The following is a 57,202-nucleotide window of genomic DNA, read 5'->3' on the forward strand; positions in this document are numbered from 1 at the left end:
GCCCACGGATTCAAGGCTGCGGGCGGGCACACCGAGCCGGAGGCGAGGTGCCGAGTGGTGGGGCAAGAGCCTTTTGGTTACTTTTGGGCTCTTTTCAAAAGTGACCCGCTGTAAGAGCGGAACCAATCCCCGCCGTTACCCAACAACGGATATGTACTCAACCCCAAAAATCACCGACCAACCTTCTTCTTAGGCACAATCTTCCCCAACACCCGCCGCGCCAATCGCTTCAATTTCGACTCCTTCTCCGGCTCCGCCAACCCCTGCTGCCTAAGCCAATCCTTCCAGCGAATCCGCTCATCACGCACCAGCCACCCCTCCTGCTGGGCAAAGCTCTCAGCCAGGTACAACCCCCGGGTACTGGCCGGATACAGCTGATCCTTCTTCACGGTATACAACTCAGCAAGCGGCTGGCCATCCTTCAACGGCATCAAATACAAATCCGGCCGCTGGCGGTCCAGGCGCGCGACAAGCTGGTCGCCTTCAAGCCGCTCATCCACATGGAACAGGCTCAGCGACTTGGCCTCCTTGGGCACCTCAAGACGCAAGTCATAAATCAATTGCAACGACGCGGTCGGCAGATGCACATAGGCCCGTGGGCGCTCGATCAGCTGCGTCGTGGCGCAGCGCACCGGGCGTGCGGCGCCGGACAGCGGGCTCAAGCGAAACGGCAGCGCCTCGCGGTAATGCAGGGCGGCGGAGTAGGGCGCCGGCAGCCAAGTGTCGTTGAACCGCCCGCCGAGCCAGCCTTCCGGCGTCTCCAACAGGCATTCCTCGGCAATCTCCTGGATGGCGGTGTGCAGCGGCAGGTTCAATTCGTGGGCGGGGACATAGCCGGAGATCAGCTTGAGTACCACGTCGCCACGGTCCTGGCGACGCTGGCGCACCAGCACCCAGTAATCCTTGTTCTGCCAGTGCAGGGTCAGGCGTACCGACACGCCGAGGTTGGCCAACTCCAGCGCGAAACGCTCGGGGTCTGCCACGTCTACCGGCTTGCGGCGTTGCAGGGTCTGGGCAAAGTTGAGCGGCATGCCCACGCTCTGGTAGCTGAGGCCTTCGGGCGTGGCTTCGACGTGCAGCGGCAGTGTCTTGAAGTTGCTGGGGTTTTTTCTTATGAGCGTTCGCGGCATGTCGGCTCCTTCCTGGGACGGGTCGGCCGCGTCGGCGGCATCAGAGTTGACGAATGACTTGGGCAGCGGTCGCCACGTTATGGGCCAGGTGCAGCGGATTAATGGTCCCGACAATAGCACTGGCAACGCCCGTTTGCGCAAACAACAACATGAAACTGGCGCGTATTGGATCCATTCCCGGCTCCAGGCACACATGGCCGCTGGCCAAGGCTTTTTTCACCAGAATGCCCTTGCCGTGCGCCGCCGCATATTCAATGACGGTTTTCTCGGCCTGTTCGTTCAGATTGTAGGTGACCATCGCGCAATCACCTTGTTCCAGAGCCTTCACGCCGCCCTCGACGGTTTTGCCGGAGAAGCCGAAACCGCGAATCTTGCCCTCTTGTTTCAGCGCCGCGAGGGTCTGGTACACCTCGCAGTCGTTGAGGATATGCAGGTCGTTGCCGTCGGAGTGCACCAGCACCAGGTCGATAAAATCAGTTTCAAGGCGTTTCAAGCTGCGCTCGATCGACAGCCGCGTGTGAGCGGCGCTGAAATCGTGGCTGGACGTGCCATTTTCGAACTCTTCACCGACCTTGCTGACAATCACCCAGTCCTTGCGCTGGTCACGCAACAGCGGGCCCAGGCGTTCTTCGCTGATGCCATAAGCCGGTGCGGTGTCGATCAGGTTGATCCCCAGTTCGCGGGCCTGGCGCAGCAGCATGCGCGCTTCGTCGTCACCGGGGATCTGGAAGCCGTTGGGGTATTTCACCCCCTGGTCGCGGCCCAGCTTGACGGTGCCCAGGCCCAGTGGCGACACCAGCAGGCCGGTGCTGCCGAGGGGGCGATGCAGGTCGTGCAGGGTAGGCAGGCTCATGGCAACAGTTGCTCCCAGGCAGGTTGGCCGAGGGTCGGTTTGGGCAGGTCGGGCAGGGGGGCGCCGGCACTTGGGTGGATACCGTCGCGCTCCAGGCTGTTGATTACCCGGTCGGCGAAGTCCGGCGCCAGCGCCAGTTTGGTCGGCCAACCCACCAGCAGCCGGCCTTGCTCGGCGAGGAAAGCGTTGTCGGGACGCGACAGGCCCGATTGCAGCGGCTCGGCCCGGTCGACGCGCAAGGTGGCCCAGCGGGTCTGGCTCATGTCGATCCACGGCAGCAGTTGCGCCAGCTCTTTCTGGGCAGTGGCGATCTGTTCTTCAGGCGTGCGCGCCACGCCATCGGCCTCGGCAATGTCGCCGCCCATGTACCACACCCAGTTGCCATCGGCCGCCGGGTGCGTGGTCACGGTGATGCGCGGTTTGGTGCCGCCGCCGAGGCAGTGGGCGTACAGGGGCTTCAAGCCAGGGCCTTTGGCGATGATCATGTGCAGCGGGCGCGTCTGCATGGCCGGCTGGCTCAGGCCCAGGGCGGTCAACAGGTCGGCGGTGCCAGCGCCGGCGCTTAGCACGATGCGCTGGGCGCGGATCTCGCGGCCATCGACCTTGAGGCCCACCAAGGTATCGCCTTCGCGCAGCGGTTCGATGTGCTGACCGGCGAGCAAGCCATCACCGGCCAGTTGCGCCAGGCGTTCGATCAGGCTGGGTACGTCGATGACCAGTTCGGCCAGGCGATAAACCTTACCCTTGAAGCGGCGGTCTTGCAGCGCCGGGGGCAGTTCATCGCCCTTGACCTGATCGACACGGCCACGCACCGCCTTGCTGGCAAAAAAGCTGGTGAGGTTGCCGGCAATCGTGCCGGGGGACCACAAGTAATGCGCCTCAGAGAGCAAGCGCACGCCGGACAGGTCCAGCTCGCCATTACCCGCCAGGGCTTCACGCCAGCGGCGCGGCATATCGGCAATCGCTTCGGATGCGCCGGTGAGGGCGCCGTGCAGGGCGTATTTGGCACCGCCGTGAATGATCCCCTGGGACTTCACGCTCTGCCCGCCACCCAAGGTGGCGCTTTCCACCACCACCGTGGAAAACCCCTGGCGGCGCAGGCGCGCATTCAGCCAGAGGCCGGCAACCCCGGCGCCGACAATCAGAACGTCGGTGGAAATAACGGATGGCATCGGCGACCTCAGTGTTCAAGACAAGAGGCGCAGTATACAGGCTGTTGAGTAGCGGTCAGTGCCCGGCGGTTTTCGAGAACAGCTGGATGACCACCACGCCCAGCACAATCAGGCCCATGCCCAGCATCGCCGGCACATCCAGCTTCTGCCCGTAGATAAACAGCGCCGCGATGCTGACCATCACGATGCCCATCCCGGCCCATACGGCATACGCCACGCCGACCGGAACGGTGCGCACCACCAGGGTCAGCATCCAGAAGGCCACGCCGTAGCCGACGATCACCAGCAGCAGCGGGATTGGCGTGCTCCAGCCCTTGATGGCTTTCATGGAAACGGTGGCGATCACTTCCGAGCAGATGGCAATGGCCAAGTAGCAGTAGGCGGCGTTCATGGGGTAGTCCTCGGTATGCAGCAATCTGATAAGGCCGGCATTCTAGAGGGTTGTCAGATGGGGTAAAGTCATTACCTATCCGAAATGAAGATGGGTTGAGCCATGGCCGTGCAATGGAATCTGGAACAGATGCGCTTGTTTGTCAGCGTTGCCGAACAGCGTTCGTTTTCAGCAGTGGCGCGCCAGCAGCGCAAGGCCCAGTCGGCGGTCAGCAATGCAATTGCCCTGCTCGAGGCGGACCTGGGCGTGAGCCTGTTCGAGCGTAGCAGCGGCCGCCAGCCAAGCCTGACCGAAGCTGGCGCTGTGCTGCTGGAGGAGGCACGCGAGGTGCTGCGCCAGTGTGAGCGCCTCAATGGCCGGGCGCTGTCATTGACGCGTGGTGAAGAAGCCTGCCTGCGCCTGGCCCAGGATGAGGCCATGCTGTTCCAGCCGGTACTCGACAGCCTTGAAGCGCTGGCGGCACATTACCCGCTGCTGGAAGTGCAATTGTCCAGCGCGGCCCAGGGCGATGTGGCGCGCAAACTGGTGGAGCGCCAGGCGGACCTGGGCTTGTTGTTCTATCACGACCAGATCCCCGAGGCCCTGGAGCGGCGGGTGGTGGGCAGTGTCGAAATGGTCACCGTGTGCGGCGTCAACCACCCGTTGGCCAAGGAAGGGTACGTCACCTGCCAGCGCCTGGCCCAGTATCGGCAGTTGCTGATGTCGACCCAAACCAGCGTTTACCCCGGCAGTGAAGCGGCCAGCCCGCTGGTTTGGCGCGCCGACAGTTTCTACGTGTTGGCCGAATGGCTGATGAGTGGCCTGGGCTGGGCCTGGCTGCCTCGGCATATCGTGCAGTACCCGACCTATCAGCAACAAATGGTCGAACTGGACAGCGAATGGACCCCGCCGGCGCTGGTGGTCGAGCTGGTTTGGCGGCGCGACGAGCACCTTGGCCCCGCCGCGCGCTTCCTCGCCCAACGTTTTGCAGAGTGCTTGCAGGCGATCGACTGAAAAAGCCGATAAACTCCGCCGCCATGAATAGAACTCTCTATAGCTGTCTGTTTTACCTGGCGCTGCCCTTGGTGGCTTTACGTCTGTGGCTGCGTGCGCGCAAGGCGCCGGCTTACGCCAAGCGCGTTGGCGAGCGCTTCTCCTATGGCTTGCCGCCGATGCAGCCGGGCGGGATCTGGGTGCATGCCGTGTCAGTGGGCGAAAGCATTGCCGCGGCGCCGATGATCCGTGGGCTGCTGGCGCGCTATCCGGCGCTGCCCATCACCGTCACCTGCATGACGCCGACCGGCTCCGAGCGCATTCAGGCGCTGTTCGCCAACGAGCCGCGCATTCAGCACTGCTATTTGCCCTACGATTTGCCGTGCGCGGCCAAGCGTTTTCTTGATCGCGTACAGCCCAAGCTGGCTGTGATCATGGAAACCGAGCTGTGGCCCAACCATATCCACGCCTGCGCCCAGCGCGGTATCCCGGTGGCATTGGCGAATGCGCGACTGTCGGCGCGCTCGGCCAAGGGCTATGCTCGGTTCGCCAAACTGACGGCGCCAATGCTGGCGCAAATGAGCCTTTTCGCCGTGCAAACCGAGACCGAGGCCCAGCGTTTTCTCAGCCTCGGCGCGCGACCGGAAACCGTTGAGGTCACCGGCTCGATCAAGTTCGACCTGACCATCGACCCCGAACTGCCAGTGCGCGCCGCCGCCTTGCGTGCGCAATGGGGCGCCACTGAACGCCCGGTGTGGATCGCCGCCAGCACCCACGCAGGCGAAGATGAAGTGGTGCTCGCGGCCCATCGCCAATTGCTCGAAAGCTATCCCAACGCGCTGCTGATTCTGGTGCCGCGTCATCAGGAGCGCTTTGGCCCGATGTTCGAGCTGTGTGAACAGCAAGGTTTTGCCACCGTGCGCCGTTCCAGCGGCGAGGCGGTCACGGCGGACACTTCGGTGTTGCTCGGCGACACCATGGGCGAGCTGCTGTTTCTCTATGCCCTGGCCGACAGCGCCTTTGTCGGCGGCAGCCTGGTGGCTACCGGTGGGCATAACCCGCTGGAGCCGGCGGCGCTGGCCAAGCCGGTGCTGATGGGGCCGCACGTGTTCAACTTCCTTGAAATCACCGCGATGATGCGTGAAGCGGGGGCGTTGCGTGAGGTGGAGGATGCAGAGGGGTTGGCCGAGGCCGTGCGGCAGCTGTTCGAGTTGCCTCGGGATGCGCAGAAGATGGCCGAGGCGGGGCTCAAGGTGATGCAGGCCAACCAGGGTGCGCTCAAGCGCTTGCTGGATGGCCTAGGCCGACTGATCAACTGACACAGCACCGCATAACCAATGTGGGAGGGGGCTTGCTCCCGATAGCGGTGGATCAGCCAATACATGTGCTGACTGACACACTGCTATCGGGAGCAAGCCCCCTCCCACATTGGTTTGTAGTGTGTTCAGTAACCGGGGCGGGCTTTCAGCTGCTCGGCCGCAGCCTTGGCCAGATCCGGCGGCAGGAAGTCCCTGTCCGGGTTGTAGTCAGCCTTGAGGTAGCGCGCCAGATCCTGCAGGTCCCCCGGGTTCAAGGTGCCCGCCGCCTGCTTGAGGCGCAGGTTGTCGAGGATGTAGTCGTAGCGGCTGTTGTTGTAGTTGCGCACCGACGCGTAGAGCTGGCGTTGTGAGTCCAGCACATCGACGATGTTGCGCGTGCCCACCTGGTAACCGATTTCCGTGGCTTCCACCGCGCTCTGGTTGGAGATGATCGACTGGCGGCGCGCCTGCACCTGCTCCACATCGGTGTTCACCGCACGGTGCAGGTTGCGCGTGTTTTCCACCACTTGGCGGCGCAGGCCTTCGCGTTGCTGCTCGGTCTGGCCCAAGCGCGAGTAGGACTCACGCACTTGCGAGCTGGTCAGGCCGCCGCTGTAGATCGGGATGTTCAAGCGCAGGCCAATCGTGCGCTGCTCCACATCGCCGCGGTACGGCGTGCCAAAGGCATTCGGGTTGCTGAAGCCGAGGGCGTCGTTGTCACCTTTTTCGTACTGCGCCACGGCGTCCAGGGTCGGCGCATGGCCAGCCTTGCGCTGCTTGAGGGTTTCTTCGGCGGCAGTGACCGCGTAGTTGCTGGCGAGCAGGTTGAGGTTCTGGCGGCCGGCCGTCTCGACCCAGGCCTTGGCGTCGTTCGGTAGCGGTGGCAGCACCGGCAGGGTGTGAACAATGCCCTGGATCGAGTTGTACTGGCGGTTGGTCAGGGTGATCAGCGCTTCAAAGGCGTCGTCCACCTGGCGCTGGGCCAGAATCCGGTTGGCCCGTGCGGTGTCATAGCTGGCCTGGGATTGCAGCACGTCGGTCTTGTCCGACAGGCCGACGTCGAAGCGCTCGTTGGACTGGTCGAGTTGGCGCTTGAAGGCGTTTTCTTCAGCCTTGGTCGAGGCCAGGTTGTCCTGGGCGCGCAGCACGGCGAAGTAGCTTTCGGCACTTTGCAGGATCAGGTTCTGTTCGGTGGCCGACAGCTGCAGCGCGGCCTGCTCGTTGGTGGCCTCGGCGGCTTGCAGCTGGAACCAGCGGTCGGCGCGGAACAGCGGCTGGCTCAGGGTCGCGCGCCAGGAGTGCGCATCGCGGTTGGCGGTGGCGGCCGGCGTGTCGATCTGGGTGCGCACGTTATTGATATCGGCGCCGCCCGACAGGTTCGGCAGCAGCCCGGCGCGGGCCTGGGGCACCACTTCTTTTTGCGCGCCATATTGCGCGCGGGCAGCAGCCAGGTCGGCGTTGTTGTCCACCGCTTCCTGGTAGACGCTGACCAAGTCAGTTCTGGCGGACAAGGGCGCTTCAGCTGCCCAGACCATTCCGTTGGTCGCACAAGACACGGCGAGAGCCAGTGAGAGTTTGCGCAGCATGTGGCGATCCCTAGAGTGAATATTACGACGATAATTTAGCGCCCAAGGCTAAGGCGGGCCATTCCTGGCGTCAAGCCTTCTGGCGGTCATCGAGTGTAGTGGCGCTGACCCGGCGCAACAATCCCGCAATCGCGCCATTCATCACGCTGAATACACGGCTATTGGCAATTTGCCCACGGCATGGTCTAGACTGGCCGCGTTCTTGTCGGGGTGCCTTGTTGGAAGGCTGAGATCGGTAAATACCGGATCCCGTTGAACCTGATCAGGTTAGCGCCTGCGTAGGGAACAAGATTTCTCGTCACCCGGCGAGTCCTCTTGTGCTTCGTCCGGGATGTTGTTCGACAATCGAACAGCCCTCGTGCGCCAAGCACAGCACTGGTTTCAGTGCGTCCGTCCGTCACAGGTTCGCTCCGACAAAAATCCACCGCCTGGATAGTTGGAGAGCCCGTGATGAGCACAGAAATAAAAAGTACAAAACTGAAAAATACCGTGCACCTGAGTGAATCGGCCAAGGTCGATTCCGGCTCCGTACAACCCTTTACCCGCTCGCAAAAAATCTATGTGCAGGGCACTCGCCCGGACATTCGCGTGCCGATGCGCGAAATCAGCCTGGACGTGACCCCCACCGACTTCGGCGGTGAAATCAACGCGCCCGTGGTGGTGTACGACACCTCCGGCCCCTACACCGACCCCAACGTGATCATCGACGTGCGCAAAGGCCTGGGCGATGTGCGCTCGCCGTGGATCGAAGTGCGCGGCGACACCGAGCGCCTGCCGGGCCTGAGTTCGCACTTCGGCCAGCAGCGCCTCAGCGACGCCGAGCTGACCGCGCTGCGCTTCGCCCACGTGAAGAACCCGCGCCGCGCCAAGGCCGGGGCCAACGTCACGCAGATGCACTACGCGCGCAAAGGCATCATCACTGCCGAGATGGAATACGTCGCCATCCGCGAAAACATGAAGCTCGAAGAAGCCCGCGCCAGTGGCCTGCTCGACCAGCAGCACGCCGGCCACAGCTTCGGCGCCAGCGTGCCGAAAATCATCACACCGGAATTTGTGCGCGAAGAAATCGCCCGTGGTCGCGCGATCATCCCCGCCAACATCAACCACACCGAACTGGAACCGATGATCATCGGCCGTAACTTCCTGGTGAAGATCAACGGCAACATCGGCAACAGCGCGCTGGGCTCGTCCATCGAAGAAGAAGTGGCGAAACTCACCTGGGGCATTCGCTGGGGTTCGGACACGGTGATGGACCTGTCCACCGGCAAGCACATCCACGAAACCCGCGAGTGGATCATCCGCAACTCGCCGGTGCCGATCGGCACGGTGCCGATCTACCAGGCCCTGGAAAAAGTCGGCGGCGCCGCCGAAGACCTGACCTGGGAGCTGTTCCGCGACACCTTGATCGAACAGGCCGAGCAGGGCGTCGACTACTTCACCATCCACGCTGGTGTGTTGCTGCGCTACGTGCCGCTGACGGCCAAGCGCGTGACCGGCATCGTGTCGCGTGGCGGTTCGATCATGGCCAAGTGGTGCCTGGCGCACCACAAAGAGAACTTCACCTACACGCATTTCGACGAAATCTGCGAAATCATGAAGGCCTACGACGTCAGCTTCTCCCTCGGCGACGGCCTGCGCCCGGGCTCGATTGCCGACGCCAACGACGCCGCGCAATTCGGCGAGTTGGAAACCCTTGGCGAGCTGACCAAGACCGCCTGGAAGCACGACGTGCAAACCATGATCGAAGGCCCCGGCCACGTGCCGATGCAATTGATCAAAGAGAACATGGACAAGCAACTGGAATGCTGCGACGAGGCGCCGTTCTACACCCTCGGCCCACTGACTACCGACATTGCGCCGGGTTACGACCACATTACCTCCGGCATCGGTGCGGCGATGATCGGCTGGTTCGGCTGCGCCATGCTCTGCTACGTGACGCCCAAGGAGCACTTGGGCCTGCCGAACAAGGATGACGTGAAGACCGGGATCATCACTTACAAGATCGCCGCCCACGCTGCCGACCTCGCCAAAGGCCATCCCGGTGCGCAGATCCGCGACAACGCCTTGAGCAAGGCGCGCTTCGAGTTCCGCTGGGAAGACCAGTTCAACCTCGGCCTCGACCCGGACACCGCGCGTTCGTATCACGACGAAACCCTGCCCAAGGACTCGGCCAAGGTCGCGCATTTCTGTTCGATGTGCGGGCCGAAATTCTGCTCGATGAAGATCACCCAGGAGGTACGTGAGTACGCGGCCAACCAGCGCATTGAAGCGGTGGACGTGGACGTGGCCAAGGGCTTGGCGGAACAGGCGGAGCGGTTCAAGCAGGAAGGGAGTCAGCTGTACAAGAAGGTCTGACCTCAGATTGCAGGTGCCTGCACTGGCCTCATCGGGGGCAAGCCCCCTCCCACAGTTTTGAACGTGTTCACACTTCAAAATGTGGGAGGGGGTTTGCCCCGCTCCCCCATTGGAATGCGTTCCAAATGTGGGAGCGGGCTTGTTCGCGAAGGCGATCCATCAAACAACAAAGTGCCCCTCAGAGATACCACCCTTGAACATTCAACCGAGTACCTACTCCCCCGACATCGCAGTGCCTGCTGACAAAAGAGTTTTTGGCGCCCGCGACCTGTTCTCCCTCTGGTTCTCCCTCGGCATCGGCCTGATGGTCCTGCAAACCGGCGCATTGCTGGCGCCGGGCCTGGGTCTCTCCGGCTCGTTACTGGCAATTTTCCTCGGCACTCTGGTCGGCGTGCTGTTGCTGGCCGCCGTCGGCGTGATCGGCAGCGACACCGGCCTGTCCGCCATGGCCGCGCTCAAGCTCAGCCTCGGTGCCAAAGGCGCCAGCCTGCCGGCGTTGCTGAACCTGCTGCAGCTGATCGGCTGGGGCTCGTTCGAAATCATTGTGATGCGTGATGCTGCGAGCCTGTTGGGCACGCGGGCGTTCAGCGAGGGCAGCCTGCTGGCCAGCCCACTGCTATGGACCGTGTTTTTCGGCGGGTTGGCGACCCTGCTGGCCGTGAGTGGCCCGTTGACGTTCGTGCGACAGATCCTGCGCAAGTGGGGCATCTGGCTGCTGCTGGCCGCGTGCCTGTGGCTGACCTGGAACCTGTTCGCCAAGGCCGACCTGGCCGCCCTCTGGGCTCAGGCCGGTGACGGTTCGATGCCGTTCGCGGTGGGCTTTGACATTGCGATTGCCATGCCGCTGTCGTGGCTGCCGCTGATCGCCGACTACTCACGTTTCGGCAAGCGCGCGAAAAGCGTGTTCGGCGGCACTGCGCTGGGCTTCTTTATCGGTAATTTCTGGCTGATGAGCCTGGGCGTGGCCTACACCCTGGCGTTTGCGCCCAGCGGTGAAGTGAATGCGCTGTTGTTGGCATTGGCCGGGGCGGGGCTGGGGATTCCGCTGTTGCTGATCCTGCTGGACGAGTCGGAAAACGCTTTCGCCGATATTCACTCGGCGGCAGTCTCCAGCGGCATTCTGCTGCGTTTGAAGGTCGAGCACCTGGCCTTGGGCATTGGTGTGCTCTGCACTTTGATCGCCTGTTTCGCACCGTTGGCCCAGTACCAGAACTTCCTGTTACTGATCGGCTCGGTCTTCGCGCCGCTGTTCGGCGTGGTGCTGGTGGATCACTTCATCCTGCGCCGGCGTGGCCTGGGCGCGGTTGCCAACCTGTGCTGGCCGGCACTGCTGGCCTGGCTGGGAGGCATCGGCACCTACCATCTGCTGGCCAACCTGTACCCGGATATCGGCGCGACCCTGCCGGCGCTGGTGCTGGCAGGGCTGTTGCAGTTCATCCTGGGGCGGGTCTTCAGTGGCGCACGGGCACCAGCTCAGGCTTGATGATGCCGTCCAGGCGCGAGTAGGGAATCTGCAACTCGACATGGCCGAGGGCATAAGGGGCGATGGTGGTGGTGGGGTACTTGAGGATCACGCCACCATAGGTCAACGCCACGTTTGGGGTTTTCTGGAAGGGGTAGGTCTTGACGAACTCCGGCTCCAGGCTCAGGCGCGTGCTGATCAGCCAGCTGTTATGCGCCACCTGGGCGGCTTTCCAGAAGGCCTCTTCCTTGCCCGGCAGCAGCATGTCGGTCAAGGACAGGGCTTTTTGCTGCTGGCGCGAATAGTTGATGAACGCACGGCCCGGCTCGCCGTGGGTGGCGCCCTGGTCCAGGTAACTGGATAACTCGATGATCACCAAGCCGTCATGCTGCTCGCGTACTTTGGCCTGCAAGTACATGTTGTTGCGCGGGGCGGCGGTCTGCAGGAATTGCTCGCGATAGCTTTCCAGGCTGGTCGGCAGCGGATCGCTTGGCGCGGTGCGGGTCATCTCGAGCAGGCGTTGCTCGATCAAGGCGTCCAGCTTGGGCTCCTTGGCAAAATGCACCGTGTCGATATTCACCAGCGGGCAATCGGCGCTGGCGCAGCCTGGCTTGCTCTGCTCGGTGGCGTCGCGGGTGGCTTCCAGCGGGGTCTTGAAGCTCGGTTGGAACAGGCTCTGGCAGGCGCCGAGGGTCAATGCGATGCAGGCCACGGAGGCGATTTTTAAAAGCGACATGTAGGGTCTTCGTCCGTCAATAAGAGCGAAATTGTGCAGCTTCGACTACCGGCAAGGCAGTCAGTTCGCCACTAAGCTGATTAGAGTGAGTTTGACGCCCGCCGTCTATCCCGGCAACCGGAAAGGGGCTGCGCCAAGGGGCAGGAGCGCGTTAGGATGGCGCCAATTGCTCAGGCTTAACGAGGATGGGATATGACGGATTTTGCAAAATCGACGCCGAGCAAGATCGAAATTGTTCAGCGCGACAATGCCTACCAGGGCTTCTACAAGCTTGACCGCGTGCAGCTGCGCCACGAGAAATTCGACGGCGGCCTGAGCCGGGTGATCAACCGTGAAGTCTTCGTGCGTCACGACGCCGTGTGCGTGCTGCCCTATGACCCTCAGCGCGATGAAGTGGTGCTGATCGAGCAGTTTCGCGTGGGCGCCATGGGCCGGGCCGATAACCCGTGGCTGATCGAGATGGTCGCCGGGCTGATCGACAAGGATGAACAGCCGGAGGAGGTTGCACACCGCGAAGCCGAGGAGGAAGCTGGGCTGACATTCTCCGCGCTGTGGCCGATCACCAAGTATTTCCCGTCGCCCGGCGGCAGCACTGAATTTGTCCACTTGTACCTGGGCCGTTGCGACAGCTCGGGCGCCGGTGGCGTCCATGGACTGGAAGAAGAGGCAGAAGATATCCGCGTCACCCCCTGGGCGTTCGAAGATGCCCTGCAAGCGGTGCGTGACGGCAAAATTTCCAACGCAGCCAGCATTATCGCCCTGCAATGGCTTGCGCTTAATCGCGCGGAAGTGAGGGGGTTATGGCAGTAAAGGCACGGGAACGTTACCGAGTCGACCTGATCGGGCTGCAAGCTGCCTGTGAGGCCAACTATGCGCGGCTGATGCGTCTGCTGCCCGACATGCGCCACGCGCCCGAGGCGCGGCGCATCGGCGTGACCCATGGCGACCAGATGCTCGGCGTGCTGGCCCTGGAAGTCATCGTCAACTGCCCGTACACCACCACCTTGCGCGTGCGTCAGGAGCACAGCCTGCCGTGGCTGCCGGTGCCGCAACTGGAAGTGCAGGTGTACCACGACGCGCGGATGGCCGAAGTGATCAGCGCCGAACACGCGCGGCGCTTTCGCAGCATCTACCCTTACCCCAACGTGTTCATGCACCAGCCCGACGAAAAAGCACAACTCAATGTGTTTCTTGGTGAATGGTTGAGCCACTGCCTGGCCCTGGGCCATGAGTTCGAAGTCGTGCGGTAGATGTGATCTGCGTCTGCTTTCAGGGTTTCCTCTTTGCGTCCCGCCCCAGCATAATCGCGGCAACCGTCCATTTCCTGTGATTGCCCTGGGAGAGCGCCTTGCCGAGCGTATCCACCGTGAACCCCGATGCGCCGGCGTTGCTGGTGCAGTTGTCCGACAGCCATCTGTTTGCCGAGGCCGACGCTACGCTGCTGGGCATGAATACCCGTGAAAGCCTGCAGCGGGTAATCGAGTTGGTGCGCGAGCAGCAGCCACGGATCGACCTGGTGCTGGCCACGGGTGATTTGTCCCAGGACGGCACGCTGGCGTCTTACCAGCAGTTTCGCCAGATGACTGCGCCGATCGGCGCGCCCACGCGCTGGATCCCCGGTAACCATGACGAGCCGCAGATCATGGCCCACGCTGCCGTGCACAGCGATTTGCTCGAGCCAGTGGTCGATGTCGGCAATTGGCGCGTTACCTTGCTGGACTCCGCCGTGCCAGGCTCGGTGCCCGGTTACCTGCAAGACCAGCAACTGCAATTGCTCGCCCAGGCCTTGAGCGAGGCGCCCAGCCGCCATCACCTGGTGTGTTTTCACCATCACCCGGTGTCCATCGGCTGCGCGTGGATGGAGCCTATCGGCTTGCGTAACCCCGAAGCGCTGTTTGCCGTGCTCGACCGCTTCCCGCAGGTCAAGGCGGTGCTCTGGGGGCACGTGCACCAGGAAATCGACCGCGAGCGCAACGGCGTGCGCCTGCTGGCGTCGCCGTCCACCTGCATCCAGTTCGCGCCGGGCAGCGAGGATTTCAAGGTCAGCGAGCAAGCGCCCGGCTATCGCTGGCTGCGCCTGCATGCCGACGGGCGGTTGGAGACTGGCGTGGAGCGGGTCAAAGGCTTCACCTTCACCATCGATTACGGCAGCAACGGCTACTAACAGCGGCAAACACTGATCCAAATGTGGGAGGGGCGGTGCGACGAATCGACTTGCTCCCGATGGCTGAGTGTCAGGCAATAAATAGGCTGGCTGACCCACTGCTATCGGGGGCAAGCCCCCTCCCACATGGGTTCTGCAGTGGCGGGGCAATAGGGGACTCACACAGGGCTTCGATCCCTGTAAACTGCGCCTCTTTTGGCGCAAGCATGGAGAGCCCGGCATGTCCGCTTCGATCCTGTATATCCATGGTTTCAACAGTGCGCCTGCGTCCACCAAGGCCAGCCAGCTGATCACCGTGATGGGCCGGCTCGGTCTAGCCGACCAACTGCGTGTGCCGGCCCTGCATCACCACCCGCGTCAGGCGATTCCGCAATTGGAGCAGGCCATTGCCCAACTGGGACGGCCACTGCTGGTCGGCAGCTCACTCGGCGGCTACTATGCAACCCATCTTGCCGAACGCCATGGCCTCAAGGCGCTGCTGGTCAACCCGGCGGTCAGCCCGCATCGGATGTTCGATGGTTACCTGGGCACCCAGAAGAACCTCTATACCGATGAAACCTGGGACCTGACCCACGATCACGTCGCCGCCCTGGCCGAGCTGGAAGTCCCGGCCCCGCAGGACGCCGCGCGTTATCAAGTGTGGTTGCAGACCGGCGATGAAACACTGGATTATCGCCTCGCCCAGCAGTATTACCGGGCCTGTGCCTTGCGCATCCAGGCTGGTGGCGACCATGGTTACCAGGGCTTCGCCGAGCAATTGCCGGCGCTGTTGAGCTTTGCCGGCATTGGCGCAGATCAGTATCAATCCTTCGATTTTTCGGCACTGTAATTGCCTTGGAAACCGCAGGTTACTTTTTAATCGAACGACTCACGACGAGACCCCATGGCCACTCCCAGCGCTAGCTCTTATAACGCCGACGCCATCGAAGTCCTCTCGGGCCTCGACCCGGTGCGTAAACGCCCCGGCATGTACACCGACACCAGCCGGCCGAACCACCTTGCCCAGGAAGTCATCGACAACAGCGTCGACGAAGCCCTGGCCGGCCACGCCAAGTCGGTGCATGTCATTCTCCACGCTGACCATTCTCTGGAAGTGTCCGACGATGGTCGCGGCATGCCGGTGGACATCCACCCGGAAGAGGGTGTGCCGGGCGTCGAGCTGATCCTCACCAAGCTGCACGCCGGCGGCAAGTTTTCGAACAAGAACTACCAGTTCTCCGGTGGTTTGCACGGTGTTGGTATTTCCGTGGTCAACGCCTTGTCCACGCTGGTGCGGGTCAAGGTCAAGCGCGACGGCAACGAGTACCAGATGACTTTCGCCGATGGCTACAAAGCCACCGACCTGGAAGTGATCGGCACCGTTGGCAAGCGCAACACCGGTACCAGCGTGTACTTCGCGCCGGACCCTAAGTACTTCGATTCGCCCAAATTCTCCATCAGCCGCCTCAAGCACGTGCTCAAGGCCAAGGCAGTATTGTGCCCAGGCCTGCTGGTGACCTTTGAAGACAAAGGCACCGGCGAGAAGGTCGAGTGGCACTATGAAGACGGCCTGCGCTCCTACCTGGAAGATTCCGTCAGCGACTTCGAACGCCTGCCCAATGAGCCGTTCTGCGGCAGCCTGGCCGGTAATAAAGAAGCGGTCGACTGGGCGTTGCTGTGGTTGCCCGAAGGTGGCGACAGCGTGCAGGAAAGCTACGTCAACCTGATCCCTACGGCCCAGGGCGGCACCCACGTCAACGGTTTGCGCCAGGGCTTGTTGGATGCCATGCGCGAATTCTGCGAATACCGCAGCCTGCTGCCGCGTGGTGTGAAGCTGGCGCCGGAAGACGTGTGGGAGCGCATCGCGTTCGTGCTGTCGATGAAAATGCAGGAGCCGCAGTTCTCCGGCCAGACCAAGGAACGCCTGTCGTCCCGCGAGGCGGCGGCGTTTGTCTCCGGTGTGGTCAAGGACGCCTTCAGCCTGTGGCTCAACGAGCACCCGGAGCTGGGCCTGGCCCTGGCGGAGCTGGCGATCAACAACGCCGGCCGTCGCCTCAAGGCCAGCAAGAAGGTCGAGCGCAAACGCATCACCCAAGGCCCGGCATTGCCCGGCAAACTGGCCGATTGCGCCGGGCAGGACCCGATGCGCTCCGAGCTGTTTTTGGTCGAAGGTGATTCCGCCGGTGGTTCCGCCAAGCAAGCGCGGGACAAGGAATTCCAGGCGATCCTGCCGTTGCGCGGCAAGATCCTCAACACTTGGGAAGTCGACGGCAGCGAGGTCCTGGCCAGCCAGGAAGTGCACAACATCGCCGTGGCCATCGGCGTCGACCCAGGCGCGGCGGACATGAGCCAGCTGCGCTACGGCAAGATCTGCATCCTCGCCGACGCCGACTCCGACGGTCTGCACATCGCCACCTTGTTGTGTGCGCTGTTCGTGCAGCACTTCCGCCCGCTGGTGGACGCAGGCCACGTCTACGTCGCCATGCCGCCGCTGTACCGTATCGACCTGGGCAAAGAGATTTTCTATGCCCTGGACGAGGCCGAACGCGATGGCATCCTCGACCGTCTGGTGGCCGAGAAGAAGCGCGGCAAGCCGCAGGTCACGCGATTCAAAGGCCTGGGTGAGATGAACCCGCCGCAACTGCGCGAAACCACCATGGACCCGAACACCCGGCGCCTGGTGCAGTTGACGCTGGAAGACTTCGCCGGCACGTCGGAAATGATGGACATGCTGCTGGCCAAGAAACGCGCGCCGGACCGCAAAGCCTGGCTGGAATCCAAAGGCAACCTGGCCGAGGTGCTGGGCTGATGCGCACAGGTTTCGCCCTGGCGATCCTGATGTTGAGCGGGTTGGCGGCCACCCAGGCGCTCGCGGCGCCTGCGGCTGAGCTGGTGTTGGTGTCCGAACACCCGGTGGAGGGCATGCGCGGCGGTAACCTGTCGGGCCTGGCCCTGTGTGGCACTGAGTTGTGGACGATTTCTGACCGCGATGACGACCAGATCTATCGGCTGGATATCAGTGCGCCGACCTGGCAGGCCGAAACGGTGAAGATCGACGTGCCGCCCGTGCCGGAGTCGGGTTTGCCCTGGGGTTTACGTTCGCGCACCAAGGCCGCTGCGCTTATTCGTGGGGGTGACCTGGATTTCGAAGGCATCAGCTGCGATGTCGCCGGTAACCGTTACATCGTCAGTGAAGCCCATGCGGCAGTGCTGCAAGTGCCGGTAACGGGTGCGCCCGAGTGGCTGAAGATCGCCCCGGGCATGGTGCGCGAAGCACGCGCCAGCGGCATGCTGCTGCACTTCAACGCGTTGTTCGAAGGCCTGGCGGTGAACGCCGAGGGCAATCAGATCTGGCTGGCCGCCGAGCGTGAGCGACGTGGTTTGATCTCGATCAAGCGCGCGCAAAGTGTCTGGGATTGTGACGGACCTTGCGTGTTATTGAGTGAAGCGGGCACCGAGATGCAACCCGAGCAGGTGCCCAAGGCCAGGGCCGTCTCGAGGAATTTTTCTGATGTGGCGCTGTTTGAGGGCAAGCTGTTCACCCTCGAAAGCAGCCAATACCAGCTGTGCCGGCGCGATGCTGCCACGGCCGCCGTCGAGCGCTGCTGGTCGTTCGCTGCAGAAATGCTTGCGCCGCAACGTCTCTATGATCAGCCCTATGGCCTGGCCGAAGCCCTGGTGGTCGACGCCGAGGGTGCCTGGATTGGCCTGGACAACAATTTCGGCCCCCGCGTCGATGGTGAAAAACGCCCTGTGGTCTATCGTTTCGCCGCCCCTGCCGGTGGCTGGAGCGCCCAGCCATGAGCTATCCCTTTTTTGAATTGACTCGGCGCAGCGGCAGTTCCGCTGTGCCTCACACCACATTGATGAGGCCCGCATGAGTGACATCCTCGCAGACAGCTTAGATGGCGTAGAGCGCCGGTCGCTGGCTGACTTCACCGAAAATGCCTACCTCAACTACTCCATGTACGTGATCATGGACCGCGCCTTGCCGCATATCGGCGACGGCCTCAAGCCCGTACAGCGGCGCATTATCTACGCCATGAGTGAGTTGGGCCTGGACGCCGATTCCAAGCACAAGAAGTCGGCGCGTACCGTCGGTGATGTGCTCGGTAAGTTCCACCCCCACGGCGACTCGGCGTGCTACGAAGCCATGGTGCTGATGGCCCAGCCGTTCAGCTACCGCTACACGCTGGTAGACGGCCAGGGCAACTGGGGTGCGCCGGATGATCCCAAGTCCTTCGCCGCCATGCGTTACACCGAGGCGCGCCTGTCGCGTTACTCGGAAGTCCTGCTGAGCGAATTGGGCCAGGGCACCGCGAACTGGGGGCCGAACTTTGACGGCACCCTCGACGAACCCCTGGTGTTGCCGGCGCGTTTGCCGAATATCCTGCTCAATGGCACCACCGGCATTGCGGTCGGCATGGCCACCGATGTGCCGCCGCACAACCTGCGCGAAGTCGCCACGGCCTGCGTACGCTTGCTGGATGAGCCCAAAGCCACGGTCGAGCAGCTCTGCGAGCATATCCAGGGCCCGGACTACCCGACCGAAGCGGAAATCATCACGCCGCGTGCCGACCTGCTCAAGATGTACGAGACCGGCAAGGGCTCGGTGCGCATGCGCGCTGTGTACCACATCGAAGACGGCGACATTATTGTCACCGCGCTGCCGCATCAGGTCTCCGGTGCCAAGGTGCTGGAGCAGATCGCCGCGTTGATGCAGGCCAAACCGTCGAAACTGCCGCAAGTCGCCGACCTGCGTGACGAGTCCGACCACGAGAACCCGTGCCGCATCGTTATCATCCCGACCAATAGCCGGGTCGATCATGAAGTGCTGATGCAGCATCTGTTCGCCAGCACCGACCTGGAGTCGAGCTACCGGGTCAACGTCAACATCATTGGCCTCGACGGTAAGCCACAGCTGAAAAACCTGCGCAATTTGCTCGTGGAATGGCTGGAGTTCCGCATACAGACCGTGCGCCGCCGGCTGCAATTTCGCCTGGACAAGGTCGAGCGTCGCTTGCACCTGTTGGACGGCTTGCTGATTGCCTACCTCAACCTGGATGAGGTGATCCACATCATCCGGACCGCCGAGCACCCGAAAGCCGAGCTGATCGCGCGTTTCGAGCTAAGCGAGATCCAGGCCGACTACATCCTCGATACCCGCTTGCGTCAGTTGGCGCGGCTGGAAGAAATGAAGCTGCGTGACGAGCAAGACGCACTGCTCAAGGAGCAAGCCAAGCTGCAAGCCCTGCTGGGCAGCGAAGCCAAGCTCAAGAAGCTGGTGCGCAGCGAGTTGATCAAAGACGCCGAAACCTACGGTGATGACCGTCGTTCGCCGATCGTGCAGCGTGCCGAAGCCAAAGCTCTGACAGAAACCGAGCTGCTGCCGAACGAGAAAATTACCGTCGTTCTGTCGGAAAAGGGTTGGGTTCGTTCCGCCAAAGGGCATGATATTGACGCCACCGGTTTGTCGTACAAGGCCGGGGATGGTTTCAAGACCGCTGCGGCCGGGCGCTCCAACCAGTTCGCGGTATTTATCGACTCAACCGGGCGCAGTTACTCGGTCCCGGCCCATACCTTGCCTTCGGCGCGTGGCCAGGGCGAGCCGCTGACCGGGCGCCTGACGCCGCCACCGGGGGCGAATTTTGAATGTGTGCTGCTGCCGGACGACGATGCGCTGTATGTGATCGCCTCCGACGCGGGTTATGGCTTCGTGGTCAAGGGTGAAGACCTGCAGGCCAAGAACAAGGCGGGCAAGGCGCTGTTGAGCTTGCCCAACAATGCCAAGGTGATCCTGCCGCGGCCAGTGGATGATCGCGAGAGCAACTGGCTGGCGTCGGTGACCACCGAAGGGCGTTTGCTGGTGTTCAAGATCAGCGATTTGCCGCAGCTGGGCAAAGGCAAGGGCAACAAGATCATTGGGATTCCCGGGGAGCGGGTGGCCAGTCGCGAAGAGTACGTGACCGACATCGCGGTGATACCGGAAGGGGCCACGCTGGTGCTGCAAGCCGGTAAACGCACGCTGTCGCTGCGCCCTGATGACCTGGAGCACTACAAGGGCGAGCGCGGTCGTCGCGGTAACAAATTGCCTCGCGGCTTCCAGCGTGTGGATGCTTTGTTGGTGGAAACGCCCGTTTAAGGCGGATTAGAGCCCTCGATCTACGATTTAACGCGTAGATCGACGCTTTGGCGCTGGAGTCATGGCGCATATTCACGGATGATATGGCCTTTCCAGCGCCGGCGTGGCCGAGCGTGTTTAGGTTATTTTTAAGTATTACATTGTGGTTCGCCTTGTGGCAGCCACCTGGATGGGATGATGACTGCTCCACGCCTTCCTTTTATTTTCATGCTCGCTGGCCTTTTGGGGCTGGCGGGTTGCAGCACACACCAGCCGGTGTCGCTGTACCAGCTGGACAGCGGAAGTCCGGCTCAGCCAGCGCAAACGGCTGGCATGGCCGTTTTGCTGGGCCCGGTGGTTGTGGCTGACTACCTGCAGCGCGAAACCTTGCTGCAACGTCAGAACGACGGCAGCCTGCAAGGTTCCACTGATGGTCGTTGGGCGGGCAGTTTGTCGTCCGATATCAACCAGTTGATGTTGCGCCAGGTGGCGGGTCATCTGGACAGCCAGCGTGTGGTGCTGGCGCCTGCTCCTACGGGCTTCAGCCCGGATGTGCAGGTGCTGCTGACGATCACCCGGCTCGACTCCGGTGCTTCGCAGCCGGCGATCCTCGATGCGCAGTGGCGCTTGATCGACCGCCGTGGCCAGGTGCGTGATAACCGCATCGTGCACCTGCAAGAAGAACACACCGGCAGCACCGCGTCCCAGGTTCAGGCCCAGGGCGTGCTGTTGCAGAACCTGGCGCAGCAGTTGTCGGTGGCCCTCAAGCCATTGGCCAACCAGCCGCCAATTGCCGAGGCGCCCCGCAAGCAAGCCCCGGTACAGGCTAAGCCGGCAGAGCCGCAGAAGCCAAAAATGCCGATGGCGGTGCCGATTCGTACGGACATGGAAGTGTTCAGGTTCTGATCGCAATCGCGCACAAACAAAAGGCCCGCTGAGTAAGCGGGCCTTTTGTTTGTGCAGGATCTGACTTATGAAGAGAGTGCCAATTGAGATGAGCAGGCTGTGGCGAGCGGGGCCTTGTGTGGAGGGCAGAGCTAGCGTCTTGTGTGGCGAGCGGGCTTGCCCGCGTTGGGTTGCGAAGCAGCCCCAGAAATCCTGGGAGCGCTTCGCACTCCAACGCGGGCAAGCCCGCTCGCCACACAAGGCCCTCATTGCAATAGCCCGTTCGCCATACAAGGCCGCCACACGACTCGCGTCAGGGTTTGGCGCGGGTCTCATGCATGCGTGCCAGCTGGCGTTCCAGCATCGACGGATACGGCTCCATCAGGCGCTCCACGCAGCTGGCGCCTTCTGGGCTGGCAATCGGGCGAATGCGTGCGCGCTGGCGGATCAGCGTGTCTTCACTGATCTTGCGTTCCACCAGCAGCAGGTTGCGGCTGTGTTGCGACAAGGCCAGCGCATCCTGGGCGATTTCCGTCAGCAGCAGGTCGATCTGGCTCATGCCGAACAGGTCGTCGCCCACCGTTAAACCAAGCTGCAGTTGCAAGGTGATGCCGCTGTCGGCCACTTCAATCTGCAACTCATGGCCCAAGGCGCGCAGCAACTCGCCGCAGCAGATGGCGTTGGTCAGATAGTCTTCGCCGCTGTCTTCGCTGTGGAACAGCATCAGTGTGCTGCCGTCGTTCAGGGTATGCAGCTCGCTTTGATACAGCGAAGCGGCCTGGTCGAGGCAGTCGCGGTAGCGTTCCAGCAGCTCGGTCAGGCGGGCGCGGGGCAGGCGACGCAATTGATCCTGGGCACCCAGTTGCACGGCCAGTACGGCGCTGTGCTGGGGCTCGGCATTCGGCGCAGGTGCCGGCTTGGGCGCGACCGCCGGGCTGTTGGCCGAGGTATCGCGCAGGTCGGCGAACGGGTCTTCGTCGTCCAGTTCGTCTTCTTCGGCCTTGAACGCCTGGCGAGTTACAGGTTTGAGGCCTGCCACCGGCGCGCTTTCGTCGAAGCCCGGGTCGCGCAGGTTGCGCACTTCAAACTCGGGTTCGTCGCCGTAGTCGGCGTCATCGTAGTCAGGTTCGGGCTCGGCCGCGCGGGGCGCAGGCTCCGGTGCAAAGCTGGCGTGCAGTTGGCGGGCAAGGTCGCCGATCTCATCCTGGCGGTCGGTGGCCGGGGTGTGTTCGTCGATGTCCCGCAGCCAGATGCGCAGTTGCATCAGCGGCGTGGAGATATGCCGACCCAGGCGCAGGCTCAAGGCCAGGGCCAGGGCCAACAGGATCGCGCTGAGGATGCCCATGCTCTGCAGGCTGATGGTCATCGGCTGCTGGAACTGCTGCATGTCGAGGCTGATACGCAGTTGGCCGGCCTTCACATCCTGAAATGTAATATTGCTCTGGTACAAGCCTTCCGCTTCGCCCAGCAGGCCGTTTTTCGGGCGTTGCCCGGCTTCGGCCATGATCCGGTTGTCCACGCTGTAGATGGCGGCGTGGGCCACCAGCGGGTTTTTGGTCAGGTTGTTGAGCAGCACGTTGAGGCTGAGGATGTCGTTGGACACCAGCAACTCGGTCGCCGAGGTGGCGGTCTGGGTGGTGAGGCTCTCACCCAGCGCGTCAGCTTGCTCGTGCATGGCCTGCTTGAACTGCAAGCCCATCACGCAGGCATAGATCACCAGGGCCAAGGCGACCAGGATCACGTTATGGCTGGCAATGCGCAATGCGATCGGTACACGGCGGTGGCGCAGTGCCCGGAAGATCAGCAGGAAGAAGTTATCGGTTTTTACTGGCGTGGGCCGGTTCACTTGCGCTCGGCTCTTGGTCCGTGAAGTTGACGCGCAGTATAGCGACAGCCCTAGGACCGGCAAAGCGCTGGCTGTGCCCGATGGTCACTGAAAGTGGGTAGAATGCGGTTTTTTTCCAGCCTGGGGGTGCGCCTTGCGCGAAATTGTCCTGATTAACATCACTGGTGTTGACCGTCCGGGTCTTACCGCAGCCATTACCGGTGTTCTGGCCCAGGGTGGTGTGAACATTCTCGACATCGGCCAGGCGGTGATCCACGACACCTTGTCGTTTGGCATCCTGGTGGAAATCCCCAGCACCGAGCAGGCCTCGTCGGTGCTCAAGGACATCCTGTTTACCGCCTATAAGCTGGACCAGCAGGTGCGTTTCACGCCGGTGTCCGAAGCGGATTACCAGCATTGGGTGGAAGGGCAGGGCAAAAAACGCCATATCGTTACCCTGCTGACCCGTAAGGTCACTGCCGAGCAGTTGCAGCGCGTCAGCTCGATCACCGCGCAGTACGGTTTGAATATCGACCATATCGACCGTCTGTCGGGCCGCATGCCGCTGGACACGCCAGCCGACAAGGGCAAGGGCTGCATCGAGTTCTCGGTACGCGGTGAGCCGGCCGACCCGCAGGCCCTGCGCGCCGAGTTCCTCAGCGTGGCCCAGGAACTGAATGTCGACATCGCCTTCCAGGAAGACTCACTGTTCCGTCGCAACCGCCGCCTGGCCGTGTTCGACATGGACTCCACACTGATCGAAGCCGAAGTTATCGATGAGCTGGCCAAGGCGGCCGGTGTGGGCGAGCAAGTGTCTGAAATTACCGAGCGCGCCATGGCTGGTGAGCTGGATTTCCGTGCCAGCTTCAAGGAGCGCCTGGCCCTGCTCAAAGGCCTGGACGTCAGCGTGCTGGACTCGATTGGTGCTTCACTGCGCCTCACCGAGGGCGCCGAAACCCTGTTTGCCGAACTCAAGCGCCTGGGCTACAAGACCGCGATCCTGTCGGGCGGCTTCACCTACTTCGCCAAGCAATTGCAGGCCAAGCTGGGCATCGACTACGTGTTTGCCAACGAGCTTGAAGTGGTGGATGGCAAAGTGACGGGCGTGGCGGTGGAGCCGATTGTCGACGCGCAACGTAAAGCCGATTTGCTAAAGGAATTGGCCCACAAGGAAGGTTTGCGTCTGGAGCAGACCATTGCGGTCGGCGACGGTGCGAATGACTTGCCGATGCTGGCGATTGCCGGGCTGGGCGTGGCGTTCCGTGCCAAGCCACTGGTGAAGCAGTCAGCCAAGCAGGCGATTTCGACGCTGGGGCTGGACGGTGTGCTGTATCTGCTGGGCTTCCGTGATCGCGACGGTCAGCTGTAAGTAGAAACTCGGTAAAAAATGTGGGAGGGGGCTTGCCCCCGATAGCGGTGTATCAGCCAGCACATAAGTTGCCTGACACTCAGCCATCGGGGGCAAGCCCCCTCCCACATTTGAACTGCAATCGGCTTCAATCAGGCTTTCGGCAGTGCCATACCCTGGCCCATTCGCACCGGGGTGCCGGCGGCCAATTCTTCAGCCCACTTCACCTGATCCGGCCCAAACAGCACGATCGCGGTGGAACCCAGCTTGAAGCGCCCCAGCTCCGCACCTTTCTCCAGATGAATCGGCGCGCGTGCAGCTTCGTCGTAGCGGAAGGTTTTCAGCTCGCGTTTCGGCGGCGTGACCAACCCGGCCCAGACCGTTTCAATCGACGCCACGATCATCGCGCCCACCAATACCACGGCCATCGGGCCGCGTTCGGTGTCGAAAATGCAGGCAACCCGTTCGTTACGCGCGAACAGTTCCGGTACGTTTTCGGCGGTCGTCTGGTTCACCGAGAAGATGCGCCCAGGAATGTAGACCATTTCGCGCAGGGTGCCGGCCAGCGGCATGTGCACGCGGTGGTAGTCCTTGGGCGACAGGTAAACAGTCGCAAAGTCGCCACCCATGAACGGCGCCGCCACGGCCGCATCGCCGCCCAGCAATTCCAGCACGCTGAAGCTGTGGCCCTTGGCCTGGAACACGCGACCATGTTCGATCGGGCCAAGCTGGCTGACTGCGCCGTCGGCCGGGCTCAGCACCGCGCCTGGGGTCTGGTCCAGCGGGCGGGCGCCGTCTTTCAGGGCGCGGGTGAAGAAGGCGTTGAAGTGCTCATAGGCGGTCACGTCTTCTACCAGCGCCTGGGACATGTCCACTTGATAACGCTTGGCGAACCACGTGGTGAAGGCATTCTTGAACCAGCGCACGCGGCACTCGGCAATGCAGCCGGCCAACCGCGACAGCAGGTGGTGCGGCAGCAGGTACTGGCTGAGGATAAACAACTGCTTTTTCATAACTGTCCTTAAACCTTAAATCTCAACGGGGGTGTCGGGGTGGTTGCCCCATTCGCCCCAGGAACCGGCATAACCTTTGACTCGCGGATAACCGAGCGCCTTGGCCACCAGATAGGTGAAGCCAGAGCGGTGGTGAGTCTGGCAGTGGGTGATGATTTCTTTATCCTTGGTCAGCCCAAGGTCTTCGAGGATCTGCGGCATGTCGCGGCGGATGCGCAGGTTGCGCGCCTTGTCCATGCCGGCGGTCCATTCGAAATTCACCGCGCCGGGGATGTGTCCGCCTTTGGCCGCGAGGACTTTTTCACCGGAATACTCCAGCGGGCCGCGCGCGTCCCAGATACCCAGGTCGGCTGCGCCGAGGCGGCTTTGCAGGTATTCGCGGGTAGCGGTGGGGCCGTCGTGCAGCGTGAGGCTGACCGGGCCGCCGACCGGGGCGGGTACCTCGGTGGAAACCGGGTGTTTTTCCTCCAGCCACGCCAGCAGGCCGCCATCGAGGTAGTGGTATTTCTGGTGGCCGATCACGTCGAGCATCCAGATAAAACGCCCGGCCCAGCCGCCGCCCTCGTCGTCGTAGATCACGTAGGTGGCATCCGGGGTGTGGCCGAGTTCGCCGAACAGCTTTTCCAGGTCAGCCTTGTGCGGCAGCAGGCCGGGCGTGGGCGCCTGGCCCAGTTGGGTGCGCTTGGGGTCAACGAAATGCGCGCCGGGGATGTGCCCCTGGGCGTAGCGGGCGGCACTGGTGAGGTCCACCAGAATCAGGTGTTCGGCATCCAGTCGACTAATAAGGTCGCTGGATTCGATCACCAGCGGCAAGCCAGAGAAGTCAGGCATGTGAGGTCTCCTGGGCACAAATGTTGGCGATAAAAGAGGGCGATTGTAGCGCAAGCATCAGGCGCTGCGGTTGGTAAAGCTGTGCAGGGCTTTCTCGATGCACTGGGCGGTTTTGCCGAAGGCCTGCACGGTGGTTTCCGAGAACGGCCCACCGCCCTGGTCGGCCACCATCAACATCACCACTTTGCCGTTGCAGCTCAACGAGCGCAGCAGCAGGTGTTCACCGGTGAACAGCCGACGCAGGATCGGCGGTAGCAGCGCCGAGAACTGCGCGTGGTTATCCGGGTTGAGGCGCACCTGGGCGGATTTTTCCAGCAGGCGCTGCAGGAGGGTGCTGTTGACCACGTCCAGGCTCAGGTTGGCGGCGTCCTTGGGCAGGCCGTCAACCTGATGCACACGCAAGGTGCTTTGGGCGCGGTCGGTCATCAACAGCATGACCCGCTGCATGCCGCTGGCGACCAGGGCCTCGCGGGCGCAAGTGGTCAGGTGCATGGCGTTGGCGAAGCGGCTCGGCTCCACCAGCAATTCGGTGCAGCGCTTGCGCCATACGGCCAGCGCTTCGGCGGTAGGCGGTGGTGCCGGAAGCAGGCCGCGATGAATCTTTTGTACATGCCATGGCCAGATCAGCGACAGCGCCGGGTGCCACAGGTCGGGCATCAAGGTGGTGCGGGCGCTGGTCACGGCCTGCTGGTGAACCTGCTGCTGCACGTCGCCAAGCGGCTGTTGCAGGTACAGCGCGGTGAGGTACTGCCAGCGCTGCGTGTGCGGGCAGGTCCAGGATTCCTGGGCCGACATTGCCAGGCCGTTGGCCAGCAGCACGGTGTTGGCCGGCTGGTTCAGCCAGCGTCGCAGGTTGGGTTCGGCGTCGAGCAATTGCTGATGGCGCAGCGGGTCGTCTTCGCGGGCGATATGCAGCGCCTTGACCAGTAACCGCTGTTCGTTGCGCAGCAGGGTATAGCCCTGGGACACCCAGATCGGCAAGTGCCAGGTTTCGGTCAGGCCCAGGCACAGGTCCAGCAGGCGCACGCCGAACAGTTCCTGTTCGACCTTGCGTGCACGCTCGCCTTTATGGATAACCCGCAGTTCCCATTCTTCCAGGAGCTTGGGGTAGGCCACCGCCATGGGCCACAGCGGCGACAAAAACAGCAGGCTGCCCCAGTGGATGTCTTGCCACAGCCGCGCCAGGCGGCTGCCGAACAAACCGTTGGCCTGCTGCGAGGCGTGCTGGCTGACCAGCAGCAGTTGGCGCAACGCCACGGGAATCTCGATGTCGGGCACCGCTGGCAAGCGCGCCAGCAGTTCTTCGGCACGCTTGAGGCCCAGACGGTTGAGCGCCACTTCGAGGTTTTCCGCCGGCGCAGCCAGGCTGCCATGGGTCTGGCTATTGGCCTCGCGCATCACGCTGAGCACCAGGGCCGGGCTGCTTTGCATCAGTTCGGCAATGTCTCGCAACGAACTGCGGCTGTCGCGGATGGCTTTGCACACACGGTCGTGGCTGGTCTGGGGAACAGGCAGCAGCACGTCGTCAAGGCGCTTGATCCAAGCGGCGAGAGAAGTGGGTTTTGCAGTTGGGACTGTCGTTTCATTAGCCATGATTGGGGCGCGATCATCACTTGCGGTCAACACGCCCGGAGCGGGCCGAACTGGCTTTTCGCCTTAACGGGCTATAGTCTGGCGCAGTTTTGCCGATAAGTAGAACAAGAGTTTTTCAGTTACCCCAAATATGTCCATGAACCCGACGGCGCAAGTACTCATCTCCTATGGCTAAAATTATCGGCATCATCGTCGTCTTCGCGAGCGTGCTCGGCGGGTACGTCCTGTCCCACGGTAAAATTGCGGCACTGATTCAGCCTTTCGAGGTACTGATTATCGGTGGTGCGGCATTGGGTGCGTTCCTGCAGGCCAACCCCGGCTACATGACCATGCACGTGGTCAAGAAATCCCTGGCCATGTTCGGTTCGCGTTTCACCCACACCTTCTATCTCGAGGTGTTGGGCCTGGTCTACGAGATCCTCAACAAGAGCCGCCGCGAAGGCATGATGGCCATCGAGGCCGACATCGAGGACGCCGCAGCCAGCCCGATTTTCGCCAAGTACCCGGCTGTGCTCAAAGACGAGCGCATGACCGCCTACATCTGTGATTACCTGCGCATCATGTCCTCCGGCAACATGGCCCCGCATGAGCTGGAAGGCCTGTTCGACATGGAGCTGTTCAGCCTTAAAGAAGAGCTGGAACACCCCTCCCACGCCGTGACCGGCATTGCGGACGGCATGCCCGGCTTCGGTATCGTTGCGGCGGTACTCGGTATCGTGGTGACCATGGCCTCGCTGGGCGAGGGTGACCAGGCGGCCATCGGCATGCACGTAGGTGCGGCGCTGGTGGGTACCTTCTTCGGTATTCTCGCGGCCTACGGCTTCTTCGGCCCGCTGGCCACCTCCCTGGCTCACGATGCCAAGGAAGAAATCAACCTGTATGAGTCGATCAAGGCCAGCCTGGTAGCGTCCGCTTCCGGCATGCCGCCGTCGCTGGCGGTGGAGTTCGGTCGCAAGGTGCTGTACCCCAAGCATCGCCCAAGTTTTGCCGAGCTGGAACAAGCGGTTCGCGGTCGCTAAGCCATGGAAAACAACCAGCCGATAATCATCAAGCGCGTCAAGCGCTTCGCTGCGGGGCACCATGGCGGTGCCTGGAAAATCGCCTTCGCCGACTTTGCGACGGCGATGATGGCGTTCTTCCTGGTGCTCTGGCTGATGTCCACCGCCACGCCTGAACAGAAAATCGCCATCGCCGGTTACTTCAAAGACCCGATTGGCTTCTCGGAGAGCGGCACGCCCTTCGTGATCGACCTGGGCGGCTCGCCGCAACTGGCGCCGGAGCGCACCATCAACCCGGAAGTGAAGACCGAAGCGCCGCAGGAGAAAATCCCGATCGAGCGCGACACCGTCGAGGCCATGGCTGATCAGGTCGAACAGGAGCGCCTGGAGCTGTTGCTGCAAGAACTGCAGACCAAGGTTGAGGAAAACCCGCAACTGCTCAAGTTCAAGGACCAGATTTCGTTCGAGATCACCCCGGACGGCCTGCGCATCCAGATCACCGACGCGGCCAACCGGCCGATGTTCGACTCGGGCAGCGCGCGCCTGAAGCCGTACTTTGAAGACATCCTGCTGGCCATGGCCGACACCATCAAGGCGGTGCCGAACAAGATCAGCATCAGCGGCCACACCGACGCCAAGCCGTATGCGGGCCAGGGCGACTTCGGCAACTGGGAGCTGTCGGCCAACCGTGCCAACGCTGCGCGCCGTGCACTCGTAGCCGGCAGTTACCCGGACCCGCAAGTGGCGCGCGTGGTGGGTTTTGCGTCGTCGCAGCTGTTTGATCACAAAGACCCCTTCAACCCGATCAACCGCCGCATCGACATCGTGGTGCTGACCAAAAAGGCCCAGCGCGCGATTGAAGGCGACCAGCCACCGCCCGCAGCGCCAACCCCAGGGGCGGGCGCGCCAGGCGAAGTACCGGTCGACCCGAACGCCATCCCGCCAGGGCAGGAGCCGTTACCGGCCCATGAACTGCGCCAGAAGCTGAACCTGTTTGATGACGGTGGGGTTAAAGATCCTACGGTGCCAAAGGCTGGTACCTAGGTAGTGGCGAGCCGGCTTGCTCTGGCAATTAGGCTTTTTGTCGCAAGTAGGCTTGTTGTGGCGAGCGGGTTTGCCCGCGTTGGGCTGCGAAGCAGCCCCAGATAAATCAAAATGCGGTGTATCAGATACTCCGCAGGGCCTGGTTCCAGGGCCGCTTCGCGGCCCAACGCGGGCAAGCCCGCTCGCCACATTGTCAGCAGTGCGAGTTAGTAACTGCTTTCAGGCAGGCTGGCAATAATCGACCGATAGCTGTTCATCCGCTGCTGCTGCACGCGGCCATCTTCGAGGGCCTTGAGCAGTGCGCAACCCGGCTCGCGGTCGTGTTTGCAGTCGCGGAAGCGGCACGTGCCGATCAGATCGTTGAACTCGATGAAGCCCGCTTCCACATCGCTGCGGCTGACGTGGCCGAGGCCGAATTCGCGGATGCCGGGGGAGTCGATCAGTTCGCCGCCGCCGGGGAAGTGGAACAACCGCGCGGTGGTGGTGGTGTGAGTGCCTTGGCCGGACAGCTCCGACAGGGGGCCGACACGGGTGTCGACTTCCGGCAGCAGGCTGTTGACCAGCGATGACTTGCCCACGCCCGACTGGCCGACAAACACGCTGATGCGCCCGTCCAACTGCTGTTGCAGCTGTTCCATGCCGTTGCCGTGATGCGCCGAAACCTCCAGCACCGGGTAACCCAGGGTGCGGTAGACCGCCAGCAGCGCATTGAGCGCCGGAGCGTTCTGTTCGTCGATCAGGTCGAATTTGTTCAGCAGCAGCAGCGGACGGATGCCGGCGTGCTCGGCCGCGACCAGGTAGCGGTCGATCAGGTTGGCATGCGGCTCGGGCAGCGGCGCGAACACGATCACGATCATGTCGACGTTGGCCGCCACCGGCTTGAGCTGGCCACGGCTGTCGGGGCGGCGCAGTTCGGTGGTGCGTGGCAACTGGGCGACGATGACGCCGATGCCCTGGTTGCCAGCACGCCACACGACCTTATCGCCGGTGACCAGCGCAGGCAGGTTGGCGCGCAAGTGGCAGCGAGAGACCGAGCCTGCGAGTTCGCCCTCGAGCGCCTCGACTTCGACCTGTACGCCAAAGTGCGCGATCACCAGGCCCGTTTGCTCGGGGCCGAGGTCGCCGCCCTCGAGCGCTTCCACGGCGGAGGATTCACGTTTAGCGGCGCGTGCGGCGCGCTCACCTTGAATCTTTTCGATGCGCCAGTTTTGGCGACGATTGAGCTGGCGTTTGGCCATTGGTGTTCCGTGTCGATAATGCAAAGGTTGGGTGAAACGGTCGCGAGTCTAGCACGGCCCCGCCTGCTAAACTGCGCAGCTACGCCAAGGTGCCAAGAGAATCAAGCCATGCAAAACCCACAGAACCTGATTTGGATCGATCTGGAAATGACCGGTCTGAACCCCGACACCGACGTCATCATCGAGATGGCCACCATTGTCACCGACAGCAACCTCAATACCTTGGCCGAAGGTCCGGTGATCGCCATCCACCACAGCGACGCAGTGCTGGCCACCATGGACGAGTGGAACACCCGCACCCATGGCAACTCCGGCCTGACCCAGCGCGTACGCGACAGCCGCATCAGCATGGCCGAGGCCGAAGCCGAAACCATCGCCTTCCTGGAAAAATGGGTGCCCAAGGGCAAGTCGCCGATCTGCGGCAACAGCATCTGCCAGGATCGTCGCTTCCTCTATACCCATATGAAAGGGCTGGAAAGCTACTTCCACTACCGCAACCTCGATGTGTCCACCTTGAAAGAGCTGGCCGCGCGCTGGGCGCCGGAAGTCAAAGACAGCTTCCATAAAGGCAGCACCCACCTGGCACTGGATGATATTCGCGAGTCGATCGCCGAGCTGCAGCATTACCGCAAGCATTTCATCAAGGCTTGAAGATTTGGCGCCTGGCCTGGCGCCTTCGCGAGCAAGCCCGCTCCCACATTCGGCTGCATTCCAAAGCTGGAACTCGGTCAAATGTGGGAGCGGGCTTGCTCGCGAAGGGCGCAACGCGGTCTTTCGCCAAGCGCCCCCTTTTGGTGCCATCATCAAATGATTAGACTGCGCGCCTCTTTGCAAGGATCGCCATCATGCTGCTGATGCTCTACCTCATCGCCATCACCGCCGAAGCCATGACGGGCGCTTTGTCCGCCGGGCGGCGTGGTATGGACTGGTTTGGCGTGGTGTTGATCGCATGCGTGACGGCGCTGGGCGGCGGTTCGGTGCGCGATGTGCTGTTGGGCCATTACCCGCTCACTTGGGTCAAGCACCCGGAATACCTGGTGCTGACCTCCGTCGCCGCGCTGGTGACGATCTTTATCGCGCCGCTGATGCGCCATCTGCGTTCGCTGTTCCTGGCCCTGGACGCCGTGGGCCTGGTGGCCTTTACGCTGATTGGCTGCATGACCGCGCTGGAAATGGGCCACGGCATGCTGGTGGCGTCGGTCAGCGGGGTGATCACCGGGGTGTTCGGCGGCATTCTGCGGGATATTTTCTGCAACGATATCCCACTGATCTTTCGCCGCGAGCTGTACGCCAGCGTGTCGTTCCTCGCCGCCTGGTTCTACTTGCTGTGCCTGTATCTGGAACTGCCCAGCGAGCAATCGATTCTACTCACCCTCTTCAGCGGCTTTCTATTACGCCTGCTGGCGATCCGCTTTCACTGGGAAATGCCCAAGTTCGTCTACAACGACGACGTCCACTAGCGCGCCGCGTGCTGGCTCAGAGCCCACTCGACGTGCTCGCGCACCAGCTCCGACGGGTAATCGCGGCGCGCCTTCAAGGCTTCCAGCACCGGAATGCTCGAGGGCGCATTGCCCAGGCCCACCGCCAGGTTGCGCAGCCAGCGCTCATACCCGGCGCGGCGTAACGGCGAGCCTTCGGTGCTGCTGAGGAATTTATCCTCGTCCCACATAAACAGTTCGGCCAGCTCGGCGTTATCCAGGTTATGCCGCGGCTTGAAGTCGCTCTCGCCAGTAGGGCGAGCGAAACGATTCCACGGGCAAACGATCTGACAGTCATCGCAGCCGAATACCCGGTTGCCGATCAATGGGCGCAGGTCCTCGGGGATCGCGCTTTTGAGTTCGATGGTCAGGTAGGAAATGCAGCGCCGGGCGTCCAGCACATAGGGGCCGACGAAGGCATTGGTCGGGCAGATATCCAGGCAGGCGGTGCAGCGGCCGCAGTGTTCGGTGGTATGAGGGGGATCTACCGGCAGCGGCAGATCCACAAACAGCTCGCTGAGGAAGAAATAGCTGCCGGCCTTGCGATTGAGCACCAGCGTGTTTTTGCCGATCCAGCCCAGACCGGCCTGCTCGGCGATGGCTTTTTCCAGCACCGGTGCGCTGTCGACAAAGGCGCGAAAGCCGAACGGGCCGATCTGTGCCTGGATACGGTCGGCCAGTTGCTGCACGCGTTTGCGGATCAGCTTGTGGTAATCGCGGCCCAGGGCGTAGCGCGAGATGTAGGCTTTTTCCGGCTTGGCCAGCAGCTGCGCCATTTGGGTGTCGCCTGGCAGATAATCCATGCGCAGCGACACCACGCGCAAGGTGCCGGGCACCAGTTCGTCGGGGTGCGAACGTTTGCTGCCGTGGGCGCCCATATAGTCCATCTCGCCGTGGTAGCCCGCGTCGAGCCAGCGTTGCAGGTGCTGTTCATGCTCGGCCAGATCCAGGCCGCTGATGCCGACTTGTTGAAAGCCCAGCTCGCGGCCCCAGTCTTTGATCGATTGGGCGAGGGCGGGCAGATCGGAGGTAATAGCGGGCATGAGACACGGGAAACCACAGGTTAGATGCGTATAATTCTGCCAGACATCGGAGCTTGAAGACGCATGCCGCAGACAAAACTCGAAATAACCGACGTTCAGCCCCTGTTGCACGGCCAATTGCCGCAACTGGCTGCGCGTTCCTCAGACGCCCATAAAGGCCAGTTCGGCCACCTGCTGGTGATCGGTGGCGACCGCGGCGTTGGCGGCGCTGCGCTGCTGAGCGCCGAAAGTGCCTTGCGCAGTGGCGCGGGCATGGTGTCCCTGGCGACCCGGCCTGAGCACGTGCCCGCCGCGTTGGCCCGCTTGCCGGAGGTGATGACCGTTGGCGTGAGTTCGGCCAACCAGGTGATGGGGCTGCTCGAAAAAATCTCGGTGATCGTCATCGGCCCGGGCCTGGGCGACGCCGCCTGGGGCAAGAGCCTGTTGTCCGTCGCCGCCAACGCTAAACAGCCACAGGTCTGGGACGCAGACGCCTTGAACCAGCTGGCCAAGGGCGGCGTCAGCCTGCCGGCCAACAGCGTGATTACCCCGCATCCGGGGGAAGCCGCACGTTTGTTGGGGCTTTCGACAGCCGAGGTTCAGGCCGATCGTATTAGGGTGGCGCGCGCGTTAAGTCAGACATTCAATGCAGTGGCTATCCTCAAGGGTGCTGGCAGTTTGATTGCCAGCCCTGACGGACGTGTTTCGCGGTGTGACCAAGGCCATCCGGCCATGGCGACGGCGGGGCTCGGCGATGTATTGGCGGGCCTGGTGGGCGCCTTGTTGGCGCAAGGCCTGCCGGCGTATGAAGCCAGCTGCCTCGCCGTGTGGTTGCACGCGACCGCTGGGGATCGCCAAGGCACCTTTGGTCGCGGCCTGGCGGCCGGTGACCTGATACCCGCCATTCGTCAATTGTTGGAGGAGCAGTCGCCGTGCCTGAAGTAATCCTTTTCGTGGCCGATGAAGACACCATGGTGGCGTTCGGTCATCGCATTGCCCAGGTCACGGGCGGGGCGGGGCTGATCTTTCTTGAGGGCGACCTGGGCGCAGGCAAGACCACGTTGTCCCGGGGGATTATTCGTGGCCTGGGTCATACGGGAGCGGTCAAAAGCCCTACGTTTACCCTGGTTGAGCCCTACGAGATCGGCGCGGTTCGAGCGTTTCACTTCGACCTCTACCGCCTGGTCGACCCCGAAGAGCTGGAGTACATGGGCATCCGTGATTACTTCGATGAAGATGCGCTGTGCCTGATCGAGTGGCCAGATAAAGGCACAGGCTTTTTGCCAAAGCCGGACCTGACCATTACCATTACGCCGCATGATCACGGACGTCAGCTGAAGTTGTTGCCCCAGAGCGCGCGCGGCCAGTCGTGGTGCGCCGCTTTGGCATTGGAATTCAAATAATTGGTGGGGTTAGGTATGCGCTTTCGCGCGATGGTTGCTGTCGTAGGGGTGTTGCTTGCGGCAATGACTTTCAATGCTCTGGCTGCTTCGCAGGTGAAAAGTGTTCGCCTGTGGCGAGCGCCGGATAACACGCGACTGGTGTTCGACCTGTCTGGCCCGGTCCAGCACAGTGTCTTTACCCTGACGGCGCCTGATCGCCTGGTGATCGACATCAACGGTGCGACCCTGGCCGCGCCGCTGAAAGTCTCCACCGCCAACACGCCGATTACCGCGATGCGCTCGGCGCAGCGCACGCCGACCGACCTGCGGGTGGTGATCGACCTGAAAAAAGTCGTCACCCCGAAAAGCTTCTCCCTGGCCCCGAATGCCCAGTACGGCAACCGACTGGTGGTCGACCTGTTCGACAACGCCGCCGACGCCGCACCGCCGCCTGCGCCGACCCCGAGCGTGGCCACAGTGCCGGCAGTACCGGTCAACCCCGCGCAACCCCAGGTCAAGTTGCCGCCTCCGCCTCCGGCGCCGGCCGGCAAGCGCGACATTATTGTGGTGATCGACGCCGGCCACGGCGGTGAAGACCCGGGGGCCTCTGGGTCGCGCGGCCAGCATGAAAAAGACGTGGTATTGGCCATCGCCCGAGAGCTGCAGCGCCAGGTCAATGGTATGAAAGGCTACCGCGCCGAGCTGACCCGCACCGGCGACTACTTCATTCCGTTGCGCGGCCGTACCGAAATCGCCCGCAAAAAGGGTGCTGATCTGTTCGTGTCGATCCATGCCGACGCCGCGCCATCGACCGCCGCGTTCGGTGCGTCGGTGTTTGCCCTGTCGGATCGCGGCGCTACGTCGGAGACTGCCCGTTGGCTGGCCGACAGTGAAAACCGTTCCGACTTGATCGGCGGGGCCGGCAACGTGTCCCTCGATGACAAGGACAAGATGCTCGCCGGGGTGCTGCTCGACCTGTCGATGACCGCCTCGCTGACCTCCAGCTTGAACGTCGGGCAAAAAGTCCTGAGCAACATTGGCCGAGTCACCTCGTTGCACAAACAGCGCGTGGAGCAGGCCGGGTTCATGGTGTTGAAATCGCCGGATATTCCGTCGATCCTGGTGGAAACCGGGTTTATCTCCAACGCCAACGAAGCCTCGAAGCTGGCCAGTGCGAGCCACCAGCAGGCGCTGGCGCGTTCGATCAGCGCCGGTGTTCGCCAGTTCTTCCAGCAGAACCCGCCGCCGGGCACCTACATTGCCTGGCTGCGCGATTCCGGGAAGATCGCCCAGGGCCCGCGTGATCATCGCGTGCAGCCGGGCGACACGCTGGCGATGCTCGCGGTGCGATTCCAGGTGTCGGCCGCGACCTTGCGCAGCGCCAATAACCTCAAGACCGACGAATTGAAGGTCGGCCAGGTGCTGACCATCCCCGGCACCGAATTGGCGGCACAGTAATGAGCGAATCAGTCTTGAACAGTGGCTCGCGCATCGAGCTGCTCAGCCCGCGCCTCGCCAACCAGATTGCGGCAGGTGAGGTGGTCGAGCGGCCTGCCTCGGTGATCAAGGAGCTGCTGGAAAACAGCATTGACTCCGGCGCCAAGCGCATTGATGTCGACGTGGAGCAGGGCGGCGTCAAGCTGCTGCGCGTGCGCGACGACGGCAGCGGCATCTCTTCGGATGACCTGCCGCTGGCCCTGGCCCGTCACGCCACCAGCAAGATCCGCGACCTGGAAGACCTGGAGCGGGTGATGAGCCTGGGCTTTCGCGGTGAGGCCCTGGCTTCGATCAGCTCCGTAGCCCGTCTAACCCTGACCTCGCGCACCCGCAGCGCCGAACAGGCCTGGCAGGTGGAGACCGAGGGCCGCGACATGGCACCGCGGGTCCAGCCGGCTGCGCACCCGGTGGGCACTTCGGTGGAAGTGCGCGACCTGTTTTTCAACACCCCGGCGCGGCGCAAATTCCTCAAGGCCGAAAAAACCGAATTCGACCACCTGCAAGAAGTCATCAAGCGCCTGGCGCTGGCGCGCTTCGATGTGGCGTTTCACTTGCGCCACAACGGCAAGACCATCCTCAGTCTGCACGAAGCCCATGACGACGCCGCGCGCGCTCGGCGTGTGTCGGCGATCTGCGGGGCGGGCTTCCTGGAGCAGGCGCTGCCCATCGAGATCGAACGCAACGGCCTGCGCCTGTGGGGCTGGGTTGGGTTGCCGACGTTCTCCCGCAGCCAGGCTGACATGCAGTACTTCTTTGTGAACGGCCGCGCGGTGCGCGACAAGCTGGTGGCCCACGCGGTGCGCCAGGCCTATCGCGACGTGTTGTTCAACGGCCGGCATCCGACGTTCGTGCTGTTTTTTGAGGTCGACCCGTCGGTGGTCGACGTCAACGTGCACCCGACCAAGCACGAAGTGCGCTTTCGCGATGGGCGCATGGTGCATGACTTCCTCTATGGCACCCTGCACCGCGCCCTGGGTGATGTGCGCCCGGATGACCAGTTGTCCGCGCCGATCGTGACGGCGGTGGTTCGCCCGAGTGGGCCGGAGGCCGGTGAATTCGGGCCCCAGGGCGAAATGAGCCTGGCGGGCAACTTGCTGCAATCGCCGCAACCGCAGCCTGCGTACACGGCGCCTGGCGCCGGTGCCGGCGCGGGTTATCAGTATCAATACACGCCGCGTCCGCAATCGGCCGTGCCGGTGGCCGAGGCCCAGGCCGCTTACCGTGAGTTTTTTGCACCGCTGCCGGGCGCCGAGCCGGGTGCTGTGGCCCTGCCGGAAGGGGGCGGTGATATTCCGCCATTGGGTTATGCGTTGGCGCAGCTCAAGGGGATCTATATCCTTGCCGAAAACGCCCACGGCCTGGTGCTGGTGGACATGCACGCCGCCCACGAGCGGATCATGTACGAGCGCCTCAAGATCGCCATGGCCAGCGAAGGCCTCAGCGGCCAGCCGCTGCTGGTGCCGGAGACCCTGGCCGTCAGCCAACGCGAGGCCGATTGCGCCGAAGAGCACCACGGCGTATTCCAGAAGCTCGGCTTCGAATTGCAGCGCCTGGGCCCGGAAACCCTGGCGATCCGGCAGATTCCTGCATTGCTCAAGCAGGCCGAGGCCAACCGTCTGGTCGCCGATGTGTTGGCCGACCTGATGGAATACGGCACCAGTGATCGCATCCAGGCGCATATCAACGAACTGCTCGGCACCATGGCGTGCCACGGTGCCATTCGCGCCAACCGTCGCCTGGCCCTGCCGGAAATGAACGGCCTGCTGCGCGACATGGAAAACACCGAGCGCAGCGGCCAATGCAACCATGGCCGACCGACCTGGACCCAGATGGGCCTGGACGATCTGGACAAACTGTTCTTGCGCGGTCGTTGATGAGTGTCTTGCCCCCCGCGATCTTCCTGATGGGCCCCACGGCCGCCGGCAAGACCGACCTGGCCATTGAGCTGACCAAGGTACTGCCGTGCGAGCTGATCAGTGTCGACTCTGCCCTGGTTTACCGGGACATGGATATCGGCACCGCCAAGCCATCAAAAGAGCTGTTGGCCCAACACCCGCACCGTCTGATTGACATCATCGACCCGGCGCAGAGCTATTCGGCGGCGGATTTCCGTAGCGACGCCTTGGCCGCCATGGCCGAGATCACCGCGCGGGGCAATATCCCGTTACTGGTGGGCGGTACGATGCTCTATTACAAGGCTTTGCAGGAAGGCCTGGCGGATATGCCACCGGCCGACGCGCAGGTGCGCGCCGAACTTGAGGAAGAAGCTGCGCGCCTTGGCTGGCAAGCCCTGCACGACCAGTTGGCGGCGGTAGACCCGGTCTCTGCGGCGCGAATTCACCCCAATGATCCCCAGCGCCTCACCCGAGCCCTGGAAGTCTGGCGTGTAAGCGGCCAGACCATGACTGAACATCGGCTGAAACAAACTGCGCAAAGTGCTGACGCAGGCGCATCTGGACAGTCACAATTGCCCTATACTGTGGCAAATCTGGCCATCGCTCCGGCAAATCGCCAGGTGCTGCATGAACGAATTGCACAAAGATTCACAATTATGTTGGAACAGGGGTTTATCGACGAGGTCGTAGCACTGCGTTCAAGAGGTGACCTGCATCCCGGGCTGCCTTCTATACGTGCTGTAGGCTACCGCCAAGTCTGGGATCATCTGGATGGCAAGCTGACGTCAGCCGAAATGCAGGAGCGCGGCATCATTGCCACGCGCCAATTGGCGAAACGCCAGTTCACCTGGTTGCGCAGCTGGAGCGATTTGCACTGGTTGGACAGCCTGGACAGCGACAATCTGTCACGCGCCTTGAAATACTTGGGAACGGTCTCCATATTGAGCTGAGTCCTTGCAATTGCCGTCTATCCTTGGGGGTGTGACGGCCATAAGCTATCTATTTTCCGATTTTTTATTATTGATCCTTAAAGGAGTGCGGCACATGTCAAAAGGGCATTCGCTACAAGACCCTTACTTGAATACTTTACGTAAAGAGAAAGTGGGGGTTTCCATCTACCTGGTCAACGGTATCAAGCTGCAAGGTACGATCGAGTCGTTCGACCAGTTCGTGATCCTGCTCAAGAACACCGTGAGCCAGATGGTTTACAAACACGCTATCTCGACAGTAGTGCCAGTACGTCCGATCCGTCTGCCTAGCGCAGCAGGTGACGAAGTCGGTGACGCTGAGCCAGGTAACGCCTGATAGGAGTCTCCTTTGTTCTTTGAGCGCCACGGTGGTGGTGAGCGGGTAATCCTCGTTCACTTGGATGGACAGGACCCTGAGGCGCGCGAAGATCCGCAGGAGTTTCAGGAGTTGGCAAATTCGGCCGGCGCCGAGACCGTTGCGTTTTTTAACGTACCGCGTCATCGGCCAACCGCCAAATTCCTGATTGGCAGCGGCAAGGTCGAGGAACTGCGCGACCTGGTCCATGCCGAAGAAGCCGATCTGGTGATCTTCAACCATACCCTCACGCCCAGTCAGGAACGTAACCTCGAACGTGTTTTCGAGTGTCGCGTGATCGACCGCACCGGCCTGATCCTCGATATTTTTGCCCAACGCGCCCGTACCCATGAAGGCAAGCTCCAGGTCGAACTGGCCCAGCTTGACCACATGAGCACTCGGCTGGTTCGCGGCTGGACTCACCTTGAGCGTCAAGGTGGTGGTATCGGCATGCGCGGCCCGGGTGAAACCCAGCTCGAAACCGACCGACGTCTGTTGCGGGTTCGCCTGCGCCAGATCAAGGGCCGACTCGAAAAAGTCCGCAGTCAGCGCGAGCAATCGCGACGTGGCCGTTCGCGTGCGGATATCCCTACCGTGTCCCTGGTGGGCTATACCAACGCCGGCAAATCCACGCTGTTCAACAACGTGACCAAATCCGACGTGTACGCAGCCGACCAACTGTTCGCCACTCTCGACCCGACCTTGCGCCGTCTGGACATTGACGACCTGGGGCCGATTGTCCTGGCCGATACCGTGGGTTTCATCCGCCACTTGCCCCACAAGCTGGTCGAGGCATTTCGGTCTACGCTCGAAGAGTCGAGCAATTCCGACCTGCTGTTGCACGTGATCGATGCGGCCGAACCGGATCGCATGCTGCAGATTGAGCAGGTGATGGTGGTGCTGGGCGAGATTGGCGCCCAGGACTTGCCGATCCTCGAGGTCTATAACAAACTCGATTTGCTTGAAGGCGTTGAGCCACAGATCCAGCGTGACGAAGATGGCAAGCCCCAGCGGGTATGGCTGTCGGCACGAGACGGGAGTGGTTTGGAGCTGCTTGAACAGGCCATCGCCGAACTGCTCGGCAGTGATTTGTTTGTCGGCACCTTGCGCTTGCCTCAGCGTTTTGCTCGACTGCGTGCACAGTTTTTCGAGTTGGGCGCGGTACAGAAAGAAGAACACGACGAAGAAGGTGTCAGCTTGCTGGCCGTTCGATTGCCGCGCGCGGAGCTGAATCGGCTGGTCAGCCGTGAAGGCGTTGTACCGACAGAGTTCATCGAACAACACACTTTGCAATAAAAGCCTCCCAAAGCGGTTGTGCCGCAGTGGCAGGCATTCTGTAGCATTGGTCGGCGCGCCGTGGGTGCGTCTTTGCTTTATCAGATGGAGAGCGCTATGGCTTGGAATGAGCCGGGTGGCAACTCGAATAATCAGGATCCTTGGGGTGGTAAACGCCGCAATAATGGCGACCGCAAGGGGCCACCAGATCTCGACGAGGCCTTCCGAAAGCTGCAGGAAAGCCTGAATGGGTTGTTCGGTGGTGGAAAAAAACGTGGTGGTGACGACGGCGGTCGTACAAGCAAGGGCGGCGGCTATGGCCTGCTGGGCCTGGGTCTTGTCGTGCTGGCGGCCGTATGGCTGTACAGCGCCGTCTACGTGGTGGACGAGCAGGAGCAGGCCGTGGTGCTGCGCTTCGGCAAGTACTACGAGACCGTCGGCCCGGGCCTGAACATCTACTTCCCGCCGATCGACAAGAAGTACATGGAGAACGTCACGCGTGAGCGTGCCTACACCAAGCAGGGCCAGATGCTGACCGAAGACGAGAACATCGTCGAAGTGCCACTGACCGTGCAGTACAAGATCAGCAACCTGCAGGACTTCGTGCTGAACGTTGACCAGCCGGAAATCAGCCTGCAACACGCGACCGAAAGTGCCCTGCGCCACGTCGTCGGTTCTACCGCGATGGACCAGGTGCTGACCGAAGGCCGTGAGTTGATGGCCAGCGAGATCAAGGAGCGTCTGCAACGGTTCCTCGATACCTATCGCACCGGTATCACCGTCACCCAGGTGAACGTACAGAGCGCAGCCGCACCGCGCGAAGTGCAGGAAGCCTTCGATGACGTGATCCGCGCCCGTGAAGACGAGCAGCGTTCGCGCAACCAGGCAGAAACATACGCCAACGGCGTTGTGCCGGAAGCCCGTGGTCAGGCCCAGCGCATCCTTGAAGATGCCAACGGTTACCGCGACGAAGTGGTCTCCCGCGCCAAGGGTGAGGCGGATCGCTTTACCAAACTGGTCGCCGAGTACCGCAAGGCCCCTGAAGTTACCCGCGAGCGTCTGTACCTGGACACCATGCAGGAAGTCTTCAGCAACACCAGCAAGGTTCTCGTGACCGGCAGCAAAGGTGGGCAGAACAACCTGCTGTACCTGCCGCTGGACAAGATGATCGAAGGTGGTCGTAGCAGCACCGGCGCAGCGTCCACCGGTTCCAATGCCGCTGCCAACGAAGCGAGCGCCCGTGCGGCCGCTGACTTGCTGCAACAGCAAACACGTACCAGGGAGAGTCGTTGATGAGCAATAAATCGCTGACCGCCCTGATTGTGGGCGTCGTCGTGGTCATCGCTGCCTGGAACTGCTTCTACATCGTCGCTCAGACCGAGCGTGCGGTGCTGCTGCAATTCGGTCGCGTGGTCCAGGCGGATGTCCAGCCCGGCCTGCATGTGAAGGTCCCCTACGTGAACCAGGTGCGCAAGTTCGACGCCCGCCTGATGACCCTGGATGCACCGACGCAACGCTTCCTGACCCTGGAAAAGAAAGCCGTGATGGTTGACGCCTACGCCAAGTGGCGCGTCAAGGATGCCGAGCGCTTCTACACCGCGACCTCCGGCCTCAAGCAGATTGCCGACGAGCGTTTGTCGCGCCGTCTGGAGTCGGGCCTGCGTGACCAGTTTGGTAAGCGCACCCTGCACGAGGTGGTCTCCGGTGAACGTGATGCGCTGATGGCGGATATCACGCGTTCGCTGAACACCATGGCGGAAAAAGAGCTGGGCATCGAAGTGGTTGATGTACGAGTCAAGGCCATTGACCTGCCCAAGGAAGTGAACCGCAGCGTGTTCGAGCGTATGAGCACCGAGCGTGAGCGTGAAGCCCGTGAGCACCGCGCCAAAGGTAACGAGTTGGCCGAGGGTATCCGTGCGGATGCCGACCGTCAGCGTCGTGTACTGTTGGCCGAAGCCTATCGCGAGTCTGAAGAGGCGCGTGGTGATGGTGATGCTCAAGCTGCGGCGATCTACGCCAAGGCTTACGGCCAGGACCAGGAGTTCTACGCGTTCTACCGTAGCCTGCGTGCCTACCGTGAAAGCTTCGCGAACAAAACCGACGTCATGGTGCTGGACCCAAGCAGCGACTTCTTCCGCTACCTGGAAAAGTCCAAGTAACCGGCCCGTGATTCTGTAGGTGTCACTCCCGTCGGGCGGCTAAAACGCCTGGCGGGGTGATCCTTTCAGAAAACGGGTGTATGATGCGGCAGCCGGGAAATTCCCGGCTTTTTTGCGTCTGCATGTTTGATTCGGCAGGCGTGACAGGTTTTTCGAGGAAAGTGCCCGACGAGGCCGGTTACAGGTCGTTCGTCACGTCGCTCTTGCGCGTGGTTTATGCAGGAGGCGGGCATTTTCTGCTTCACTCAAGGCTCGGCCGAGGGCTGGCCGCCCGGATCATAGGGGAATGGCGTAATGGCAACGGTAGACCGCTGGCTGCTGCCAGATGGCATCGAAGAAGTACTGCCACCAGAAGCTGCGCGCATTGAAGTAGCGCGTCGCCAGGTGTTGGATCTGTTCCAGAGCTGGGGTTACGAGTTTGTCGTGACCCCCCATATCGAGTACCTGGAATCCCTGCTGACCGGCGCGGGCCAGGACCTGGATCTGCGCACCTTCAAGGTCATCGACCCGCAGTCGGGTCGGCAAATGGGTTTCCGTGCCGACATCACGCCGCAAGTGGCGCGCATCGATGCGCACACCCTGCGCCGTGAAGGCCCGAGCCGCCTGTGCTACGCCGGCAGCGTGCTGCATGCGCAGCCGCGCGCCTTGTCGTCGTCCCGTAGCCCGATCCAACTGGGCGCCGAGTTGTACGGTGATGCCAGCCCGAGCAGCGACGTTGAAGTGATCAGCCTGATGCTGGCCATGCTGCAACTGGCTGACGTGCCGGATGTCCACATGGACCTGGGCCACGTCGGTATCTACCGTGGCCTGGCGCGTGCGGCCGGTTTGTCGGGTGAGGTGGAACAACAGCTGTTCGATGCCCTGCAACGCAAGGCTATCGACGAAGTGATCGCCCTCACCGAGGGTGTGCCTGCGGATCTCGCCGGCATGCTGCGTGCGCTGGTGAACCTGTGTGGCGGCCGTGAAGTGCTGGTGGCTGCGCGTGAGCGCCTGGCCAATGCGCCGGCGCCGGTATTGGCTGCACTGGATGACGTACTGGCAATTGCCGAGCAGTTATCGGCGCGCTTCCCGGAGCTGCCGCTGTATTTCGACCTGGGTGAGTTGCGCGGCTATCACTACCACACCGGTGTGGTGTTCGCAGTGTTTGTACCGGGTGTTGGCCAGGCCATCGCCCAAGGCGGTCGTTACGACGATATCGGCGCTGACTTCGGTCGCGCGCGTCCGGCGACTGGCTTTTCCACCGATTTGAAAACCCTGGTGACCCTGGGGCGTGCTGAGGTCGAGCTGCCGTCTGGTGGCATCTGGATGCCCGACAGTACGGACGCGGCACTCTGGCAGCAGGTTTGCCAGTTGCGCAGTGAGGGTCAGCGTGTCGTCCAGGCTTTGCCTGGGCAGCCATTGGCCGCCGCCCGTGAAGCGGACTGCGACCGGCAATTGATTCTGCAGAACGGGCTTTGGCAAGTATCGCCACTGGCTTCTTGAGTTTTCCTGCCGGCCATCGCCGGCACCAAGTTTGCGCGAATGAGGACAAGTGTTATGGGTAAGAATGTCGTAGTCCTGGGCACCCAATGGGGTGATGAGGGCAAAGGCAAGATCGTTGATCTGCTGACCGAACATGCTGCCGCCGTAGTGCGCTACCAAGGTGGCCACAACGCTGGCCACACCCTGGTCATCGATGGCGAAAAAACCGTCTTGCACCTGATCCCGTCGGGCGTACTGCGCGAAGGCGTGCAGTGCCTGATCGGCAACGGCGTGGTGGTTGCACCTGACGCCCTGCTGCGCGAGATCACCAAGCTGGAAGAAAAAGGCGTACCGGTGCGCGAGCGCCTGCGTATCAGCCCGTCCTGCCCGCTGATCCTGTCCTTCCACGTTGCGCTGGACCAGGCCCGTGAAAAGGCCCGTGGCGAGCTGAAGATCGGTACTACCGGTCGCGGTATCGGCCCGGCCTACGAAGACAAGGTTGCTCGCCGTGGCCTGCGTGTGGGCGACCTGCTCAACATGCCGCGCTTTGAAGACAAGCTGCGTGAACTGGTGGATTACCACAACTTCATGCTGGTGGGTTACTACAAAGAGCCGGCCATCGAGTTTGAAAAGACCCTGGCTGAGTGCAAGGAATACGCTGAGCTGCTCAAGCCGCTGATGCTGGACGTGACGGCCGAGCTGCACGACCTGCGTCGCGCCGGCAAAGACATCATGTTCGAAGGCGCCCAGGGCTCGTTGCTGGACATCGACCACGGTACCTACCCGTACGTGACCAGTTCCAACACCACCGCCGGTGGCGTGGCGACCGGTTCGGGCGTTGGCCCGATGTTCCTGGACTACATCCTGGGCATCACCAAGGCGTACACCACCCGTGTAGGTTCGGGTCCGTTCCCGACTGAGCTGTTCGACGAAGTCGGTGCACACCTGGCCAAACAAGGTCACGAGTTCGGTGCAACCACCGGCCGTGCGCGTCGTTGTGGCTGGTTCGACGCCGTTATCCTGCGTCGCGCTATCGATGTGAACAGCATCTCGGGCATCTGCCTGACCAAGCTGGACGTGCTCGACGGCCTGGAAACCATCAACATCTGCATCGGTTACAAAGATGCAGAAGGCAACGACGTTGCGCCGACCGACGCTGACAGCTACGTAGGCCTGCAGCCTGTGTACGAAGAAGTGCCGGGCTGGAGCGAGTCGACCGTGGGTGCCAAGACCCTGGAAGAGCTGCCAGCTAATGCGCGCGCCTACATCAAGCGCGTTGAAGCACTGATCGGTGCGCCGATCGACATTATTTCGACGGGCCCGGACCGCAACGAAACCATCGTTCTGCGTCATCCGTTCGCGTAATAAGCTGTTGATGTAAATAGCAAAGGGCTCCTTGGGGAGCCCTTTGTCGTTTCTGCATGCCAAGCGGCACGACCCTTGCTGTATATCTTTCTTTCGCGGTGCCATCAATTTAATGGCACCCGTGGTGGAGGGATTCCCGATGTCTGCCGTTCTCTCATTGTTACAAAGCCGTCTGTTGCGGCCTGTGTTCGTTACCCTCGGTATCGCTCTTTTGGTGCAAGTGTTGGTCGCGGTCGCTCTAACCCGGAGCACCGTCACCGCGCTGGAGGCTGATTTGGACAATCGGCTCGGAATAGACAGCCAGAAATTGTCCGGCGAATTGGCGCAGGCCGGCACAGAAGTCACGTCCAGCCTGGAGAGCTTGTCCACCAGTACCCGTCAGCGTCTGACCGCAGGGCTGTCTGCGCGCCTGCAGGAAGAGCAGAAGCAACTGCGTGCGACTCTGGAAAAAGACCTGCAAGACTCCGCCAATGATATGGCGCAACTGCTGGCCTCGGTGGCGCCCCGCGCCATGTGGGACAGTGATGTGCCGACCCTCTCGGAGTTCGCCCGGCGCGCCCAGCGCAATCCCAATGTGTTGTTCGTGGTCTACGACGATGCGGCGGGGGAGCATTTGACCCGCTACCTGAATCGCGAAAACCCGATCAACAAGGCATTGCTGGAAAAAGGCCAGGGCGACCGCGCCTTGGACAAGGTGCTGAATGCGGCGAAGAACGATCCGTCGGTGTTCTACGTCGAGGCGTCCATCAGCCCCAACGGCGTCGAGATCGGCAAGGTGTTGATGGGGGTCTCGACCGCCGCGGTTGAGGCCGAGCTGCAGGCGCTGGACAAGCGTTTTGCTGCCCTGATCGCCAGCGGTGATCAATTGGTCGGCGACAGCCTCAAGGGGGCTGCCGCCGATAGCGCGGCGGCCATGGGCGCGCGCCTGCAATCGGCGCAAGCCACGGCGACCCAGATGACCGCCAATACCAGCAGTGCCGTCCAGGAGGCCGCCGGCACGCTGCGCTGGCGCATCGGCCTGGGGCTCGCTCTGGTTGGGTTTGGCGTATTGCTGTTGATCGCCATTGTGCTCGGGCGTCGTGTGGTCAATCGGCTTAAGCTGTTGATTGCAGCCATGGATGACCTGGCGGCGGGGGAGGGCGACCTCACCAAGCGCGTGCAGATCAGCAGCAAGGACGAAATCGGCGACATGGCCTCGGCGGTCAATCGCTTTGTGGATAAGTTGCAGCCCATCGTGCGTGAAGCGGGCGATGTGGCTCAGCGTACCGGTGTCGAAATCGGCGCCATGACCCTGCGCAATGCCGGTGCCGACGCCGCCGCCGGCTTGCAGCGCGATGAGGTCGCCGAAAGTTTGCGCGCGCTGTCGCAAATGGCTGATGAGGCTCAGGCCGAAAGCCATGCCATGCAGGCGGCCTTGCAGCAGGTCGTGGATATTCGCCAGGCCACCGATGAGAACTCGCGCACCTCGGCCGAGGTCGGCAGCCTGATCGAGGCCCTCGCGGGGCAAGTGCAGGCGGGCTCTCAGGTGATCGAGCGACTGGCGCAGCAAAGCCAGCAAATCGAGGTGGTGCTGACGGTGATTCACGGCATCGCTGAACAGACCAACTTGTTGGCGCTCAACGCAGCCATCGAAGCGGCGCGTGCGGGGGAAACCGGGCGTGGTTTTGCCGTAGTGGCGGACGAGGTGCGAGCGCTGGCCAGCAAGACCCAGAGTTCGACCGGGGACATCCAGGCGCATATCGTGGCGCTCCAGCAAGGTGCGCGCGAGGCCGTGGACACTATCGGCAAGGCAGGGCGCCAGGCCAGCGAAGGGCTGCTGGTGCTGCGTGACAGCGTGCGATTGCAGCAGACCGTGCAGGCTTCAGTGGAGCAGGTGCATGCGGCCATCGGCCTGGCCACGCGTGCGGCCGAGCATCAGGCGCAGGGTGCGCATGCGGTGCGTGGGCGGGTGGAGGTGATCCATGCCCAGGCCGAGCGTGCGGCGCAGGCGGTGGTCGAGACGACCGCCAGTGGCAAGGTGCTGGATGGGCTGGCGGCGCAGTTGAAGGCGAGTTTGGGGCAGTTTCGGGCTTAGGGTTGCCTGTTCTGGCCTCATCGGGGGCAAGCCCCCTCCCACATTTAATAGGCGCCGCGCTCAAAATGTGGGAGGGGGCTTGCCCCCGATAGCGGTCTCAGCGGCTCAGATACATCCGAGTCGTCAATAGATAAACCGGCAACCCCGACACCAGAATCAACAGCGCGGCATACGGCGCCGCCGCCGCAAACTCCACATTCGAGGTATGCGCCCACACCGCTGTCGCCAAGGTATTCAACCCCGTCGGGCTCAGCAGCAGCGTGGCCGTCAACTCCTTCATCGCATCCAGAAATACCAGCGCAAACGCCGCGCCCAATGCCGGGAAAATAATCGGCAGGGTGACTCTGCAAAACGCGCTGAATGACGATGCGCCCAGCGTGCGCGCGGCCTCTTCCAGTTGCGGTGCGGCTTTGTTCAACGCCGTGCGAATCGGCGCCTGGGCCAGCGGCAGAAACAGCAAGGCATAAGCGATCAGCAGCAACGCCGAGGTCTGGTACAGCGCCGGCACGTAATGCAGTGCGAAGTACACCAGCGTCAGCGCGATCACCAGGCCGGGCAGGGCGTGCAGCAGGTACGGCAGCCGCTCGGCCCACATCGCCAGTTGGCCTTTGTAGCGCACCACCAGCAGCCCCACCGGCACTGCCAGCACCAGGCACAGCGCCGCGCCGCCCAGCGACAACGCCAGTGAGGACAGCAACGCCTCACTGATTTCGGCCAGCGGAAATGCCGCCGAAGACCCCACCGCCAACCAGTAACCGAGCATCCCCAGGGGGATGCCGCTGCCGATGATCGCCAGCGCCAGGCAATACACCTGGCCCAGCGGCGCCCACTTGCCCAGTCGGACCTGCGCTGCATGCCGCGCCGCGCCCTGGCCGATGCGCACGTGGCGGCCCTTGCCGCGCACGCGCAGCTCCAGCCACAACAGGGTCAGGCACATTACCAGCAGCACCGCCGAGAGCATCGCGGCGTTGGCGTTACTGAATTCCAGCTCGAACTGCTGATAGATCGCGGTGGTGAACGTCTGCAGGCCGATGATCGACAGCGCACCGAACTCCACCAGCATATGCAGTGCGATCAGCAGTGCCCCGGCCAGCAGCGACGGCCACAACAGAGGTAACGTGATACGCAGGAATACGCCCCAGCGATTCAGCCCCAGGGTCCGCGCCGACTCCTCCAGGGAGGGGTCAAGATTGCGCAGCGTCGCCGCCACCGGCAGGAACACCAGCGGGTATTTGGACAGGGTCATCACCAGGATTGCGCCGCCAAGCCCTTCGAAATTGGCGCTCAGCGACACCCAGGTGAAGCTGCTGACAAACGCCGGCACCGCGAACGGCAGGCACAGGATCACGCCCCAGATGCGTCGCCCCGGCAGGTTGCTGCGTTCGAGCAGCCACGCCAGGGACAAGCCAATCACGCCGCAGGCCACCGTCACGCCAATCATCAGCGCCAGGGTGTTGCGCAACAGCCCGAACACGTAAGGCCGCCACAGCAGGTGCACCGCCTCCGCCCAGCCCGCTTGCCAGGCTTTGGTCCCGACATACACCAGCGGCAGCAGGCTCAAGCCCACCAGGAACAGTACGGGAAGCAACAGCCAGATCGACGGGCGCTTGCGCCGTGGGCTGAAACCCCCGCGCAGGGCGGGGGCGGGTCGCGATGGGGTCATCAGTTCAAGCCAACTTCACGTTCCAGGTCCAGGGCTTCTTCAGCGTTGCCCAGGTCGGCGGGGGTGACTTTCGGCGGTTGCAGCTCGCTGAACGGCTTGAGGCCACGGTTGGATTCCATGCCTTTGCGCAGCGGGTATTCGGCAGAAGTGTTGGTGATCACACGTTGGCCTTCTTCACTGGCCATGAACGCCAGCAGTTGCTGGGCTTCTTTCGGGTGTTTGCTGGATTTGAGCGCCGCTGCGGAAGACACAGTGATCAGGCCGCCGGCATCACCATCGGTGAAGTAATGCAGCTGGGAATCCAGGTTGGTTTTTTCCTTCTTGAGGGCAAACCAGTAGTAGTTGTTCACCAGCACGGTGGCCACTTCGCCGTTTTCTACGGCTTTGAGGGCGACCATATTGTTGCTGTACACCTTGCCGAAGGCGCGCAGGCCGGTCAGCCATTCTTCAGCGGCTTCGCGCCCGTGCAGCTTGATGATCGCCACGGCCTGTTCCTGGAACGCACCGCTGGTGGGTACGAAGCCGACCTTGCCTTGCCATTCGGGACCAGCGAAATCGAGCACCGACTTGGGCAGGTCTTTTTCGGCGATCAGTTTCGGGTTGAAGGCCACGACGCGGGTGCGTGCGGTTACGCCCATCCAATCGCCATTGCTGCCGACATAGTCCTTGGGCAATACGTCGAGGGTGCTGGCATCGATCTTGGCCAGCAGGCCTTGCTCGCCGAGTTTGTTCAGCGGTGGCGATTCTTCGGTGTAGATCACGTCGGCCGGGGAGCGATCGCCTTCTTCTACGACCTGGCTGGCCAGCTGGTTGCTGCTGCCTTTGCGCACGTTGACGTGAATACCGGTCTTGGCTTCGAAGGCTTTGGCGAGTTCATCGCCGACTTCTTTGTGTTGGCCGTTGTACAAGGTCAATGAGATCTTGTCGGCGCAATAGGCAGTGGGCGAGAGCAGTGTCAGGCCGAGCAGGGTAGCGCTCAGGCCGCGCAGAAGGGATGTTTTGAGACGGGTATCGCGGATCATCATCCTAAGTGTTCCTCGCTTGTATGCAACAAATCGTTGCAAGGATAAACGATAAAACTTCTCAGGTGCGGTTGAGGGCGCGGATCGCCAGGGAGTTTTCAAACCCCGGAAACGAAAAAACCCGCTTTCGCGGGTTTAATCTGAATTTGGTGCCCAGGAGAAGACTCGAACTTCCACGACCTTGCGATCACCAGCACCTGAAGCTGGCGTGTCTACCAATTTCACCACCTGGGCTTTATCAAGCAACGTTGCCGCTGTTGATGGGGCGAACTATACGGCGGGCTTTTTGATCTGTAAACCCCTGATTCAAAAATATAAATCAAGTTTCTCGTTACAAATCAAAGGCCTGAAACGCAAAAACCCGCTTTCGCGGGTTTTTGGGAGACTCAAGGTTTAACCTTGAGTTTGAAATTGGTGCCCAGGAGAAGACTCGAACTTCCACGACCTTGCGATCACCAGCACCTGAAGCTGGCGTGTCTACCAATTTCACCACCTGGGCAGCATCAACAACGTTGCCGTCGTCGATGGCGCGCACTATACGGAGCGCTTTTTAAGCTGTAAACCCCTGCCATGAAAAAATCCTGGAAAATTTCGCCAATGGTCGTGCAAGGTGTATTCCGAGGGCGGCAAAGCCCTTTTAAACGCTAGTTAACGCCTGAAATTTCCCGTTTCAATACGCGTATGCCAAACTAACCCGCATATAGACAAGGTGAAAACTCTCTAATGGCCGATTGGCAGTCCCTCGATCCCGAGGCCGCTCGTGAAGCGGAAAAATATGAAAACCCTATTCCTAGCCGCGAACTGATCCTGGCGCATCTCGCCGATCGGGGTTCGCCTGCTAGCCGCGAGCAGCTGGTTGAAGAGTTCGGTCTGACCACCGAAGACCAGCTCGAAGCCCTGCGCCGCCGCCTGCGTGCCATGGAGCGCGATGCTCAGTTGATCTACACCCGCCGTGGTACCTACGCGCCGGTGGACAAGCTCGACCTGATCCTTGGCCGCATTGCCGGCCACCGTGACGGCTTCGGCTTCCTGATCCCGGATGACGGCAGCGATGACCTGTTCATGAGCCCGGCGCAAATGCGCCTGGTGTTCGATGGCGACCGTGCGCTGGCGCGTGTTTCCGGTCTGGACCGTCGCGGTCGGCGTGAAGGCGTGATCGTCGAAGTGGTGTCCCGTGCCCACGAGTCCATCGTCGGCCGTTACTTCGAAGAAGGCGGTATCGGCTTTGTTGTGCCGGATAACCCCAAGGTCCAGCAGGAAGTGCTGATCACCCCTGGCCGCAATGGCGCCGCCAAGGTCGGCCAGTTCGTCGAGGTGAAAATCACCCATTGGCCTACTGCGCGCTTCCAGCCACAGGGCGATATCGTTGAAGTGGTCGGCAACTACATGGCGCCGGGCATGGAAATCGACGTTGCGTTGCGCACTTACGATATTCCTCACGTCTGGCCGGATGCAGTCATCAAGGAAGCCCGCAAGCTCAAACCGGAAGTGGAAGAGAAGGACAAAGAGAAGCGCATCGACCTGCGCCATCTGCCGTTCGTCACTATCGACGGTGAAGACGCTCGCGACTTTGATGACGCGGTCTACTGCGAGGCCAAGCCTGGCAAGTTGCGCCTGTTCTCCGGCGGCTGGAAGTTGTTCGTCGCAATTGCCGACGTGTCCAGCTACGTGAAGATCGGTTCGGCCCTGGATGACGAGGCCCAGGTGCGCGGTAACTCCGTGTACTTCCCTGAGCGCGTGATCCCGATGCTGCCTGAGCAGCTGTCCAACGGCCTGTGCTCCCTGAATCCGAAAGTCGACCGTTTGGCCATGGTGTGCGAGATGACCATCTCCAAAACCGGCGAAATGACCGACTACCAGTTCTATGAGGCGGTGATCCATTCCCAGGCGCGTCTGACCTACAACAAGGTCAGCACCATCCTGGAAACGCCCAAGACCAGCGAAGCCAAGGCCCTGCGTACCGAATACGCTGGCGTGGTGCCGCACCTCAAGCAACTGTACTCGCTGTACAAGGTGTTGCTGGGCGCACGCCATGTGCGTGGTGCGATCGATTTTGAAACCCAGGAAACCCGGATTGTCTTCGGCTCCGAGCGCAAAATCGCCGCAATTACCCCGACCACCCGTAACGATGCGCACAAGCTGATCGAGGAATGCATGCTGGCGGCCAACGTGGCCACCGCTGAATTCCTGAAGAAGCATGAGATCCCTGCGCTGTACCGTGTGCACGATGGCCCGCCGCCGGAGCGCCTGGAAAAACTGCGCGCCTTCCTCGGCGAGCTTGGCCTGTCCCTGCACAAAGGCAAGGACGGCCCGACGCCCAAGGATTACCAGGCCTTGCTGGCCAGCATCAAGGACCGTCCGGATTACCACGTGATCCAGACGGTGATGCTGCGCTCGTTGAGCCAGGCGGTGTATAGCGCCGATAACCAGGGCCACTTCGGCCTGAATTATGAGGCGTACACCCACTTCACCTCGCCGATCCGCCGTTACCCCGACCTGCTCACGCACCGGGCGATCCGCAGTGTGATCCACTCCAAGCAAGACACCCCGCACGTCAAGCGCGCCGGTGCCATGACCATTCCGAAAGCACGGATCTATCCGTACGACGAAGCGGCCCTGGAACAGCTGGGCGAGCAGTGCTCGATGAGCGAGCGCCGCGCCGACGAAGCCACCCGCGACGTGGTGAACTGGCTCAAGTGCGAGTTCATGAAGGATCGTGTTGGCGAGTCGTTCCCGGGTGTGATCACTGCGGTGACTGGCTTTGGCCTGTTTGTCGAGCTGACCGATATCTATGTCGAAGGCCTGGTGCACGTCACCGCCTTGCCGGGTGACTACTACCACTTCGACCCTGTGCATCACCGCCTGGCGGGCGAGCGCACCGGTCGCAGCTTCCGTTTGGGCGATACCGTGGAAGTGCAGGTCATGCGCGTCGACCTCGACGAGCGCAAGATCGACTTCGGCATGCCGGATAAGCCAGCTGAGCCCGCAGGCCGTAAAAAGCGTGGCGCCGGTACCGCAGCGCCAGCCTCCAAAGGCAAGGGCGCTCCTGCGAAAGCCGCAGCCGAGCCTGCGCCGGCCAAGGCAGGTCGTCGTTCGTCTGCCAAGGACAAGGCCCCCGAAGCCTACCGCCCAAGCGACGCAGCGGCGAAAAACGCCGAGCTGCGCAAGAGCCGCGAATTGAAGCAGCAGTTGCTCAACGAAGCCAAAAGCGGTGGTAAAGCGGCGTCTGGGGGAAAGTCCCACGGGGCGGAAAAGCCGTCGAGCAAGCCCAGTAAACACCGTAAAGGCCCGCCCAAAGCGGGTTCGGCCCCTGCCAAAAGCAGCGGGTCGCGCAAACCTAAGGCCAAGTCATGAGTCTGGAAAAAATCTACGGCGTACACGCCGTAGAAGCCCTGCTGCGTCACCACCCCAAGCGCGTCAAGCAAGTGTGGTTGGCGGAGGGTCGCAGCGAGCCGCGCGTACAAGCGTTGGTCGAACTGGCCACACAAAACAAAGTCGCTATCGGCCAGGCCGAGCGTCGTGAAATGGACGTCTGGGTAGAAGGCGTCCACCAAGGCGTGGTTGCGGACGTAAGCCCTAGCCAGGTCTGGGGCGAAGCGATGCTCGACGAGCTGCTCGACCGCACCGAAGGCGCGCCGCTGTTGCTGGTGCTGGACGGCGTGACCGACCCGCACAACCTCGGCGCCTGCCTGCGTTCGGCGGATGCTGCCGGTGCGCTGGCGGTGATCGTGCCTAAAGACAAGTCGGCGACGTTGACGCCGGTTGTGCGTAAAGTCGCCTGTGGCGCAGCGGAAGTGATTCCGCTGGTGGCCGTGACCAACCTGGCGCGCACCCTGGAAAAACTCCAGCAGCGCGGCTTGTGGGTTGTGGGCACGGCAGGGGAGGCTGAGGTCAGCATTTATGACCAGGACCTTACCGGCCCGACCATCCTGATCATGGGTGCCGAGGGCAAGGGCATGCGTCGCCTGACCCGCGAGCATTGCGATTACCTGGTGCACCTGCCGATGGCCGGTAGCGTCAGCAGCCTCAACGTGTCGGTCGCGACCGGCGTGTGCCTGTTCGAAGCGCAGCGTCAGCGTGGTGCCAAGGTCAAGGCCAAGAAGTAATTCTGAGTCTGGCATAGATGCAAGATGTGGGAGGGGGCTTGCTCCCGATAGCGGCGGGTCAGTTACAGGTGATGTGACTGACCCACCGCTATCGGGAGCAAGCCCCCTCCCACATTTGTTTTGGGGTGCTGGGAAGATTGTTCAAATAATCACCAATCACCTTGCGCCCTTTCTTCCCCTTCTCTACAATTGCGCCCCTTGCCTTCCTGGCGGGCACCGATGTGCCTCCCTGTGGCAAGATCCATAAGTGTCATTCACTCCTTGTCTGACCGTTTTTGAGCGGCAGGCTACAACCCGTAAGGAGCATTCATGCGTCATTACGAAATCATCTTTTTGGTCCACCCGGATCAAAGCGAGCAAGTCGGCGGCATGGTTGAGCGTTACACCAAGCTGATCGAAGAAGACGGCGGCAAAATCCACCGTCTGGAAGATTGGGGCCGTCGTCAACTGGCCTACGCAATCAACAATGTTCACAAGGCTCACTACGTGATGCTGAACGTTGAGTGCACTGGCAAGGCCCTGGCCGAGCTGGAAGACAACTTCCGCTACAACGATGCAGTGATCCGTAACCTGGTCATCCGTCGCGAAGAAGCCGTTACCGGCCAATCCGAGATGCTCAAGGCTGAAGAAAACCGCAGTGAGCGCCGTGAGCGTCGCGACCGTCCTGAGCACGAAGGCGCTGATAGCGCTGATAGTGATGACAGCGACAACAGCGATAACGCTGACGAGTAATCCACGGACCTTTTAAGGAGCCTATCAAATGGCACGTTTCTTCCGTCGTCGTAAATTCTGCCGCTTCACCGCTGAAGACGTGAAAGAGATCGATTACAAAGATCTCAACACTCTGAAAGCCTACGTATCCGAGACCGGCAAAATCGTTCCAAGCCGTATCACCGGTACCAAAGCACGTTATCAGCGTCAGCTGGCCACCGCTATCAAGCGCGCCCGCTTCCTGGCCCTGCTGGCCTACACCGACAGCCACGGCCGCTGAGACCGGGCAGTCGACAAGTAGTAAGGGATTGAATGCATGCGCGCCTTAGCTGAGTTCATCATGCGCGGTCGTGTGCAGGCCACTCTGGTAGTGGCTGGATGTGCGGCATTGCCGTTGCTTTATTGGTTGGGTGCTGCTGCAGGTTGCCTTGTGCTTCTGCGGCGCGGTTTGAAGGACGCCCTTGGCGTTCTTGCCCTGGGACTGCTACCGGCCTTGGTCTGGTGGCTGCAATTCGACGATCCACGGGTACTTCTGGTACTGCTGGGGTCATCGAGCCTTGCGTTGGTTTTGCGCGCAAGTGAGTCCTGGGTCCGCACGCTGCTGGTCAGCGTGGCATTGGGGTTGGTGTACTCAGTGATGCTTGGCGCGGCTTTCCGCCCGCATATCGAGGCGCTGGCGCAGGAGATCGTCAAGATCCTGCCGCTGGCTCTCGGGGATCTCTACCAGCAATTGTCGGTAGATGAGCGAGCGCGTTTCGCGTCACTGATTGCACCGGTCCTGACCGGCCTGATAGCGGCACTGATGCAGATCGTCAGCGTGCTGAGCCTGATTCTTGGGCGTTATTGGCAGGCGTTGTTGTACAACCCGGGTGGTTTTGGTCGCGAGTTTCGCAGTATCAGAATCCCCGCGGGGCCGGCGATGTTGCTGCTGGCGTGCATGGTTGTCGGGCCGAACTTCGGTACCCAGATGGCCTTGCTGGCGCCAATTTGCAGCGTACCGCTGGTGTTTGCCGGGCTGGCCCTGATTCACGGGCTGGTTGCGCGAAAGCGCCTGGCCAAGTTTTGGCTGGTGGGGTTGTACGTCACGCTGTTGCTGTTCATGCAGCTGATCTATCCGTTACTCGTGGTTTTGGCCATTGTCGACGGCCTGATTGATTTTCGCGGTCGTCTGGCGCCGAAAGACGCCGATAACGCGAACGGTGAAGGTTAAAAGTTAGAGGATTTTCACATGCAACTGATCCTTCTGGAAAAAGTCGCCAACCTGGGCAACCTGGGCGACAAAGTGAACGTTAAGGCCGGCTACGGTCGTAACTACCTGCTGCCATACGGCAAAGCCACCGCTGCAACCGCTGCCAACCTGGCTGCGTTTGAAGAGCGTCGTGCTGAGCTGGAAAAAGCCGCAGCAGACAAAAAAGCTTCGGCCGAAACTCGCGCTGCCCAACTGGCTGAGCTGGAAGTGACTATCACTGCCACTGCCGGTGACGAAGGCAAGCTGTTCGGTTCGATCGGCACCCACGACATCGCTGATGCACTGACCGCCTCCGGCGTTGAAGTGCAGAAGAGCGAAGTTCGTCTGCCGAACGGCACCATCCGCAACGTAGGCGAATTCGACGTAGCCGTGCACCTGCACGCCGAAGTTGAAGCCACCGTACGCGTTGTCGTGGTAGCAGCTTAAAGCAGCACCTAACTGGGTGGCACCTCGCGTGCCAGCCGGTTAACATCGGGCACGATCCTGTTTACAGGTCGTGCCTTTTGTTTTTCTACACTCCCCAAAT

The 57,202-nt window shown here is 61.9% G+C and carries 49 protein-coding genes, 2 tRNA genes and 1 riboswitch; of the genes, 35 read left to right on the top strand and 16 right to left on the bottom strand.

The window, feature by feature from the left end; genetic code table 11:
- Positions 1 to 170: 170 nt before the first annotated feature.
- The 4 genes from GIW02_RS02525 to GIW02_RS02540 are packed head-to-tail and all read right to left on the bottom strand — an operon-like array spanning position 171 to position 3,546.
- Positions 171 to 1,130 (bottom strand): metal ABC transporter ATPase, encoded by a 960-nt coding sequence (locus GIW02_RS02525; protein ID WP_236415600.1) that lies wholly within the window; start codon positions 1,128 to 1,130, stop codon positions 171 to 173.
- A gap of 40 nt (positions 1,131 to 1,170) precedes the next feature.
- On the bottom strand, positions 1,171 to 1,983 hold the full coding sequence (locus GIW02_RS02530) for an aldo/keto reductase (protein ID WP_236415602.1): 813 nt from the start codon (positions 1,981 to 1,983) through the stop codon (positions 1,171 to 1,173).
- Positions 1,980 to 3,155, bottom strand: coding sequence for an FAD-dependent oxidoreductase (locus GIW02_RS02535; RefSeq protein WP_236415603.1), 1,176 nt, complete (start codon positions 3,153 to 3,155; stop codon positions 1,980 to 1,982). Before GIW02_RS02535 ends, GIW02_RS02530 begins: the two co-directional genes overlap by 4 nt.
- A gap of 55 nt (positions 3,156 to 3,210) precedes the next feature.
- Positions 3,211 to 3,546 carry a DMT family transporter gene (locus GIW02_RS02540; RefSeq protein ID WP_027604927.1) on the bottom strand — a complete coding sequence of 112 codons (336 nt, stop codon included), beginning with the start codon at positions 3,544 to 3,546 and terminating at the stop codon, positions 3,211 to 3,213.
- A gap of 102 nt (positions 3,547 to 3,648) precedes the next feature.
- Here GIW02_RS02540 and GIW02_RS02545 point away from each other — a divergent pair, with 102 nt between their 5' ends.
- Together GIW02_RS02545 and waaA are read left to right on the top strand one after the other, a co-directional pair.
- Entirely contained in the window at positions 3,649 to 4,539 is an 891-nt protein-coding gene (locus GIW02_RS02545; protein WP_236415614.1) for a LysR family transcriptional regulator, read from the top strand.
- Between the two features lie 23 nt (positions 4,540 to 4,562).
- A complete protein-coding gene (waaA, locus tag GIW02_RS02550; RefSeq protein ID WP_236415616.1) occupies positions 4,563 to 5,837 on the top strand; it encodes a lipid IV(A) 3-deoxy-D-manno-octulosonic acid transferase in 1,275 nt (424 codons plus the stop codon).
- Between the two features lie 125 nt (positions 5,838 to 5,962).
- Here the strand turns inward: waaA and GIW02_RS02555 are convergent, their stop codons facing one another.
- Positions 5,963 to 7,402 (bottom strand): TolC family outer membrane protein, encoded by a 1,440-nt coding sequence (locus GIW02_RS02555; RefSeq protein ID WP_236415618.1) that lies wholly within the window; start codon positions 7,400 to 7,402, stop codon positions 5,963 to 5,965.
- A 196-nt stretch (positions 7,403 to 7,598) separates the two neighbouring features.
- Positions 7,599 to 7,704, top strand: a riboswitch (TPP riboswitch).
- 148 nt (positions 7,705 to 7,852) lie between these two features.
- On the opposite strand from GIW02_RS02555, the gene thiC reads away from it, so the two are divergent.
- Entirely contained in the window at positions 7,853 to 9,757 is a 1,905-nt protein-coding gene (thiC, locus tag GIW02_RS02560; RefSeq protein ID WP_065874378.1) for a phosphomethylpyrimidine synthase ThiC, read from the top strand.
- Positions 9,758 to 9,950: 193 nt separating this feature from the next.
- Positions 9,951 to 11,240: a putative hydroxymethylpyrimidine transporter CytX gene (gene cytX, locus GIW02_RS02565; RefSeq protein WP_236415620.1), complete on the top strand. Its 1,290-nt coding sequence runs from the start codon at positions 9,951 to 9,953 to the stop codon at positions 11,238 to 11,240.
- On the opposite strand, the gene GIW02_RS02570 is transcribed toward cytX, so the two are convergent.
- A complete protein-coding gene (locus GIW02_RS02570) occupies positions 11,209 to 11,955 on the bottom strand; it encodes an RsiV family protein (protein WP_236415622.1) in 747 nt (248 codons plus the stop codon). The genes cytX and GIW02_RS02570 overlap by 32 nt on opposite strands.
- A gap of 192 nt (positions 11,956 to 12,147) precedes the next feature.
- On the opposite strand from GIW02_RS02570, the gene GIW02_RS02575 reads away from it, so the two are divergent.
- The 8 genes from GIW02_RS02575 (at position 12,148) to GIW02_RS02610 (ending at position 21,125) form a co-directional block, all read left to right on the top strand.
- Positions 12,148 to 12,765 (top strand): NUDIX domain-containing protein, encoded by a 618-nt coding sequence (locus GIW02_RS02575; protein ID WP_236415624.1) that lies wholly within the window; start codon positions 12,148 to 12,150, stop codon positions 12,763 to 12,765.
- Positions 12,756 to 13,205, top strand: coding sequence for a DUF1249 domain-containing protein (locus GIW02_RS02580; protein ID WP_003171323.1), 450 nt, complete (start codon positions 12,756 to 12,758; stop codon positions 13,203 to 13,205). The genes GIW02_RS02575 and GIW02_RS02580 overlap by 10 nt, the downstream gene beginning before the upstream one ends.
- A gap of 98 nt (positions 13,206 to 13,303) precedes the next feature.
- Positions 13,304 to 14,119 (top strand): 3',5'-cyclic-AMP phosphodiesterase, encoded by an 816-nt coding sequence (gene cpdA, locus GIW02_RS02585; protein WP_236415626.1) that lies wholly within the window; start codon positions 13,304 to 13,306, stop codon positions 14,117 to 14,119.
- 220 nt (positions 14,120 to 14,339) lie between these two features.
- Positions 14,340 to 14,948: a YqiA/YcfP family alpha/beta fold hydrolase gene (locus GIW02_RS02590; protein ID WP_236415636.1), complete on the top strand. Its 609-nt coding sequence runs from the start codon at positions 14,340 to 14,342 to the stop codon at positions 14,946 to 14,948.
- A gap of 54 nt (positions 14,949 to 15,002) precedes the next feature.
- Complete coding sequence (gene parE / locus GIW02_RS02595; RefSeq protein ID WP_236415638.1) at positions 15,003 to 16,907, top strand: DNA topoisomerase IV subunit B; 1,905 nt, start codon at positions 15,003 to 15,005, stop codon at positions 16,905 to 16,907.
- On the top strand, positions 16,907 to 17,902 hold the full coding sequence (locus tag GIW02_RS02600; protein ID WP_236415641.1) for an esterase-like activity of phytase family protein: 996 nt from the start codon (positions 16,907 to 16,909) through the stop codon (positions 17,900 to 17,902). The genes parE and GIW02_RS02600 overlap by 1 nt, the downstream gene beginning before the upstream one ends.
- Before the next feature lie 73 nt (positions 17,903 to 17,975).
- Positions 17,976 to 20,240, top strand: a complete 2,265-nt coding sequence (parC, locus tag GIW02_RS02605; RefSeq protein ID WP_236421768.1) for a DNA topoisomerase IV subunit A — start codon at positions 17,976 to 17,978, stop codon at positions 20,238 to 20,240.
- Between the two features lie 177 nt (positions 20,241 to 20,417).
- On the top strand, positions 20,418 to 21,125 hold the full coding sequence (locus GIW02_RS02610; RefSeq protein WP_236420016.1) for an ABC-type transport auxiliary lipoprotein family protein: 708 nt from the start codon (positions 20,418 to 20,420) through the stop codon (positions 21,123 to 21,125).
- Positions 21,126 to 21,417: 292 nt separating this feature from the next.
- On the opposite strand, the gene GIW02_RS02615 is transcribed toward GIW02_RS02610, so the two are convergent.
- A complete protein-coding gene (locus tag GIW02_RS02615) occupies positions 21,418 to 22,950 on the bottom strand; it encodes an AhpA/YtjB family protein (RefSeq protein ID WP_236417260.1) in 1,533 nt (510 codons plus the stop codon).
- A 133-nt stretch (positions 22,951 to 23,083) separates the two neighbouring features.
- On the opposite strand from GIW02_RS02615, the gene serB reads away from it, so the two are divergent.
- Positions 23,084 to 24,298 (top strand): phosphoserine phosphatase SerB, encoded by a 1,215-nt coding sequence (gene serB / locus GIW02_RS02620; RefSeq protein ID WP_078740395.1) that lies wholly within the window; start codon positions 23,084 to 23,086, stop codon positions 24,296 to 24,298.
- 131 nt (positions 24,299 to 24,429) lie between these two features.
- On the opposite strand, the gene asd is transcribed toward serB, so the two are convergent.
- Genes asd through GIW02_RS02635 form a run of 3 tightly spaced genes read right to left on the bottom strand, consistent with a single transcriptional unit; the run spans position 24,430 to position 27,714 of the window.
- Positions 24,430 to 25,290, bottom strand: a complete 861-nt coding sequence (gene asd, locus GIW02_RS02625; protein WP_236417262.1) for an archaetidylserine decarboxylase — start codon at positions 25,288 to 25,290, stop codon at positions 24,430 to 24,432.
- Positions 25,291 to 25,305: 15 nt separating this feature from the next.
- Positions 25,306 to 26,121: a rhodanese-like domain-containing protein gene (locus GIW02_RS02630; RefSeq protein WP_236417264.1), complete on the bottom strand. Its 816-nt coding sequence runs from the start codon at positions 26,119 to 26,121 to the stop codon at positions 25,306 to 25,308.
- 57 nt (positions 26,122 to 26,178) lie between these two features.
- The gene (locus GIW02_RS02635) at positions 26,179 to 27,714 is read right to left on the bottom strand and encodes an HDOD domain-containing protein (RefSeq protein ID WP_236417266.1); all 1,536 of its coding nucleotides are present in this window, start codon (positions 27,712 to 27,714) and stop codon (positions 26,179 to 26,181) included.
- Positions 27,715 to 27,881: 167 nt separating this feature from the next.
- Here GIW02_RS02635 and motA point away from each other — a divergent pair, with 167 nt between their 5' ends.
- Both motA and motB read left to right on the top strand, forming a co-directional pair.
- Complete coding sequence (gene motA, locus GIW02_RS02640) at positions 27,882 to 28,733, top strand: flagellar motor stator protein MotA (RefSeq protein WP_099583685.1); 852 nt, start codon at positions 27,882 to 27,884, stop codon at positions 28,731 to 28,733.
- 3 nt (positions 28,734 to 28,736) lie between these two features.
- A complete protein-coding gene (gene motB / locus GIW02_RS02645; protein WP_236417268.1) occupies positions 28,737 to 29,756 on the top strand; it encodes a flagellar motor protein MotB in 1,020 nt (339 codons plus the stop codon).
- A 206-nt stretch (positions 29,757 to 29,962) separates the two neighbouring features.
- Here the strand turns inward: motB and rsgA are convergent, their stop codons facing one another.
- Positions 29,963 to 30,994: a small ribosomal subunit biogenesis GTPase RsgA gene (gene rsgA, locus GIW02_RS02650; protein ID WP_003171340.1), complete on the bottom strand. Its 1,032-nt coding sequence runs from the start codon at positions 30,992 to 30,994 to the stop codon at positions 29,963 to 29,965.
- Positions 30,995 to 31,102: 108 nt separating this feature from the next.
- On the opposite strand from rsgA, the gene orn reads away from it, so the two are divergent.
- Positions 31,103 to 31,645, top strand: a complete 543-nt coding sequence (gene orn, locus GIW02_RS02655; RefSeq protein ID WP_003171343.1) for an oligoribonuclease — start codon at positions 31,103 to 31,105, stop codon at positions 31,643 to 31,645.
- 191 nt (positions 31,646 to 31,836) lie between these two features.
- Entirely contained in the window at positions 31,837 to 32,454 is a 618-nt protein-coding gene (locus GIW02_RS02660) for a TRIC cation channel family protein (RefSeq protein ID WP_207041344.1), read from the top strand.
- Here the strand turns inward: GIW02_RS02660 and queG are convergent.
- The gene (gene queG / locus GIW02_RS02665) at positions 32,451 to 33,515 is read right to left on the bottom strand and encodes a tRNA epoxyqueuosine(34) reductase QueG (protein WP_236417271.1); all 1,065 of its coding nucleotides are present in this window, start codon (positions 33,513 to 33,515) and stop codon (positions 32,451 to 32,453) included. The genes GIW02_RS02660 and queG overlap by 4 nt on opposite strands.
- 63 nt (positions 33,516 to 33,578) lie before the next feature.
- Here queG and GIW02_RS02670 point away from each other — a divergent pair, with 63 nt between their 5' ends.
- The 12 genes from GIW02_RS02670 (at position 33,579) to GIW02_RS02725 (ending at position 47,925) form a co-directional block, all read left to right on the top strand.
- Complete coding sequence (locus tag GIW02_RS02670) at positions 33,579 to 34,439, top strand: NAD(P)H-hydrate dehydratase (protein ID WP_236417272.1); 861 nt, start codon at positions 33,579 to 33,581, stop codon at positions 34,437 to 34,439.
- Positions 34,427 to 34,897, top strand: a complete 471-nt coding sequence (gene tsaE / locus GIW02_RS02675) for a tRNA (adenosine(37)-N6)-threonylcarbamoyltransferase complex ATPase subunit type 1 TsaE (RefSeq protein WP_236417281.1) — start codon at positions 34,427 to 34,429, stop codon at positions 34,895 to 34,897. Before GIW02_RS02670 ends, tsaE begins: the two co-directional genes overlap by 13 nt.
- 15 nt (positions 34,898 to 34,912) lie before the next feature.
- Positions 34,913 to 36,334, top strand: coding sequence for an N-acetylmuramoyl-L-alanine amidase (locus GIW02_RS02680; RefSeq protein ID WP_236417291.1), 1,422 nt, complete (start codon positions 34,913 to 34,915; stop codon positions 36,332 to 36,334).
- A complete protein-coding gene (gene mutL, locus GIW02_RS02685) occupies positions 36,334 to 38,247 on the top strand; it encodes a DNA mismatch repair endonuclease MutL (protein WP_456361605.1) in 1,914 nt (637 codons plus the stop codon). Before GIW02_RS02680 ends, mutL begins: the two co-directional genes overlap by 1 nt.
- Positions 38,247 to 39,218, top strand: a complete 972-nt coding sequence (gene miaA / locus GIW02_RS02690; RefSeq protein WP_236413316.1) for a tRNA (adenosine(37)-N6)-dimethylallyltransferase MiaA — start codon at positions 38,247 to 38,249, stop codon at positions 39,216 to 39,218. Before mutL ends, miaA begins: the two co-directional genes overlap by 1 nt.
- 94 nt (positions 39,219 to 39,312) lie before the next feature.
- Positions 39,313 to 39,573: an RNA chaperone Hfq gene (gene hfq / locus GIW02_RS02695; RefSeq protein WP_071482778.1), complete on the top strand. Its 261-nt coding sequence runs from the start codon at positions 39,313 to 39,315 to the stop codon at positions 39,571 to 39,573.
- 12 nt (positions 39,574 to 39,585) lie between these two features.
- Positions 39,586 to 40,887 carry a ribosome rescue GTPase HflX gene (gene hflX / locus GIW02_RS02700; protein WP_236413318.1) on the top strand — a complete coding sequence of 434 codons (1,302 nt, stop codon included), beginning with the start codon at positions 39,586 to 39,588 and terminating at the stop codon, positions 40,885 to 40,887.
- 96 nt (positions 40,888 to 40,983) lie between these two features.
- Positions 40,984 to 42,159 carry an FtsH protease activity modulator HflK gene (gene hflK, locus GIW02_RS02705; RefSeq protein ID WP_122673955.1) on the top strand — a complete coding sequence of 392 codons (1,176 nt, stop codon included), beginning with the start codon at positions 40,984 to 40,986 and terminating at the stop codon, positions 42,157 to 42,159.
- Complete coding sequence (gene hflC, locus GIW02_RS02710; protein WP_010213607.1) at positions 42,159 to 43,025, top strand: protease modulator HflC; 867 nt, start codon at positions 42,159 to 42,161, stop codon at positions 43,023 to 43,025. The genes hflK and hflC overlap by 1 nt, the downstream gene beginning before the upstream one ends.
- Positions 43,026 to 43,319: 294 nt before the next feature.
- Positions 43,320 to 44,507, top strand: coding sequence for an ATP phosphoribosyltransferase regulatory subunit (locus tag GIW02_RS02715; RefSeq protein WP_116627338.1), 1,188 nt, complete (start codon positions 43,320 to 43,322; stop codon positions 44,505 to 44,507).
- A 54-nt stretch (positions 44,508 to 44,561) separates the two neighbouring features.
- Positions 44,562 to 45,851 carry an adenylosuccinate synthase gene (locus tag GIW02_RS02720; protein ID WP_236413320.1) on the top strand — a complete coding sequence of 430 codons (1,290 nt, stop codon included), beginning with the start codon at positions 44,562 to 44,564 and terminating at the stop codon, positions 45,849 to 45,851.
- A gap of 139 nt (positions 45,852 to 45,990) precedes the next feature.
- A complete protein-coding gene (locus tag GIW02_RS02725) occupies positions 45,991 to 47,925 on the top strand; it encodes a methyl-accepting chemotaxis protein (RefSeq protein WP_236413321.1) in 1,935 nt (644 codons plus the stop codon).
- Between the two features lie 97 nt (positions 47,926 to 48,022).
- Here the strand turns inward: GIW02_RS02725 and GIW02_RS02730 are convergent, their stop codons facing one another.
- The 4 genes from GIW02_RS02730 to GIW02_RS02745 all read right to left on the bottom strand — a co-directional run bounded on the left by GIW02_RS02730 (position 48,023) and on the right by GIW02_RS02745 (position 51,109).
- Entirely contained in the window at positions 48,023 to 49,588 is a 1,566-nt protein-coding gene (locus GIW02_RS02730; protein WP_236413323.1) for an ABC transporter permease, read from the bottom strand.
- Complete coding sequence (locus GIW02_RS02735) at positions 49,588 to 50,613, bottom strand: iron ABC transporter substrate-binding protein (protein ID WP_236413325.1); 1,026 nt, start codon at positions 50,611 to 50,613, stop codon at positions 49,588 to 49,590. The genes GIW02_RS02730 and GIW02_RS02735 overlap by 1 nt, the downstream gene beginning before the upstream one ends.
- A gap of 144 nt (positions 50,614 to 50,757) precedes the next feature.
- Positions 50,758 to 50,844 (bottom strand) — tRNA-Leu (locus tag GIW02_RS02740).
- 178 nt (positions 50,845 to 51,022) lie between these two features.
- Positions 51,023 to 51,109 (bottom strand) — tRNA-Leu (locus tag GIW02_RS02745).
- 224 nt (positions 51,110 to 51,333) lie between these two features.
- Here GIW02_RS02745 and rnr point away from each other — a divergent pair.
- The 6 genes from rnr (at position 51,334) to rplI (ending at position 57,102) form a co-directional block, all read left to right on the top strand.
- Positions 51,334 to 53,964 (top strand): ribonuclease R, encoded by a 2,631-nt coding sequence (rnr, locus tag GIW02_RS02750; protein ID WP_236413334.1) that lies wholly within the window; start codon positions 51,334 to 51,336, stop codon positions 53,962 to 53,964.
- Positions 53,961 to 54,716, top strand: a complete 756-nt coding sequence (rlmB, locus tag GIW02_RS02755) for a 23S rRNA (guanosine(2251)-2'-O)-methyltransferase RlmB (protein ID WP_021493242.1) — start codon at positions 53,961 to 53,963, stop codon at positions 54,714 to 54,716. Before rnr ends, rlmB begins: the two co-directional genes overlap by 4 nt.
- A gap of 309 nt (positions 54,717 to 55,025) precedes the next feature.
- Positions 55,026 to 55,448 carry a 30S ribosomal protein S6 gene (gene rpsF / locus GIW02_RS02760; RefSeq protein ID WP_003236224.1) on the top strand — a complete coding sequence of 141 codons (423 nt, stop codon included), beginning with the start codon at positions 55,026 to 55,028 and terminating at the stop codon, positions 55,446 to 55,448.
- Between the two features lie 28 nt (positions 55,449 to 55,476).
- A complete protein-coding gene (gene rpsR, locus GIW02_RS02765; RefSeq protein WP_002551829.1) occupies positions 55,477 to 55,707 on the top strand; it encodes a 30S ribosomal protein S18 in 231 nt (76 codons plus the stop codon).
- Between the two features lie 36 nt (positions 55,708 to 55,743).
- Positions 55,744 to 56,637, top strand: coding sequence for a hypothetical protein (locus tag GIW02_RS02770; RefSeq protein ID WP_236413336.1), 894 nt, complete (start codon positions 55,744 to 55,746; stop codon positions 56,635 to 56,637).
- 18 nt (positions 56,638 to 56,655) lie between these two features.
- Positions 56,656 to 57,102: a 50S ribosomal protein L9 gene (gene rplI, locus GIW02_RS02775; RefSeq protein WP_003171376.1), complete on the top strand. Its 447-nt coding sequence runs from the start codon at positions 56,656 to 56,658 to the stop codon at positions 57,100 to 57,102.
- The last annotated feature ends 100 nt before the right edge of the window (positions 57,103 to 57,202 follow it).

The sequence above is a fragment of the Pseudomonas syringae genome (assembly GCF_021606685.1).
Lineage (GTDB): Bacteria > Pseudomonadota > Gammaproteobacteria > Pseudomonadales > Pseudomonadaceae > Aquipseudomonas > Aquipseudomonas syringae_R.

Coding starts and splice junctions, on each gene's coding strand:
- GIW02_RS02525 (WP_236415600.1), bottom strand. CDS start 1,130: ATGCCGCGAACGCTCATAAGAAAAAACCCCAGCAACTTCAAGACACTG.
- GIW02_RS02530 (WP_236415602.1), bottom strand. CDS start 1,983: ATGAGCCTGCCTACCCTGCACGACCTGCATCGCCCCCTCGGCAGCACC.
- GIW02_RS02535 (WP_236415603.1), bottom strand. CDS start 3,155: ATGCCATCCGTTATTTCCACCGACGTTCTGATTGTCGGCGCCGGGGTT.
- GIW02_RS02540 (WP_027604927.1), bottom strand. CDS start 3,546: ATGAACGCCGCCTACTGCTACTTGGCCATTGCCATCTGCTCGGAAGTG.
- GIW02_RS02545 (WP_236415614.1), top strand. CDS start 3,649: ATGGCCGTGCAATGGAATCTGGAACAGATGCGCTTGTTTGTCAGCGTT.
- waaA (WP_236415616.1), top strand. CDS start 4,563: ATGAATAGAACTCTCTATAGCTGTCTGTTTTACCTGGCGCTGCCCTTG.
- GIW02_RS02555 (WP_236415618.1), bottom strand. CDS start 7,402: ATGCTGCGCAAACTCTCACTGGCTCTCGCCGTGTCTTGTGCGACCAAC.
- thiC (WP_065874378.1), top strand. CDS start 7,853: ATGAGCACAGAAATAAAAAGTACAAAACTGAAAAATACCGTGCACCTG.
- GIW02_RS02570 (WP_236415622.1), bottom strand. CDS start 11,955: ATGTCGCTTTTAAAAATCGCCTCCGTGGCCTGCATCGCATTGACCCTC.
- GIW02_RS02575 (WP_236415624.1), top strand. CDS start 12,148: ATGACGGATTTTGCAAAATCGACGCCGAGCAAGATCGAAATTGTTCAG.
- GIW02_RS02580 (WP_003171323.1), top strand. CDS start 12,756: ATGGCAGTAAAGGCACGGGAACGTTACCGAGTCGACCTGATCGGGCTG.
- GIW02_RS02590 (WP_236415636.1), top strand. CDS start 14,340: ATGTCCGCTTCGATCCTGTATATCCATGGTTTCAACAGTGCGCCTGCG.
- parE (WP_236415638.1), top strand. CDS start 15,003: ATGGCCACTCCCAGCGCTAGCTCTTATAACGCCGACGCCATCGAAGTC.
- GIW02_RS02600 (WP_236415641.1), top strand. CDS start 16,907: ATGCGCACAGGTTTCGCCCTGGCGATCCTGATGTTGAGCGGGTTGGCG.
- parC (WP_236421768.1), top strand. CDS start 17,976: ATGAGTGACATCCTCGCAGACAGCTTAGATGGCGTAGAGCGCCGGTCG.
- GIW02_RS02610 (WP_236420016.1), top strand. CDS start 20,418: ATGACTGCTCCACGCCTTCCTTTTATTTTCATGCTCGCTGGCCTTTTG.
- asd (WP_236417262.1), bottom strand. CDS start 25,290: ATGAAAAAGCAGTTGTTTATCCTCAGCCAGTACCTGCTGCCGCACCAC.
- GIW02_RS02630 (WP_236417264.1), bottom strand. CDS start 26,121: ATGCCTGACTTCTCTGGCTTGCCGCTGGTGATCGAATCCAGCGACCTT.
- GIW02_RS02635 (WP_236417266.1), bottom strand. CDS start 27,714: ATGGCTAATGAAACGACAGTCCCAACTGCAAAACCCACTTCTCTCGCC.
- motA (WP_099583685.1), top strand. CDS start 27,882: ATGGCTAAAATTATCGGCATCATCGTCGTCTTCGCGAGCGTGCTCGGC.
- motB (WP_236417268.1), top strand. CDS start 28,737: ATGGAAAACAACCAGCCGATAATCATCAAGCGCGTCAAGCGCTTCGCT.
- rsgA (WP_003171340.1), bottom strand. CDS start 30,994: ATGGCCAAACGCCAGCTCAATCGTCGCCAAAACTGGCGCATCGAAAAG.
- orn (WP_003171343.1), top strand. CDS start 31,103: ATGCAAAACCCACAGAACCTGATTTGGATCGATCTGGAAATGACCGGT.
- queG (WP_236417271.1), bottom strand. CDS start 33,515: ATGCCCGCTATTACCTCCGATCTGCCCGCCCTCGCCCAATCGATCAAA.
- GIW02_RS02670 (WP_236417272.1), top strand. CDS start 33,579: ATGCCGCAGACAAAACTCGAAATAACCGACGTTCAGCCCCTGTTGCAC.
- GIW02_RS02680 (WP_236417291.1), top strand. CDS start 34,913: ATGCGCTTTCGCGCGATGGTTGCTGTCGTAGGGGTGTTGCTTGCGGCA.
- mutL (WP_456361605.1), top strand. CDS start 36,334: ATGAGCGAATCAGTCTTGAACAGTGGCTCGCGCATCGAGCTGCTCAGC.
- miaA (WP_236413316.1), top strand. CDS start 38,247: ATGAGTGTCTTGCCCCCCGCGATCTTCCTGATGGGCCCCACGGCCGCC.
- hfq (WP_071482778.1), top strand. CDS start 39,313: ATGTCAAAAGGGCATTCGCTACAAGACCCTTACTTGAATACTTTACGT.
- hflK (WP_122673955.1), top strand. CDS start 40,984: ATGGCTTGGAATGAGCCGGGTGGCAACTCGAATAATCAGGATCCTTGG.
- hflC (WP_010213607.1), top strand. CDS start 42,159: ATGAGCAATAAATCGCTGACCGCCCTGATTGTGGGCGTCGTCGTGGTC.
- GIW02_RS02715 (WP_116627338.1), top strand. CDS start 43,320: ATGGCAACGGTAGACCGCTGGCTGCTGCCAGATGGCATCGAAGAAGTA.
- GIW02_RS02720 (WP_236413320.1), top strand. CDS start 44,562: ATGGGTAAGAATGTCGTAGTCCTGGGCACCCAATGGGGTGATGAGGGC.
- GIW02_RS02725 (WP_236413321.1), top strand. CDS start 45,991: ATGTCTGCCGTTCTCTCATTGTTACAAAGCCGTCTGTTGCGGCCTGTG.
- GIW02_RS02730 (WP_236413323.1), bottom strand. CDS start 49,588: ATGACCCCATCGCGACCCGCCCCCGCCCTGCGCGGGGGTTTCAGCCCA.
- GIW02_RS02735 (WP_236413325.1), bottom strand. CDS start 50,613: ATGATGATCCGCGATACCCGTCTCAAAACATCCCTTCTGCGCGGCCTG.
- rnr (WP_236413334.1), top strand. CDS start 51,334: ATGGCCGATTGGCAGTCCCTCGATCCCGAGGCCGCTCGTGAAGCGGAA.
- rlmB (WP_021493242.1), top strand. CDS start 53,961: ATGAGTCTGGAAAAAATCTACGGCGTACACGCCGTAGAAGCCCTGCTG.
- rpsF (WP_003236224.1), top strand. CDS start 55,026: ATGCGTCATTACGAAATCATCTTTTTGGTCCACCCGGATCAAAGCGAG.
- rpsR (WP_002551829.1), top strand. CDS start 55,477: ATGGCACGTTTCTTCCGTCGTCGTAAATTCTGCCGCTTCACCGCTGAA.
- GIW02_RS02770 (WP_236413336.1), top strand. CDS start 55,744: ATGCGCGCCTTAGCTGAGTTCATCATGCGCGGTCGTGTGCAGGCCACT.
- rplI (WP_003171376.1), top strand. CDS start 56,656: ATGCAACTGATCCTTCTGGAAAAAGTCGCCAACCTGGGCAACCTGGGC.